This is a genomic window from Metabacillus sp. GQ13 (genome assembly GCF_059758525.1).
Window position 1 is genome coordinate 1 of record NZ_JCAXET010000001.1, and the last position, 57,671, is coordinate 57,671.

The 57,671-nt window shown below is 34.0% G+C and carries 64 protein-coding genes and 4 pseudogenes (1 of these 68 running past the window's edge); 19 read left to right on the top strand and 49 right to left on the bottom strand.

What is annotated here, in order from left to right:
- The first annotated feature begins 887 nt into the window (after positions 1–887).
- The 3 genes from AC6CHR_RS00005 to AC6CHR_RS00015 all read left to right on the top strand — a co-directional run bounded on the left by AC6CHR_RS00005 (position 888) and on the right by AC6CHR_RS00015 (position 4,980).
- Complete coding sequence (locus AC6CHR_RS00005) at positions 888–1,823, top strand: NADP-dependent oxidoreductase (protein WP_498246395.1); 936 nt, start codon at positions 888–890, stop codon at positions 1,821–1,823.
- A gap of 1,244 nt (positions 1,824–3,067) precedes the next feature.
- Entirely contained in the window at positions 3,068–4,204 is a 1,137-nt protein-coding gene (locus AC6CHR_RS00010; RefSeq protein ID WP_498246396.1) for a YibE/F family protein, read from the top strand.
- On the top strand, positions 4,204–4,980 hold the full coding sequence (locus tag AC6CHR_RS00015; RefSeq protein WP_498246397.1) for a YibE/F family protein: 777 nt from the start codon (positions 4,204–4,206) through the stop codon (positions 4,978–4,980). Before AC6CHR_RS00010 ends, AC6CHR_RS00015 begins: the two co-directional genes overlap by 1 nt.
- 334 nt (positions 4,981–5,314) lie before the next feature.
- On the opposite strand, the gene AC6CHR_RS00020 is transcribed toward AC6CHR_RS00015, so the two are convergent.
- Both AC6CHR_RS00020 and AC6CHR_RS00025 read right to left on the bottom strand, forming a co-directional pair.
- On the bottom strand, positions 5,315–6,367 hold the full coding sequence (locus AC6CHR_RS00020) for a hypothetical protein (protein ID WP_498246398.1): 1,053 nt from the start codon (positions 6,365–6,367) through the stop codon (positions 5,315–5,317).
- Between the two features lie 990 nt (positions 6,368–7,357).
- Positions 7,358–7,831, bottom strand: a complete 474-nt coding sequence (locus tag AC6CHR_RS00025) for a hypothetical protein (RefSeq protein WP_498246399.1) — start codon at positions 7,829–7,831, stop codon at positions 7,358–7,360.
- Between the two features lie 279 nt (positions 7,832–8,110).
- Between AC6CHR_RS00025 and AC6CHR_RS00030 the strand changes: the two genes are divergently transcribed.
- Together AC6CHR_RS00030 and AC6CHR_RS00035 are read left to right on the top strand one after the other, a co-directional pair.
- Entirely contained in the window at positions 8,111–8,941 is an 831-nt protein-coding gene (locus tag AC6CHR_RS00030) for a DUF2935 domain-containing protein (protein ID WP_498246400.1), read from the top strand.
- Positions 8,942–9,354: 413 nt separating this feature from the next.
- A complete protein-coding gene (locus AC6CHR_RS00035; protein ID WP_498246401.1) occupies positions 9,355–9,549 on the top strand; it encodes a hypothetical protein in 195 nt (64 codons plus the stop codon).
- Between the two features lie 585 nt (positions 9,550–10,134).
- On the opposite strand, the gene AC6CHR_RS00040 is transcribed toward AC6CHR_RS00035, so the two are convergent.
- The 4 genes from AC6CHR_RS00040 to AC6CHR_RS00055 form a co-directional block, all read right to left on the bottom strand.
- On the bottom strand, positions 10,135–10,470 hold the full coding sequence (locus tag AC6CHR_RS00040; RefSeq protein WP_498246402.1) for an HAD-IA family hydrolase: 336 nt from the start codon (positions 10,468–10,470) through the stop codon (positions 10,135–10,137).
- A 204-nt stretch (positions 10,471–10,674) separates the two neighbouring features.
- Complete coding sequence (locus AC6CHR_RS00045; protein WP_498246403.1) at positions 10,675–11,490, bottom strand: lipid II flippase Amj family protein; 816 nt, start codon at positions 11,488–11,490, stop codon at positions 10,675–10,677.
- Between the two features lie 170 nt (positions 11,491–11,660).
- Positions 11,661–12,170, bottom strand: a complete 510-nt coding sequence (locus tag AC6CHR_RS00050) for a DinB family protein (RefSeq protein ID WP_498246404.1) — start codon at positions 12,168–12,170, stop codon at positions 11,661–11,663.
- 434 nt (positions 12,171–12,604) lie between these two features.
- Positions 12,605–15,103, bottom strand: a complete 2,499-nt coding sequence (locus AC6CHR_RS00055) for a helicase-related protein (protein WP_498246405.1) — start codon at positions 15,101–15,103, stop codon at positions 12,605–12,607.
- Between the two features lie 438 nt (positions 15,104–15,541).
- Here AC6CHR_RS00055 and AC6CHR_RS00060 point away from each other — a divergent pair, with 438 nt between their 5' ends.
- Both AC6CHR_RS00060 and AC6CHR_RS00065 read left to right on the top strand, forming a co-directional pair.
- Positions 15,542–16,048 carry a DUF2243 domain-containing protein gene (locus AC6CHR_RS00060; protein ID WP_498246406.1) on the top strand — a complete coding sequence of 169 codons (507 nt, stop codon included), beginning with the start codon at positions 15,542–15,544 and terminating at the stop codon, positions 16,046–16,048.
- A complete protein-coding gene (locus AC6CHR_RS00065) occupies positions 16,038–16,832 on the top strand; it encodes a cytochrome c oxidase assembly protein (protein ID WP_498246407.1) in 795 nt (264 codons plus the stop codon). The genes AC6CHR_RS00060 and AC6CHR_RS00065 overlap by 11 nt, the downstream gene beginning before the upstream one ends.
- A 78-nt stretch (positions 16,833–16,910) precedes the next feature.
- On the opposite strand, the gene AC6CHR_RS00070 is transcribed toward AC6CHR_RS00065, so the two are convergent.
- From AC6CHR_RS00070 to AC6CHR_RS00090, 5 genes are all read right to left on the bottom strand, one after another.
- Positions 16,911–17,231 (bottom strand): hypothetical protein, encoded by a 321-nt coding sequence (locus AC6CHR_RS00070; protein WP_498246408.1) that lies wholly within the window; start codon positions 17,229–17,231, stop codon positions 16,911–16,913.
- A 231-nt stretch (positions 17,232–17,462) separates the two neighbouring features.
- On the bottom strand, positions 17,463–18,806 hold the full coding sequence (locus AC6CHR_RS00075; RefSeq protein WP_498246409.1) for an MATE family efflux transporter: 1,344 nt from the start codon (positions 18,804–18,806) through the stop codon (positions 17,463–17,465).
- A gap of 198 nt (positions 18,807–19,004) precedes the next feature.
- Complete coding sequence (gene rpmG / locus AC6CHR_RS00080; RefSeq protein WP_498246410.1) at positions 19,005–19,154, bottom strand: 50S ribosomal protein L33; 150 nt, start codon at positions 19,152–19,154, stop codon at positions 19,005–19,007.
- A gap of 154 nt (positions 19,155–19,308) precedes the next feature.
- A complete protein-coding gene (rpsN, locus tag AC6CHR_RS00085; RefSeq protein ID WP_498246411.1) occupies positions 19,309–19,578 on the bottom strand; it encodes a 30S ribosomal protein S14 in 270 nt (89 codons plus the stop codon).
- Between the two features lie 84 nt (positions 19,579–19,662).
- On the bottom strand, positions 19,663–20,862 hold the full coding sequence (locus AC6CHR_RS00090) for a GTP-binding protein (protein WP_498246412.1): 1,200 nt from the start codon (positions 20,860–20,862) through the stop codon (positions 19,663–19,665).
- 244 nt (positions 20,863–21,106) lie between these two features.
- On the opposite strand from AC6CHR_RS00090, the pseudogene AC6CHR_RS00095 reads away from it, so the two are divergent.
- Positions 21,107–21,353 (top strand): annotated as a pseudogene (locus AC6CHR_RS00095) (hypothetical protein).
- A gap of 125 nt (positions 21,354–21,478) precedes the next feature.
- Positions 21,479–21,967, top strand: coding sequence for a CBO0543 family protein (locus AC6CHR_RS00100; protein WP_498246413.1), 489 nt, complete (start codon positions 21,479–21,481; stop codon positions 21,965–21,967).
- A gap of 14 nt (positions 21,968–21,981) precedes the next feature.
- Here AC6CHR_RS00100 and AC6CHR_RS00105 read toward each other — a convergent pair whose 3' ends face one another.
- Together AC6CHR_RS00105 and AC6CHR_RS00110 are read right to left on the bottom strand one after the other, a co-directional pair.
- Positions 21,982–22,524, bottom strand: coding sequence for a site-specific integrase (locus AC6CHR_RS00105; RefSeq protein WP_498246839.1), 543 nt, complete (start codon positions 22,522–22,524; stop codon positions 21,982–21,984).
- A 760-nt stretch (positions 22,525–23,284) separates the two neighbouring features.
- Positions 23,285–23,674: a YidH family protein gene (locus AC6CHR_RS00110; RefSeq protein ID WP_498246414.1), complete on the bottom strand. Its 390-nt coding sequence runs from the start codon at positions 23,672–23,674 to the stop codon at positions 23,285–23,287.
- Positions 23,675–23,936: 262 nt separating this feature from the next.
- Between AC6CHR_RS00110 and AC6CHR_RS00115 the strand changes: the two genes are divergently transcribed.
- Positions 23,937–24,161, top strand: coding sequence for a hypothetical protein (locus AC6CHR_RS00115; protein WP_498246415.1), 225 nt, complete (start codon positions 23,937–23,939; stop codon positions 24,159–24,161).
- A gap of 141 nt (positions 24,162–24,302) precedes the next feature.
- On the opposite strand, the gene AC6CHR_RS00120 is transcribed toward AC6CHR_RS00115, so the two are convergent.
- The 3 genes from AC6CHR_RS00120 to AC6CHR_RS00130 all read right to left on the bottom strand — a co-directional run bounded on the left by AC6CHR_RS00120 (position 24,303) and on the right by AC6CHR_RS00130 (position 25,159).
- The gene (locus AC6CHR_RS00120) at positions 24,303–24,506 is read right to left on the bottom strand and encodes a hypothetical protein (protein WP_498246416.1); all 204 of its coding nucleotides are present in this window, start codon (positions 24,504–24,506) and stop codon (positions 24,303–24,305) included.
- Positions 24,507–24,560: 54 nt separating this feature from the next.
- A complete protein-coding gene (locus AC6CHR_RS00125; RefSeq protein WP_498246417.1) occupies positions 24,561–24,872 on the bottom strand; it encodes a DUF3892 domain-containing protein in 312 nt (103 codons plus the stop codon).
- A 65-nt stretch (positions 24,873–24,937) separates the two neighbouring features.
- A complete protein-coding gene (locus tag AC6CHR_RS00130; protein ID WP_498246418.1) occupies positions 24,938–25,159 on the bottom strand; it encodes a YozQ family protein in 222 nt (73 codons plus the stop codon).
- Positions 25,160–25,376: 217 nt separating this feature from the next.
- Here AC6CHR_RS00130 and AC6CHR_RS00135 point away from each other — a divergent pair, with 217 nt between their 5' ends.
- Entirely contained in the window at positions 25,377–25,817 is a 441-nt protein-coding gene (locus tag AC6CHR_RS00135) for a YndM family protein (RefSeq protein WP_498246419.1), read from the top strand.
- 260 nt (positions 25,818–26,077) lie between these two features.
- On the opposite strand, the gene AC6CHR_RS00140 is transcribed toward AC6CHR_RS00135, so the two are convergent.
- Entirely contained in the window at positions 26,078–26,755 is a 678-nt protein-coding gene (locus AC6CHR_RS00140) for a DUF421 domain-containing protein (protein ID WP_498246420.1), read from the bottom strand.
- 118 nt (positions 26,756–26,873) lie between these two features.
- On the opposite strand from AC6CHR_RS00140, the gene AC6CHR_RS00145 reads away from it, so the two are divergent.
- Positions 26,874–27,341 carry a YndM family protein gene (locus tag AC6CHR_RS00145; protein WP_498246421.1) on the top strand — a complete coding sequence of 156 codons (468 nt, stop codon included), beginning with the start codon at positions 26,874–26,876 and terminating at the stop codon, positions 27,339–27,341.
- Positions 27,342–27,379: 38 nt separating this feature from the next.
- Here the strand turns inward: AC6CHR_RS00145 and AC6CHR_RS00150 are convergent, their stop codons facing one another.
- Together AC6CHR_RS00150 and AC6CHR_RS00155 are read right to left on the bottom strand one after the other, a co-directional pair.
- A complete protein-coding gene (locus AC6CHR_RS00150) occupies positions 27,380–27,685 on the bottom strand; it encodes a spore coat protein (protein ID WP_498246422.1) in 306 nt (101 codons plus the stop codon).
- A gap of 4 nt (positions 27,686–27,689) precedes the next feature.
- A complete protein-coding gene (locus tag AC6CHR_RS00155) occupies positions 27,690–27,890 on the bottom strand; it encodes a hypothetical protein (RefSeq protein WP_498246423.1) in 201 nt (66 codons plus the stop codon).
- Between the two features lie 174 nt (positions 27,891–28,064).
- On the opposite strand from AC6CHR_RS00155, the gene AC6CHR_RS00160 reads away from it, so the two are divergent.
- From AC6CHR_RS00160 to AC6CHR_RS00180, 5 genes are all read left to right on the top strand, one after another.
- Positions 28,065–28,271 carry a spore coat protein gene (locus AC6CHR_RS00160; RefSeq protein ID WP_498246424.1) on the top strand — a complete coding sequence of 69 codons (207 nt, stop codon included), beginning with the start codon at positions 28,065–28,067 and terminating at the stop codon, positions 28,269–28,271.
- Positions 28,272–28,288: 17 nt separating this feature from the next.
- The gene (locus AC6CHR_RS00165) at positions 28,289–28,651 is read left to right on the top strand and encodes a spore coat protein (RefSeq protein ID WP_498246425.1); all 363 of its coding nucleotides are present in this window, start codon (positions 28,289–28,291) and stop codon (positions 28,649–28,651) included.
- Positions 28,652–28,672: 21 nt separating this feature from the next.
- Positions 28,673–29,809 (top strand): zinc-dependent alcohol dehydrogenase, encoded by a 1,137-nt coding sequence (locus tag AC6CHR_RS00170; RefSeq protein ID WP_498246426.1) that lies wholly within the window; start codon positions 28,673–28,675, stop codon positions 29,807–29,809.
- Between the two features lie 269 nt (positions 29,810–30,078).
- Entirely contained in the window at positions 30,079–31,332 is a 1,254-nt protein-coding gene (cypC, locus tag AC6CHR_RS00175; RefSeq protein ID WP_498246427.1) for a CYP152 family fatty-acid peroxygenase CypC, read from the top strand.
- Positions 31,333–31,640: 308 nt separating this feature from the next.
- Positions 31,641–31,826, top strand: coding sequence for a type Z 30S ribosomal protein S14 (locus AC6CHR_RS00180; protein WP_498246428.1), 186 nt, complete (start codon positions 31,641–31,643; stop codon positions 31,824–31,826).
- Positions 31,827–31,983: 157 nt separating this feature from the next.
- On the opposite strand, the gene AC6CHR_RS00185 is transcribed toward AC6CHR_RS00180, so the two are convergent.
- A complete protein-coding gene (locus AC6CHR_RS00185; protein WP_498246429.1) occupies positions 31,984–32,601 on the bottom strand; it encodes a hypothetical protein in 618 nt (205 codons plus the stop codon).
- A gap of 306 nt (positions 32,602–32,907) precedes the next feature.
- On the opposite strand from AC6CHR_RS00185, the pseudogene AC6CHR_RS00190 reads away from it, so the two are divergent.
- A pseudogene (locus AC6CHR_RS00190) lies at positions 32,908–33,162 on the top strand (DUF3231 family protein); the annotation flags it as partial.
- Between the two features lie 509 nt (positions 33,163–33,671).
- On the opposite strand, the gene AC6CHR_RS00195 reads toward AC6CHR_RS00190, so the two are convergent.
- The 11 genes and pseudogenes from AC6CHR_RS00195 to AC6CHR_RS00245 form a co-directional block, all read right to left on the bottom strand.
- Positions 33,672–34,034, bottom strand: a complete 363-nt coding sequence (locus AC6CHR_RS00195) for a VOC family protein (protein WP_498246430.1) — start codon at positions 34,032–34,034, stop codon at positions 33,672–33,674.
- Positions 34,035–34,128: 94 nt separating this feature from the next.
- Positions 34,129–34,320, bottom strand: coding sequence for a hypothetical protein (locus AC6CHR_RS00200; protein WP_498246431.1), 192 nt, complete (start codon positions 34,318–34,320; stop codon positions 34,129–34,131).
- A 74-nt stretch (positions 34,321–34,394) separates the two neighbouring features.
- Positions 34,395–35,057: an MSMEG_1061 family FMN-dependent PPOX-type flavoprotein gene (locus AC6CHR_RS00205; protein WP_498246432.1), complete on the bottom strand. Its 663-nt coding sequence runs from the start codon at positions 35,055–35,057 to the stop codon at positions 34,395–34,397.
- 173 nt (positions 35,058–35,230) lie between these two features.
- Positions 35,231–35,779: a GNAT family N-acetyltransferase gene (locus AC6CHR_RS00210; protein ID WP_498246433.1), complete on the bottom strand. Its 549-nt coding sequence runs from the start codon at positions 35,777–35,779 to the stop codon at positions 35,231–35,233.
- 385 nt (positions 35,780–36,164) lie between these two features.
- Positions 36,165–36,617, bottom strand: coding sequence for a DinB family protein (locus AC6CHR_RS00215; RefSeq protein WP_498246434.1), 453 nt, complete (start codon positions 36,615–36,617; stop codon positions 36,165–36,167).
- Between the two features lie 190 nt (positions 36,618–36,807).
- Complete coding sequence (locus AC6CHR_RS00220; protein WP_498246435.1) at positions 36,808–37,830, bottom strand: DUF2332 domain-containing protein; 1,023 nt, start codon at positions 37,828–37,830, stop codon at positions 36,808–36,810.
- Between the two features lie 177 nt (positions 37,831–38,007).
- Positions 38,008–38,217, bottom strand: a complete 210-nt coding sequence (locus tag AC6CHR_RS00225) for a dienelactone hydrolase family protein (RefSeq protein ID WP_498246840.1) — start codon at positions 38,215–38,217, stop codon at positions 38,008–38,010.
- A pseudogene (locus tag AC6CHR_RS00230) lies at positions 38,215–38,262 on the bottom strand (hypothetical protein); the annotation flags it as partial. The gene AC6CHR_RS00225 and the pseudogene AC6CHR_RS00230, both read right to left, overlap by 3 nt.
- A gap of 55 nt (positions 38,263–38,317) precedes the next feature.
- A pseudogene (locus AC6CHR_RS00235) lies at positions 38,318–38,581 on the bottom strand (alpha/beta hydrolase); the annotation flags it as partial.
- A 305-nt stretch (positions 38,582–38,886) separates the two neighbouring features.
- Complete coding sequence (locus tag AC6CHR_RS00240) at positions 38,887–39,078, bottom strand: hypothetical protein (protein WP_498246436.1); 192 nt, start codon at positions 39,076–39,078, stop codon at positions 38,887–38,889.
- Between the two features lie 394 nt (positions 39,079–39,472).
- A complete protein-coding gene (locus AC6CHR_RS00245) occupies positions 39,473–40,384 on the bottom strand; it encodes an AraC family transcriptional regulator (RefSeq protein ID WP_498246437.1) in 912 nt (303 codons plus the stop codon).
- Between the two features lie 306 nt (positions 40,385–40,690).
- On the opposite strand from AC6CHR_RS00245, the gene AC6CHR_RS00250 reads away from it, so the two are divergent.
- Complete coding sequence (locus tag AC6CHR_RS00250) at positions 40,691–41,428, top strand: SDR family oxidoreductase (protein WP_498246438.1); 738 nt, start codon at positions 40,691–40,693, stop codon at positions 41,426–41,428.
- A gap of 161 nt (positions 41,429–41,589) precedes the next feature.
- Here the strand turns inward: AC6CHR_RS00250 and AC6CHR_RS00255 are convergent, their stop codons facing one another.
- From AC6CHR_RS00255 to AC6CHR_RS00340, 18 genes are all read right to left on the bottom strand, one after another.
- The gene (locus AC6CHR_RS00255; protein WP_498246439.1) at positions 41,590–41,928 is read right to left on the bottom strand and encodes a hypothetical protein; all 339 of its coding nucleotides are present in this window, start codon (positions 41,926–41,928) and stop codon (positions 41,590–41,592) included.
- A gap of 82 nt (positions 41,929–42,010) precedes the next feature.
- The gene (locus AC6CHR_RS00260; protein WP_498246440.1) at positions 42,011–42,481 is read right to left on the bottom strand and encodes a hypothetical protein; all 471 of its coding nucleotides are present in this window, start codon (positions 42,479–42,481) and stop codon (positions 42,011–42,013) included.
- A gap of 227 nt (positions 42,482–42,708) precedes the next feature.
- Complete coding sequence (locus AC6CHR_RS00265) at positions 42,709–42,900, bottom strand: hypothetical protein (protein WP_498246441.1); 192 nt, start codon at positions 42,898–42,900, stop codon at positions 42,709–42,711.
- A 26-nt stretch (positions 42,901–42,926) separates the two neighbouring features.
- On the bottom strand, positions 42,927–43,712 hold the full coding sequence (locus AC6CHR_RS00270; protein ID WP_498246442.1) for an arylamine N-acetyltransferase family protein: 786 nt from the start codon (positions 43,710–43,712) through the stop codon (positions 42,927–42,929).
- A 124-nt stretch (positions 43,713–43,836) separates the two neighbouring features.
- Positions 43,837–44,580: a class I SAM-dependent methyltransferase gene (locus AC6CHR_RS00275; protein ID WP_498246443.1), complete on the bottom strand. Its 744-nt coding sequence runs from the start codon at positions 44,578–44,580 to the stop codon at positions 43,837–43,839.
- A 20-nt stretch (positions 44,581–44,600) separates the two neighbouring features.
- Positions 44,601–45,020 carry a GNAT family N-acetyltransferase gene (locus AC6CHR_RS00280; protein ID WP_498246444.1) on the bottom strand — a complete coding sequence of 140 codons (420 nt, stop codon included), beginning with the start codon at positions 45,018–45,020 and terminating at the stop codon, positions 44,601–44,603.
- 180 nt (positions 45,021–45,200) lie between these two features.
- A complete protein-coding gene (locus tag AC6CHR_RS00285; protein WP_498246445.1) occupies positions 45,201–45,509 on the bottom strand; it encodes a cupin domain-containing protein in 309 nt (102 codons plus the stop codon).
- Between the two features lie 40 nt (positions 45,510–45,549).
- Positions 45,550–46,308 carry a response regulator transcription factor gene (locus AC6CHR_RS00290; protein ID WP_498246446.1) on the bottom strand — a complete coding sequence of 253 codons (759 nt, stop codon included), beginning with the start codon at positions 46,306–46,308 and terminating at the stop codon, positions 45,550–45,552.
- Between the two features lie 16 nt (positions 46,309–46,324).
- Positions 46,325–48,136: a sensor histidine kinase gene (locus tag AC6CHR_RS00295; RefSeq protein WP_498246447.1), complete on the bottom strand. Its 1,812-nt coding sequence runs from the start codon at positions 48,134–48,136 to the stop codon at positions 46,325–46,327.
- Positions 48,137–48,411: 275 nt separating this feature from the next.
- Positions 48,412–49,452, bottom strand: coding sequence for a TRAP transporter substrate-binding protein (locus AC6CHR_RS00300; protein ID WP_498246448.1), 1,041 nt, complete (start codon positions 49,450–49,452; stop codon positions 48,412–48,414).
- A gap of 317 nt (positions 49,453–49,769) precedes the next feature.
- Entirely contained in the window at positions 49,770–51,065 is a 1,296-nt protein-coding gene (locus AC6CHR_RS00305) for a TRAP transporter large permease (protein WP_498246449.1), read from the bottom strand.
- 1 nt (position 51,066) lies between these two features.
- On the bottom strand, positions 51,067–51,564 hold the full coding sequence (locus AC6CHR_RS00310) for a TRAP transporter small permease (protein WP_498246450.1): 498 nt from the start codon (positions 51,562–51,564) through the stop codon (positions 51,067–51,069).
- Positions 51,565–51,861: 297 nt separating this feature from the next.
- Positions 51,862–52,890, bottom strand: a complete 1,029-nt coding sequence (locus AC6CHR_RS00315; protein WP_498246451.1) for a serine hydrolase domain-containing protein — start codon at positions 52,888–52,890, stop codon at positions 51,862–51,864.
- A gap of 35 nt (positions 52,891–52,925) precedes the next feature.
- Positions 52,926–53,375 carry a DUF1569 domain-containing protein gene (locus tag AC6CHR_RS00320; RefSeq protein ID WP_498246452.1) on the bottom strand — a complete coding sequence of 150 codons (450 nt, stop codon included), beginning with the start codon at positions 53,373–53,375 and terminating at the stop codon, positions 52,926–52,928.
- Between the two features lie 124 nt (positions 53,376–53,499).
- The gene (locus AC6CHR_RS00325) at positions 53,500–54,426 is read right to left on the bottom strand and encodes an ABC transporter ATP-binding protein (RefSeq protein WP_498246453.1); all 927 of its coding nucleotides are present in this window, start codon (positions 54,424–54,426) and stop codon (positions 53,500–53,502) included.
- Positions 54,427–54,525: 99 nt separating this feature from the next.
- Positions 54,526–55,236 carry an ABC transporter transmembrane domain-containing protein gene (locus AC6CHR_RS00330; protein ID WP_498246454.1) on the bottom strand — a complete coding sequence of 237 codons (711 nt, stop codon included), beginning with the start codon at positions 55,234–55,236 and terminating at the stop codon, positions 54,526–54,528.
- Positions 55,237–57,012, bottom strand: coding sequence for an ABC transporter ATP-binding protein (locus AC6CHR_RS00335; RefSeq protein WP_498246455.1), 1,776 nt, complete (start codon positions 57,010–57,012; stop codon positions 55,237–55,239).
- Positions 57,013–57,229: 217 nt separating this feature from the next.
- On the bottom strand, positions 57,230–57,671 hold the 3' portion of the coding sequence (locus AC6CHR_RS00340; protein ID WP_498246456.1) for a class I SAM-dependent methyltransferase. 263 nt of this gene lie beyond the right edge of the window; only the last 442 of its 705 coding nucleotides appear in the window; the start codon falls outside the window, past its right edge; the stop codon is at positions 57,230–57,232.

Here is a 57,671-nt window from a genome sequence, read left to right on the forward strand (position 1 = left end):
TGCGCTTCTTTAGTGGTTGGTTAATGTGTACGCCCACCGTGGACTTTCACCACCTAGATAGTTGCCATGCCTGGCACACACGAAAAAAAGGATCTTTTAGATCCTTTTAAACATTAAAAACAAAACGTATTGGTTGGTATTTGTCTAATTAGTCCAATCGTTCTTATTCGTATTGTTTTAAATGAAAATAGCCACATTTAGCACAGCGAATAGAACCAGTTACGTAAATTCTTACGTACGGTTTTTCTTTTTCGCATTGAGGACAAAATTTTAAATTGGTTTGTACTGTTTTTTCAGTTGTTTCATACATACAAAGGCCACCTTTCCACATAAAAAATATTTTTAATTTTATGCTACATAAAATAAGAATATTATGTTTTCAAAGAAAATATGTACAAAAAATGACTAACCTAGGTACGAGGTAGTCAAAAGTAGGTAATGAAAAAGGATCTTTAATTCGGAGATTCTTTAGCTTTTTCTTTAATTAAGGGTGTTTTCGCAAGTTTGTTGTTTTCCATACAAAGTACTAATGTACACGTTTTAACTATATCTTCGTGCTCTTTTCGCTAAATTACTCTAATAACCCTCTGGAGATAGCTTCAATTTATATCATAGTAATCTAAAAGCAGATTTTTATTCGTACTAGAGCAACAAACTTTTAGACAAGAGCAGAGCCTTAATTAAAGACCATCGAGTGTTTGGTGCAAAAAGTGTTAACAATATTGCTCGGTAATGTATGTATTTTTTTTAACTACCTCATTATTAAAAGGATCATAATTGTACATAGTAATGAAAGATTCATAAAACCTATAAAGATGCCTTAATGACCATCCGTTTATTGCACTTGTAGTGTAATTTATTGTACAAAAAATAGAGGAGTGAATTAATTGAAAGCCATTGTTATTGAACAATATGGTGGAAAAGAACAACTAAAAGAAATGGAAATTCAAAAGCCTATTCCTGGAGTTAAACAAGTAATTGTAAAGCTATATGCTACCTCGATTAATCCTATCGATTGGAAACTTCGTGAAGGATATCTTAAAGAAATGATACCATTTGATTTCCCTATTATTTTAGGTTGGGATGCTGCAGGTGTAGTTGATGAAGTTGGTGAACATGTTAAAGACTTTAATGTTGGGGACAGGGTCTTTGCTCGTCCCGAAACAACAAACAGCGGAACGTATGCAGAATATACTACAGTTGATGCTCATTTGCTAGCCAAAATTCCAGAAAATATAAGCTTTGAAGAGGCAGCGTGTGTTCCACTTGCAGGTCTGACAGCTTGGCAATGTTTATTTGACTTTGGAAAAATTCAAAAAGGGGACAAAGTCCTCATTCATGCAGGGGCGGGAGGAGTTGGAACGTTTGCCGTCCAACTTGCTAAAGATGCAGGTGCCTATGTTGCAACTACAGCTGGAACCCATAATATAGAATTTTTAAAGTCGCTTGGAGCGGATGAAGTCATTGACTATAAAAAACAAGACTTTGAAAAAATTCTTAGAGACTTTGATTTTGTACTTGATTCACTAGGAGGAGAAAACCAAGAAAAAAGCTTTACTGTTTTAAAAGAAGGTGGTAAGTTAGCTTCTATTGTTTCTGAGCCCAATCAAGACAAAGCTTCACTGAAAAATATTAAATCTGGTAATGTTTGGCTCGTCCCAAATGGAAAACAGTTAGAAAAGATAGCTGTTCTTTTAGAACAAAACAAAATAAAAGTCATTGTTGGTAATAAATTCCCCTTATCCGAAGAAGGGATCAAGGAAGCCCATGCCCTAAGTGAAAGCCATCATGCTAAAGGAAAGATTGTAATTGAAATAAAGTAAAAATCCGAATTCAATTAAGATAATTTCTAAATATATATAAGTAATACTGGAAGCCTTTATCGTAAGGATTCAGGGGTTAATATGGAAAAAATGCCTTAGTGAGCGTGAAACCCCAATAATCTTCACTAGTTAAAACGGATAACTTTTCGGAAATTAATGTAAAGTTATCGTTTTTTCCTTTGAATCTTAGTTAACTAAAATTTATGTCTCTTCACCATTGAATTAAGAAATAATTAAATATTAGTTTATACGTATAATTATTGTTCCTATTTTTCTATTTGCGATATGGACATGTATATATCTTCAATTGGACTTTTTGAACAACAACTGTTTTCTCCCAATAGGATGCACCGATGAAATCTAGAATAACATCTACACCTTGTTTATTGTAGCTTTTAATACTTCTTCTTCAAATAATTGTTCATTATACTAAATACAGATACCTGCTCCCATCTGCCATTTCTCCAAATGAAAGATTATCTGGAACCTTCATTTGAATAAGCGGCATAACGTGTATTTGGCATATCCACTGCTGTTAACAAGACCATTACACACGGTCCTACTTCTATATTTTCCTAATGCTGCTTCCACAGCTACCACCTTCGCAGGACCCTTCAATGCCTAGTATAGGATTTGTCAAATAATCAGATTTTCCTCTCTTGCAACTATATCTGATTTATTTATCATTTTTGCTCCTCCGGGTTTTTTACTACGATTACTCTCATTTTTATATTCCTATAATTATTTGAATCTTTGTAAATTCCATCCTCGTTGTTTTTAGGGATTACTTGTTTGAATTTTTGGCACTAGAATCATCTTAATTTGGAAGGGCTGCTCGTCAAATGCTTTTATATCAAGTGGTGTAGTTAGAAAGTTACTTGCTTTTTTAACGAAAAATGTAAATAAGTTTATTAGTCTAGTTATGAAGTAAAAGGCAGAGGCTAATCAACTTATAACTTTTTTTTTCAAATTATGTAAGTAGTAGGCTCAAACTTAACCTCTAATCGTAACAAGAGACGAATGGGAGAGATTCTCTTGACGTTTTGAAAACATCCCTGTTATTCTATAAGTTCATTGTTAACTGGATAGTATCGTTAGGTAAGGTTTCTGTCTGGGGATAAGCTGCTGTCCAGAAAAATGCACTTTTTTCATAATAATTTATGAAAATTGAACATATTGGTCCATGAAACCAATATGTTCAATTTTATACACTAGATACCATCCCGATAGTTGGAGGGGTTTTTTTGAATTTTATAGTAAGCAAATTAAAAAAAACGAGTTACATACAAATGTTTTTGTACACCATAATAGCACTTTGCTTTGTCGCCTCTGTTTTTTTTGTTAATCACAATTATTCATTCTATGATCGTCCAATAGCGGAAGTAATCAAAACAAATCTGGAAGATACAACTGAAGTTATTGATATACATGATAATGAAGATCATCTATTTACTCAGCGTATAATAGCTGGAATAAAAAATGGAGAAGAAAAAGGACAACTTATCCATTTAACTAATGAGTATTCATCATCCGGAGCTTATGATCAAGAATACCATGTTGGGAATGAATTGTTTGTTTCAATTGATACAAACACAGAAGAAAATACAGTTTTAACTGGTACCATAAAAGACGTAAAACGTGATAAATTTGTTTTGATTATAGCATGGATTTTTATATTTACTTTACTTATCGTTGGAAAAAAGCAAGGACTGTTTTCTATTATAAGTTTGGCAGTCAATGGCGCTTTGATATCATATGCTTTAGATATTTATCTGAGTACATCAGGCATTAGTTTGTTATTGATATGCAGTATTAGTGTTATTTTATTTACTATTATATCTTTGTTACTCGTTAACGGTTTTAATGGAAAAACATATTCAGCTATTGTTGCGACCCTTCTAGGAACTTTTATTTCGCTGTTAATTACCTATCTTGTTATGTCGTTAACTTCCGAAAATGGTCTTCGATATGAAGAAATGCAATTTCTAACACGTCCTTATAAAATGGTATTTATGGCAGGGTTATTGATCGGATCTTTAGGTGCTGTAATGGATGTAGCAATTACAATGTCTTCTTCTATCTTTGAGTTGTATGAAAAGAATAACAACATACCAGTAAAAGGACTTAAAGCTTCAGGAATGGATATTGGAAAAGATATTATGGGAACCATGACAAATATTTTGTTTTTTGCCTATATAAGTGGTTCCATTCCAATGCTTATTTTGTATTTGAAGAATGATTCTCCATTGGGGTATACCCTTTCCATGAACCTTTCATTGGAATTAGCGCGAGCTCTAGCTGGTGGAATTGGAATCGTATTAACTATTCCTATCGGTCTATATACTTCTATTTTTTTCATTAATCGAAAGAGGGCGAGATAATGAATGTATTAGTGTGGCTAGCAACCATTTTATTTCTATTGATGATACTTATTGGTGGAAAAAAAGGAGCACGGTCTTTTATTGCTTTATTCTTAAATTTTAGTGTGCTCTTTCTTACCATACTTTTTATGACAGATCCAAATGTTAATCCAACTATCTTAACATTAATTGCATGTACAGTGATTAGTTGTATAACTCTATTTTATATTAATGAAGTGAACAGAAAAACAACAGCAGCATTCATTTCTACTATTATCACATTTGTTATTTTACTATTTTTTATTGTCATCGTGACAGAAAATTCTATGATTCAGGGATTTGGTGAAGAAGAAATAGAGGAAATTAGTATGTTTTCCCTTTATATTGGAGTAGATTTTGTTAAAATTGGGGCTTCCATGATTATTATGAGTACAATAGGTGCGATTACTGATGTTGCCATTTCCATTACATCTCCCATGCGCGAAATATTAAATCATAATCCATTAATTAGTAGGAAAGATTTATTCACATCTGGAATAAGTATTGGGAAGGATATCTTAGGAACAAATACGAATACGTTATTTTTCGCCTTCATTGGTGGCTATATGGGATTGCTTATATGGTTTAAAGATTTATCTTATTCTGTTGGAGAAATCGTAAATTCAAAAGTTTTTAGCGCTGAAATGATCACTTTACTTTGTGCCGGAATCGGTATAGCTCTGACTATTCCAATTACTTCCTGGATTGCTGCCTCTTTTTTAGTTAGAACAAAAAAAGTAACGAAGACATTTAAATAGTAGGTTTTATGACAGGAAAAGTCATAAAGTGATACTAAACTTTTGGCATCAATCCGAATCTACTCGGCATTAAAGGAAATTGGGCTTATCAGGTTCCGGAACAGTACCGATTCGCAACAACGCGACTAGTTTCCCGAAAGAACAGTTTATATCAAAACATTCGCTGCTTTTGCAGACTGTGTCAGTGAGACGTGAATTTGATTGAAATAATCTAATATGCATTTTTAGTTAACATAAAAATTTACTATCAGAAGTGAGAAAAATGAGCCAAACCCATCTGTATCAAGGGTTTGGCTCTTTTGAACTATGCCTTTCTTGTGGAACCCCGAATAAGTTAAAGTTTACCACAATGCTTGCATCGTCCCCGCCTTTTTAAATAATAGGCTAGAACTGCTATCCCTAAGGTTATTCCCCACGGCAACCAGAACAAAAATGGAACAAATTGCCCCCAATTTTCATAGGTAATTGAGCCATTAACCATCATCAATATGATTTGTGGACTGAGCTTTAGCCCCGTTATCGTGATAATAGCCGACATCAATACAGCCGGAACCATAACAAACCAAATTGGAATTTGTTTACCTGCTAGATAAAAACACCACCGTGGAAAAATCAATCCCCATCTTTTAATAAGTCCGAGAGTTAGAATTCCACCTCCAATACATAATCCTCCCAGTATGGCTTCTGCCAAAACATTGTCTTCATTCCCAACCATTGATGAGTCATTGGTCCCCAAAGGAATTCCTAACGCCCACGCCCATCGTATAATACCGTATGGCAATGCCATAATAACGGCTAAATAGGTAACCCATTTTCCCCACTTTGCTGTTGCTTTCGCTGATGATTCTTCTGTAGCGTTATTCCTGCCACAATGACCGCAAGCATTCTGTGACAGACGGGAATATGCTATTGCAGAACCGCCCCATATGAACCCACCAACTATACAAAAAACTTGATTAATAACTCTCCAATCCATCAGATCAAAGTAAAGCAAAAATAAATAAGCAAAGTTCTGCACAATCCGCGAATCTGGAACTATAAAGATAAGCGTCAGACTCATTATCCAAGCAAAGGAGAGAAATATGGCACGAGGAAAATGACTTCCCCATGTCATTATCATCGCTATAGCGACTACTGTACCTACCAATCCAGCTATGGCAATAACTGTTCCCCCGACTTCAACATCAAGATTTGTTAAAAATGATCCCATCATTTCTGCCCGTGAATCGTTTTCCCCAAAAGGAAATCCGTTTCCACCTAATAACCAGTACAGCCCGAGTAACCCGTATAGTAGGGACCATAAAGCAGCTGCATACCCAATCCAATACGGCCAACGCGACAACCAGGAAAATTGTGTTGAATTATTGATATTTATTTTCGGTTCCATTTCACCCTCCTTAAAGCATTTTATAAGAAAATTAAAATGTCATACCCCAAGATATAAGAACCCTTTGAATTAAAAAATTCACCTTCCAAAAAGGCTCTTACTAATTTTACCATTATTTTCTTCCCTAATTAACCTCATTACAAGAAAATCACTTTTTTCCTTGCTCCATAGTCTGGCTTTATAGTTGATCACAAGTTTAAAATTGATCTTCAACTCATCAGTTAACCTTTTACACTATATTGTCGGAGTTCTAGAAAGACCAATCTTTCCATCGTTTTAATAGATAACTAGAGCTCAAAAGACGTTTAACAAAAACATCACGGTTAGACATTAGAACTCAAAGTTTTTCATAAGATTCTAATGATGGTTGAACAAAAGCTAGTAACCGTTTTTACCATAATAGCGATAACAAGGGAATCCTTTTTATCGCTATTGATTGAATACTATCACAATTCTCTTTTCCATTTTCCAAATTGGGGATTTACTGTTACTACCTGAATGTTTTTTTATCTAACCATTTTGATAGATTAATCTAGTATTGGCCAGTGGTTCCATCCCAACTATGATTGTATCTATTATGTTTTAATGTTTGCAGTTTATTCATCCAATTTAATAGTCATACGAACCACTCTTCATTATTCAAATGTAAGAGTCTCTCCGACTACCATACTACGGAAATTAACAGCTAGTGCAACATATAACTGTTGATCGGTATCTACACCCATAACAAGATGTGAATCGAAAATTCTTTCTTTAGTTGATTTTGTTTGTCTTGCATTTTAAACTTCATATTAGGGGTTCCTCCCTAAGGTTTTGAGTTAGAGTGGTGTCTATACTCAATACCTGAAGGAGCTCTATTTTTTACAAAGTTGAGAAATAACAATATACAGGAATGCTATCCTGTCAGTAGAATCAGAAGAGCGTCCCCGCTTCTCTTTCACTATAGATAAAACAACCAGCGGTATTTAGTACTTTCGTCTACCATTTAACTTATTTCTCATTTGTGTCTTGATAAAAATATTTTTCATACATGACTTGAAATCCGTACATTAAAATTGATTTTACTAAAAATAATAATGCAAGCTGAAATTTAGTTAGTCTAACGAGAGACACATATCCAATTTTTTTGAACCAATTTAATGTAAAACACGTAAAAATGGAGTCAATCACAATATTAATTAACAAGTATAAACTAAATTTTCCATAGGTATATTTTAGGATCCAAAGAGAACCGACTAAGAAGGGCCCGAAAATTAATGGCATCTCACCTACTACATTTGGTTTTACAGGAAATAGAAACCACCACCATTTTTTCTTCTGGGCTAAATATCCTTCTGCCGTAACATATAAACACATGAATAATGCACTGGGAAGAAATCTTTTAAATGTTTTAGCATTTAATAGTGGAACAGATAGCCAAGGCAATAGAGTCATTATAATCATAAAGAGCTTTGTGTTCCTCATTTTACAAAACATCCTTTTCATTTTTCGTAATATATTTATCTTTCCAAGTTTCTAATATGTTATGTAGATTTTCATTAGTTCAATATCATCAAAAATTCATTTCTGTACCTCCTCCTTCATATATATAAATATTGGGGCAGTTTTCGAATCTCTGTTGCTTTTAAGGTATAAGAAAACAGCTTGGTAAATTTAACAAAGATCTAAAAGTAAGATATAGAATAACGTTTTACTTTTAAACAGTATGTAAAATAAGAGTCTAATTAATAGAGGTGGAGATATATGACAACCAATTTGATACCTATTTGGGATGAACATTTATTTTGGTTAGAGATTCTACAGGACCATGCTTATTTTGTGAGGGATCATCTTTCTGTGAGTGAGGTTGAATATGTAAATACTTCACAGCAGTATATTCATTTATTTGGTGAACTTATTTTCCAGTTAAACTCGATTCCAAAAACAATTCTATATACTGATGAAACAATGATTTACTTTGCTAAAAGAGCTTGGCCTGTGGCAAAAGGCTACTATGAATTTGAAGGGAAGCTACAATCACTTCGAATTGATAATAAAGTGAATTTAAATTTGTCTCCTACATATTTAAATGGAACACTGGCCGAGAATCAGGAGTACCTGCGGATTTTAACTTTCTTAGTCCAAGGGAAAAAACCTGTTCTTCTACCATTAGTTGACTTAATGGACTTATGGCTGGAGGACCAATTAGGACACGTACTTCTTTTTGAAGATTTACTTGACCCAATAGAATTGATGGCAACTAAACAAGCAGTGGGATATATAAGTAATTATCAAGCATTTATTATTCAAAATCGCCATTTGAAAGGTTATTTACGGTTTAAAGAACCTAATTTTGCTCGTCAGCAAGAATTTGCGAACGATGTAGGAAAAACGACGATTGAAATGAGCAGGTTTATTTATGGTATGGTTATTAAATATAAAGAAAAAACGATTCTAAATAAATCAACACTACGCTTCCTTGAACATCATTTTCCGGAAACATGTTATTTCATTAAAAAATTAAGTTTTTATGCTCCAGGATTACGTGAAGAAGCCAGTAAGTGTTCGCTGAAAAGACTATCCTATTCCAAATAATATAATGTTAAATCGTTCGTTTTAGATAGCGTACCTTTTTCTTGTGTTCCCATTTTAAAGCAAAATACTACTAAAATTTGCTGCTGTTTCACCTAATGCTCGGATAGCTGAAGAAACATGTAATTCCTACATGATAAGTATTGCTATTTAAATGCTCAACTTTCATTCCATAAGTCTTTGCAGGATAAGTCTCTCTAATCTAAACAACCATCTAATCTATTTTGACTTTTTTCAATATTAGTTTCCTTTTTATCATCCACAACTCCAACTCGTAAGCATTACTAAAATCACCAAGAAAGTAGTCGGAGTTACTATTCATTTAGTTACTAAATCATTTGTTCTTTTTTTAATGAGTATAACTAACCGTTTATAAGAAAAACTAAGATTCAAATAATATAAAGTAGGTAGATACTGTGTGGAATAACAAAAAGAATCGTATTTTGGAGATCGGGTTAATTGTCATAGTAGGGGCTATAGTATCTGTCGTAAATACCATATGGTTAAGATCATCACTTCTAACAGAGGTAGAAAGAATTGCAAAGGATAACGAGGTAAACATACTAAACAAACAAAACAAAGTAACTAATATAGCCACTAAACAGGGATAGTGCTAGTAAAAACTGAATATAAATATAACAGCAGCTGGAAAGATCATCTTCAATGAGATGACCTATAAGGCAAAACCCTATAGTTTAAATTCAGCTGCTGTAAATTCAAATTTTAAGTAAAAGCTATATGTTCAATTCCTAAAAGGAATAAGGTAGTGTTACTTTGACTGTGATAATATGGAATAAATCAAGAGGAGAGCACTCTACTCTACCAGGCTCTATTTATGCTCTCTTCGACTAAACAAGCACGACTAGTGGTATTTTCTTGTATAGAGCTGTAACCGGCTTATTTCGAGAACCCTTCAAGAAGTTACTAGATCATTTGATTCTTCGATATAACCCTTCAATTCTAATGAACTGGAACTGTAGCCTTACCAGAGAAATATGACAAACCTCTAAGTAATCTAGAACCATTTCGCGCCATTAAAGCCCCCGTTCGAAAGTGTATTTTTTCACAATATCGCAAGTTCTTTAAAAAGTAAAAGTTAATCAATTGTTTTATTAAAACGATCAAAATTCTTTATGATTTCATATAATTTATACATCGAATTAATTGAATAATCCGCATCATTAAAAACTGAACTATTATTTTCTTTTGTAAATAATATTGTATGCAATCCAACAGATTTTTGCAGGTATAATATCCTTTTCGTAATCATTCCCCACTATTAAGCATTCTTCAGGTGTTAATTTTAAGTTTTTGAGTATTTCAGTGAAAAATTCAAGGTTTGGTTTTGTAACCCCTAGTTCACCAGATGTAAAAGGGTGATAGAAATGTTTTCTTATATCAACCCGACTCAAAGCTTCTCCCATTAGTTCTGTGTTTGAATCGCCATCATTTGAAGCTACACAACAAATATAATCTGGGCATACCTTTTCTAATGCCTCTTTAATACCAGGATTGCTTCTACTTGTTCCCAATATGCCATAGACCTTTAAACTGGGGGAAATCCTACATAAGAGTGTCTCCCCAGTCACATATTATTGTGCTTTTATTTGCCGTGTCATTGCCTTCACCCTTTTTCTATCAAAATTAGATTGAAATTCCTGTTCCCTTTGTTCAATAAGAAAAACATTCCCTGATGAAGGAATAAAACCCGCTAACTGATTAAAAAATCAAAAAATCTAAACTATAAATTTAGTAAACCACGCTATATATTCGGCCCCTGGAATGAATAGTACTTGAGCTAATATCGTTCCTAGTAACCGAGAAGTAATCATCATAAGAGATATCGCTTTCAAATTATGGTAACTTCCCTTTTGATTTATTACGTCATCAGCAAGAATAGAAATTTTAGGGTCAATAAAGATTATAAGTAAAATAGTAGCAATTCCATTAATTAGACCCGAAGCCATAATAGCTGTTGAAGCCCTTTCGGGGGCTAGTAAAGCTGCATATAAAGCTGATAATACTCCAATTGTATAGATTGCCGTTATCACCATATTTATAATGAATAATCTTATAGGGAAATCTTTCATTCTAATACCCTTTAAGTAAGATAGCTTAGGTAAATGGATATGTTTTACAGTTCGTTTTATGTATTCCATTGTTAATCCCTTTTTTAACAATGAGGGAATAGAGCCTCTTTCTTCAGATAAATGAATAATCGCTCTTGAAAATATAGCAATAAAGGTAGGTAGTAAGAGAATTCCTAGTATTGTACCCAATGTAGATGATCCGATAATGACTCTATATTGGTTCTCCACAAACTCTAAAGTTTTTATTTTAGGGGCATTATCAATAAGACTCCCAGTAAAAGGTTGTTGCATCATATTTGCCAATCGTGAGAACATAACCATCAAATTAAATAATGATAAAGCTGAGGCTAACAATCTTACTCTTGCACCAGATAATCTGACGGCATATGCAAGTGTTTCAATAGAATGGATGATAAATATAAATATTGAAATAAGTATTAACTTTTCTGTAAATAGCTCCAAAACAAATTACCCACTTTAGTATTTTTATCCTTATATTACCACATATATCCTTATATATCCTTATATATCCTTATATCCATTAAGTAGTTGCACCTTTAGTCAAAAAACAAGGTGTTGTTAAAGAACTCCTACTTGATGCTGATTTAAAAGTCTTGAAAACTTGTAAGTTCTTAGAACACAAGTTTTCGTTCTAATTCGGACTTCTGACGCAAGTGATGACGGAAATGCATGTTTACCAGATCGTACCACTCCTTGGCATTAAGCCAGCCAAAGCCTTCATGTTTAACTTTGTAATTTGGATTAATCGCATCGACCTTAGATTCCCATTGTCTCGACCTCTCTATTACTTGATCAAGCCTACTGATAAGGTATTCTTTACTATCCGAATTGTTTGGTGTGGTATTTAGTTCGTCCGGTAACTTGATTTTAATTGGTGGAAATCCTCCAATTTTATATAAATGTTCACCAAACTCCGTTTTTCCAAGTGTTTGCTCTTTCTTTGTTGCCGCACAAGTTTCCACATTGTTAAGGTAATCATGAGCAACGAGGATCAAATGATCGTACATTTGACCAATAGACCAAACTCCTTCTGCAGATATATGTCTTAGTTGCTCCAATGAATAGTCTTGTAGATAGATTTTGTATGTTTCAATTACGTTAAAATGACTCAATTCAATCACTCCTTTATCCCTGTAATGCATATACCCGTTACTTTAATAAGAATGCATCCACAAATAAACTTAAATTGATACGATCATAATGAAGACAGCCTCTCCAAATACCTTATTTATAAATGTTTAGAACCCCATGCTTATCGTACAATCCTGCTTATTACTATAAGTACTTTATTTCAACCTCTTAATTATTAATATAATATTCCATAATTCCATAAAATATATTAAATTGACTCTCTATTTAGCTTATTAAATAACAAAAAATTAAATTTGCATTTTGGAATCTGGTCAATAGCGATTGCCTCTCCTCTATAAAAGATGTTAAATCCTTTGTAGTTTTGTTAAAAGGCACAAAAGACGAATCCCTATGCGAATTCGCCTTAATATTAACTTGATTTCAACTTTTGTACCTCTAAACCGAACTGCTTTATGTTATCGATCTAAAAACTCTTCTTCCTACCACGACGTTCTACATGGCATGCATCACACACTTGGAATTTAAACCTTGAGGGCAGAGATTTCCCACATGTTCGACAGGTTTTCTTGGCAATTTTCACTCCTGATTTTAAGTTTTCATGGATTGAGTCACTGATTTCATCACGAATTCTTTCCCAGTAATGGGCTTCAGTACGTTTTTCTAATTTGTACAAAAATAACAGGTGGAGACCAACGGATTTATACGATAATTCTAGTTCTTCAAGACTAGTTTCCTTTAGTTGAGGATCTGGTAATTCTTGACCTTCTACAACGGCTTCAAGCTTTTGTTTCCATTGTGCTCTCAATAAGGGCTCCTTTGTAGAAAAAGGGATATGTAAAAACCCGTATAAGTCAGCTAAAGAAAGTTTAGCCTCAATAATCGTGTCTTCAATCATTTCATATAACAATTTTTCTTCGGCTAGACCTGCCTTCTTCGTTCCTTCTGGGCTTTTAAATTGATCCCATAAGTAGAAAAATAAACCTAGCTTATGTGAGTATTTTTGGAATTTTTCAAGAACATTTGTTGTTGGGGCAATTGCAAATCCATGAATCGGAACATCTTCTTGATGCAAAAGGCGGTTCATCATTTTGACCTCACTTGTAAATGCAACTTTTCCACTTTCATATAGTCCCTTCCGACCAGCTCGGCCAGCAATCTGCTTTACTTCATGAGATTTTAACCATCTTCTTCTCGTTCCATCAAATTTATCATTTTCTAAAAAGACGATTCTCCTAATCGGTAAATTCAAACCCATGCCGATCGCGTCTGTTGAAACAATGATTGATGTTTCACCGTTTATAAATCTCTGCATTTGCTTTTTCCTTGTTTCTGGTGGCATACTGCCGTATATCATACTTACTTGTCTACCCTTATGTTGCAGCTCCGATGCCGTTTCTAAAACGCGTTTTCGAGAAAAGCAAACAAGAGCATCCCCTTTTCGTGTTTGATGTAAGCGAAATAAATTGGATTCAATTTCTAACGGGATGTCTCTTACATATTCATGCACAGCAACATCAGAGTCTCCTAATAACTGAAGGATCATTGATTGAGCATTGAAGCTACAAATAATATGGACCTCTTTTGCATTGGCTTTTGTTATAGCCTTATACCATGAAAAGCCACGGTCTTTATCTGCAATCATTTGAGCTTCATCAATTACGACAACATCATAAAAGTCTTTCTCGTGAAACATCTCAACCGTACAGGATATATGAGAAGCTTCATCATTCATTTTCTCTTCCTCTCCTGTCTTTAATGAGCAAGGGATACCTTCTTCATTTAATGTTTCATATATTTCAAGCGCTAATAACCGAAGGGGTGCTAAATAAATCCCACTTACTGCTTGCTTCATCCGTTTTATCGCTTGAAAGGTTTTACCTGTGTTGGTTTCACCGACGTGAAGAACATATTGAATATTACGACCTGCTGGTGGGTTGTATTCTCGCCCGAAAAGATCATTGATCATTCGTACTTCGGTTTCTTTTTGGCGTTTGATGGCCTCTTGGTCTTCAATTTCTATTCTTTCTCTTTCGGAAACGTCTTTATCGTATATTTCTTTGTGTGTTGCTAAATCAAAAGGAATATCGATAAGCTTAATGAGATCAAGGACATGCTCATGTAGCAAGTCTTCAAAGAATTCCAAGCTAAGATCAACAAATGGGTCAAAAGCTACTTCTTTTAAAAATGAGTTTGGCATTTTTTCCTGATACGTATTAAAGTAATCAGCTAATAAATCTTGGGACAGATGATCTTTTAGCCAAGTGGGGCCAAAGTCTAATAAGTAATTTGAAATGAGACCTTCATATTTCTCATTTAAATCATCTTCATAGTGACGTCTATTATACGATTGTTCTATTTCTTCTGATAAATAGACTGAAAACGTTGTATTTTTTGCTGAGAAGATCGTTCCTTTTTTCTCAATCTCAATAGCAAGATGACAGCCTATAAAATAACGGATATGAAGATATAGATCTTCATAATGCTTTCCGAGTAATTTTTCAATCTTATCCTCAACGGTGACAAATAACCTTTTTTCTGCCTCACGCTTCTGTTCAATTTTTAATTTGTTCATAAACGCTTCCCTTGCTTGCTTATACGTTTCTTGCCATTTTTTATTTTGGTTTGCAAAGGTACTGTCCAACCAATCAATTAAATCAAATGGTTCTACATTTCTCATTTCATTTCGGAACATTTGATTCATCAACTTTTTGTTTATTCCTTCCATGTCAAAACCATTCATCTGTAGATAAGTTATTTTTTCTGAATAAGATACTTGGCTAGCTGTGAAATTAAGCCAAGCATTCATCCAAATTTGTTCAAGATACTGAGCTCGCTCCCTTATGTACTGTTCGTAAGTGGGTTCGCTCTCTTTTATTTCCAAGTAATGATAAAGATCTTTATAAACCATTCCCTTGGACCGTTCAATAGCTTTTGGGTAGTAAGTTGTTATTAATTCGTTCATGATAAAACTCCTTTACCATGTATGTAAGATAAGTAGAAAAATTCCATTTTTTTATTTAGTTTCCTTTGTTTTCGCATATTCATGTATAGAATTTTCAAGATATATTTTATTTTTAGAAAAAACTCTACATGTGAAATGTACTGACTACACACATTGTAACATTTTATAAATGGTTTTCATGAAAAAAACAATACAAAAAAGTGCATGTCTTATCATAGTTGGTAAGGTCTATTTGTTGAAACAAGGGTATGAACGAATAAATATTGTAAGAAAGGTGTGAACTTTGCTGAATGATCGAAAAGTCGAACAACTTGAGGTGAAATGGCCTCTTTTCTTCGATAAGTCTTAGTATTATCAAGGTACCAATCTGTTTGTTGTATTGTTTTCTGGGTAAACTGAGATAAAGATTATCATGAGAGTTAGTAAAGGAGGATTCAGGTGGCTACAGAAAATAGTTATTCTAGTAAAAGGAATGCACTTCCTAATCAGTCAAAAAATATATGGTCCGGTGTATTATTTGGAATTAGTTTAATTGCTTTTATTGATGAAACCATTTTTCACCAAATTCTCCATTGGCATCATTTTTACGATAAATTGACAACTGCAATTGGACTTGTTTCTGATGGTGTGTTTCATGCCTTTAGCTGGTTTGCAACGGTTGCTTCCTTGTTTATGGTTGCGGATTTACGGAGGAGGAACGGATTTTCACTCATGAAGTGGCTTGGGGGTGTGTTGTTTGGGGGCGGAGCTTTTCAGTTATATGATGGATTAATTCAACATAAGCTGATGAGGATTCACCAGATTCGCTATCAGGTTGTTATTTTTCCCTATGATTTAGTATGGAACTCTCTTGCTGCAGTGATGCTGATTATTGGTGTTATCATCATTGTTCGAACTCGTTCTACACCAAAACCAGTCGAAGGAGCAACTTCTAATGAACCATGACCATATCCAAAACGAGACCAACCTTCTACAATCATTTCCTTTAATTCTTCTGTTTGTGTTAGCAATAATCGTTTATTTTCATGCAGTTTCTAAAACAAACCGAAGATACAAGCAATGGCCGTTTATCCGAATAATATTTTGGGTCTTAGGTGTGTTATGTATAGCAGGGACTGTGGTTGGACCGTTAGCGAGCCGTGCTCATGTCGATTTTGTCGTACATATGGTCAACCATTTACTCCTTGGTATGCTTGCCCCTCTTCTATTGGTGCTCGCAGCACCAATGACATTATTGTTAAGAATCACAAAAGTGAAAATAGCACGGAGGATCATGCGTATTATGAAAAGTAAACCGATTCGCTTCTTTACAAATCCACTATTAGCCGCTATTCTCAATATCGGTGGGTTATGGCTTCTCTATACAACTAATTTATTCTCAGAAATGCATCAGAATACAATGCTCTATTTACTAGTACATCTTCATGTTTTTTTAGCAGGTTATCTGTTTACATTATCGATGATTTCGGTTGATCCAAATCCGCATCAAACTAGTTTTAACTATCGTGCGCTTGTTTTAGTCTGTTATTTAGCTGGACATGGCGTTTTATCGAAATATATTTATGCACTCCCTCCTAAAGGGATTCCTCTTGAACAAGCAGAGTTCGGTGGAATGCTCATGTATTATGGAGGAGATGCGATTGATATTGTCCTGATCTTTATCTTTTGCCTTCAGTGGTATAGAGCTACTCGGCCAAGGAGAAGGGAGTTTGTCCTCTCCTCTTGCTAAGGCAAATACTATTCATTGCTTTAAGAAGGCATAGATTAAATTCAAGCCTCTTAGTGCACGTTTGTTGAACGTTTATTTTTACATATTTCTTAACTCTTCATTTGAGAAAGCACACCACCCGTGTGCTTCAAGTTTCTCTATATATGTTTTTATACTAATTTCCTCAAGGTCCAACACAAGAGGTAGAAGAGAAACATAGCATTCATTTGATGCATAATTAATCGTGACTTTTACAACTTCATATCCATTATGAAATCCTGGATGGAATCCTGGATCATCTATGATGTCGCCTTTAACAGGTCGAATAGTAGATTCAATAGTTTTCATCATTGATTTGTGTATATTCATCTCTTTTTGTTCTTTTATAGATGAGATAAAAATCATTAAATTTATTTTCATTGTCGTCTCCTTCTTTCTATTAAATTAATATTTCTCATTTCTATTTTTGGGGTATATTACAGCTAACCCACACCAGATAGTTAAATACATTTTTCCACCATCAATCAAGCTCCTCATTTTAACTTATTATTACAATTTTTATCTATCTGGAAATGAAGGTTGAAATAGAATGTAATGAGACAAAACCTAAGAATCAGTCCTCTCAATCTTACATAGAGGAAATATATAGAGTCAACTTAATGTTAACCTGTTTAATGTCGGTACGTATAACCACAAGAAAAGCGAACGGCCAAGACTAAATAAAATAAATGCTAGCCAGACACCATGATTGTCAAGGTATGGTAAAGCTAGATAAATAGTTAAACTAAACAAAATAAGGGCGAAAAAAATCGCATCCCGAATAAACCTTGCTCTCGTTGCTCCTGAAAAGATGCCTTCTAATTGTAAACCCCAAAAGCCTACAAGCGGGAACACAATCATCCATCCTAAGTATGTTAATGATGTCTCTCTGACCTCGATGCTCGTTGTGAAAAATGATACTAGTTCTTTGCCAAATAACGTGATCGATATTGATAAGCCAATTGCCGTGATCAGTCCCCACTGTGCTGATAATGAATGGACACGTTTATAGAGTGCAGGTTCTCTGCTACCAATCGCTTTGCCAATAAGAATACTTGAAGCGTTTGAAAAGCCACCTAGTAAATAAGCCATCATATAATGAATTTGTAGTAAGATCGCATTCGCTGCTAAAATGATATCACCCAAACTTGCTCCTTTTGCTGTAAAAATAGTCGTCATCGTAAGTAAGCAAATTGTTCGTAAAAACAAATCACGATTGACGATTAACATACTCAAAAGTGGGGCAGGTTCAACTAATTTCTTTATGTTTATCTTATATCCGCGTGATTTCATTGTTCGGAAAATTATTAATAGTCCAAACATGACTGCGCTAACTTCCGATATCAAGGTGGCATAGGCAACCCCTGCAACACCAAATCCCAACCAAATAACAAAGGTTATATCTAGGATAATATTTAAACCATTCATTATAACTTGGATGGCCAATGACAGCCTAACCTTACCTATTCCAATAAGCCAACCAATCATCACATAGTTTAATAATGTAAATGGTGCACCCCAGATTCGTATCGAGAAATAGGTTGAAGCTAAACTACCTATTTCTTTTCCAACACCAATGAAATATAGGGCTACTTGCAAAATGGGGTATTGGAAGATGATAAAGATCGCTCCAAATATGAGTGCAAGTCCCATAGGTCGTAAAAAAGATAGAAATGTTTCTAACTCATTGTTTGCTCCTTGTGCTTGTGATGTGAATCCGGTCGTACTGACTCGAAGAAAGCCGAGCAACCAATACATCGTATTGAAAATCAAGGTACCGATTGCTACGGCACCAATATGAATCGGATCTGACATCCTTCCAACAACAGCGGTATCGACAGCACCTAATAATGGGGTTGATAGTCCTGATATGATTAATGGAACAGCTAGTGTCAAATACTGACGATGACTTAAGGCAGTATGACTTTTTCTCTCTATATATGATTCACCCTGCATTCTTTTCTCCTTACTCCTTATTAGACTAATTGTGAGGTAAGCTATGTGAAATATAATCTGTAATCCGAAGACAGTTATATAAACTATTTAAGAATTAACGTAACTAATTAATTGCTTTGAATACTCATGTCGTTGTTTATTTTAGAGCTGACTTGAATAAAATCATTTCATCATACTTAGAATTCCACTATTGTCGAACTATTTTGTTTCTCTATGTATGGTATATCGTTTGAGTCTAGGTGAATATTTCTTTAATTCTAAACGATCAGGTTGATTTCGCTTGTTCTTCGTGGTTATATAATTACGGTCCCCTGTTTCTGTACATTGTAGCGTGATATTTACGCGCATCTTTCGTGTTCCTCCTTATTTAAATCGTAACTGTTTCGTTTTGAATGATATAATATCATATATTGGATGTCAATACATTTATGTTTCCTTTTCAATACAGGACAGATAACCTGGTATGATAGTCTCTTTAACATCAAATTTGGACAATCCCTTTTTACCAACTAGCTTTTTTCACACCAGGTAAATGGCCCTTATAAGCTAATTCTCTAAAAGCTATTCTCGACATTTTGAAATTTCTCAAATAACCCCTTGGTCTTCCTGTTACTTCACAGCGATTATGTAATCGTGTCGGTGAAGAATCTCTTGGAAGTTTTCTCAGCGCTTCATAATTTCCTTTCTCTTTAAGTTCGTTTCTTAAAACGGCATATTTACCAACTAATGCTTGTCTCTTATTCTGTTTTGCTACTTTTGACTTTTTTGCCAAATCAATCCCTCCTTAAATGTACGTGCAAGCTTAAAAGACGATCATCCAACGTTCGACATTACTTAAGATTCTACGCCTTATCTTTTATGCTTCTTCTAATACCCAATCAAATGGGTCAGGTAAAGCTGACCAATCTTGATTCATTTCTTTATTAGTTAGTAAGCATTTATCTAACGCTTCTCTAATTTCCTGAACAGGTAGATCAATACCGATAAAAACTATTTTTGAATGACGATCACCAAACTCAGAGTCCCAGTCTTCTAAAAGTTGTGGGTTTTCTTTAATTGTTTGTTCTTTTTCAAATTTAGGTAAAGAAGCAACCCAATATGCTATAGGTTCAATTGAAACAGAAGGACCCGCTTGTGACATGATAAGTGTTAGTTCATTTCGGGTTGCACACCAGGCAATCCCTTTTGCTCTTACTATATTATCAGGCATAGAATGAACCCAATTCGTAAAGCGTTCGGTATGAAAAGGATAACGTCTATAGTAAACGAATGATGATATACCGTACTCTTCTGTTTCAGGAATATGCTCATGATGACTTACACTCAATTCCTTTAACCACCCTGCAGATGCGCTTGCGTCTTCAAAGTTAAAAAGACGGGTATTTAAGATTTCATTAGGGTTTATTCGTCCAAAGCTTGTGCGCATAATTTTTGCATGTGGCTGAAGTGCTTTAATGACAGTTTCTAATTTCAGTAACTCATCTTCTGAAACAAGATCACATTTATTTAAAAGAAGTATGTCACAAAATTCAATTTGATCAATTAAAAGATCTGCAATTTCCCTACTATCTGCTTCTGAAACGGCTTCTTTCCGCTCCAGTAAACTGTCACCTGATTGAAAGTCCTTCCAAAAGCGATTTGCATCAACAACTGTTACCATCGTATCGAGCCTGCAAAATTTCGTTAAATCGATACCTAGCTCTTCATCAATATAAGAGAATGTTTGAGCAACGGGGATAGGCTCACTTATTCCAGTTGACTCAATCACGATATAATCAATATTCCCTGCCTTCGCCAGCTTTTCAACCTCAATTAATAAATCTTCTCTAAGTGTGCAGCATATACACCCATTTGACAGCTCAACTAATTTTTCTTCCGTTCGTGATAATTCGCCCCCTTGTTTGACAAGCTCTGCATCAATATTTACTTCACTCATGTCATTAACAATAACAGCAACCTTTAGCCCTTGGCGATTTTGTAAAATATAGTTTAGCAATGTCGTTTTTCCGGCACCAAGATAACCACTCAATACTGTTACTGGAATTTGCTTATTCATTAAAACTCCTCACTTTCTTTTTATGTATCGATTTTGGCAAATGACGTATCCTGTATTTGTACTTTTGTTCACAGTTTATAAATGGTGTAATTAAAACGTAATGATTACGATTTATATTTTAAATTAAAACATAATCAAATTTAAAATGCAAAGTATTTTTAAAAAATCAATTAATACGATTTTTACCAATCTTGCAGTTTTCTTTCTATATTTGATCATAATAAGATAAAAAGGTGTTGAAAAAATGGATTTTGCAACAATACATACAAATTTTTGGGATGCTGTTATTCAGTACCAATCATCATGATTCTAACTCAACTTATATAGGTAAAAAGTTTGTCCCAACGATTGTTCTTATAATAGGTTTAAGTATCTCTGTTTTTATAAGTCATCGTTACAGTATTATCACTGGTCTATTTATGGGGTGGTTTTATAAATATGCTGCGATTGGGTCTTATGCGTCACTAAAAACAACGATCATTTCATTTTGAAATGTAATTGATGATCATTGTTGGAATGACTTTTGACATGACTGTAAAGAAGTTTATTTGTGTATAATTCCGTACAAAATTGCCATATTAATAAGGGTATATTTCATAGAAATGGAGGTGGTTTCATGAGAAATAAGTTTGAAAAGAATACTTTGTGGTTTTTACTAATTTTTGGTTGCATTTCTTTTCTAAATTTGGTTAGGAAACCACCTACTAAGGATTGGGTAATCATCTTTCTTTTTAAAGGATACCTTGCATCTATTTTTGATAAATTAGTGGTTCGTAAAGGCTATATTAAATATCCAGTTAAACTGGTTAAATCCTTTGATATTAGCTTTATTTTTGATTATCTACTTTATCCAGTCGCATGTGTTTACTATAATCAAGTCACAAGAAAATCTAACTTCTTTGGCATCGTATCGAAAGTCTTTTATTTTAGTATACCTATGGCTATTATGGAACACTTCTTTGAAAAAAAGACAAGTTTAATTACCTTCAAAAAGGGTTGGAATTCATTTATTAGTTTTTTATTACTGACTATTACCTTTTATACCTCACGAGCTTTCATCGCTATTATAAGAAAAGCAAACAATACTCCAGTTCCAGAAAATTAATTATCCAGAATGAATTACAAGCTAAAATGTTCCAAACTTTTATCAACAATGTCTTGGTTTATACCTATATATCGAAGAGTAATGTCAGGTGCTGAATGGTTGAAGATATCTTGTAGTAATGCCACGTTCTTATTAAGGGTGTAATGCCAGTAACCAAACGTCTTCCTCATACTATGTGTTGCGAAATCACTAATCCCGACATTGATTGCTGCTGCATTCAATATCTTATATGCCTGCACCCTTTTTATTGGTAAATCAGTCTTGTTTGAAGGAAACAAATAATCATCATCACTTTTTTCTTTTGTATAATCAACAATCGTTTTTCTCAAATCTACGTTAAGCATAAACCTTTTCGTTTTTCTTGTTTTTGTTTCTACTAGTTTTATATGTGTTTTCTCTCTAACATCTTGAACTTTGAGTGGTAATAAGTCACTAATTCTTAATCCTGTATTTATGCCCATTACAAACAGTATGTAATTTCTAGTAGATGTTTTTTTCAACTCTTCCTTCATTGCTTCTATTAAGTACTTATCCCGAATAGGTTGCACCGTCTGCATTCCTTTACTAATGATCGCGTGGTAGTCAGATCGAATCCTCTCTATCCTTTTGGGATCTCGTATCTTTGATTTGTTTAACTCGATTATTTTTCGATTTAATTCGTATTCACCGTATTTCTCTAACAGATAAATAAATTCCCCATCGGTTAGAAAAACATGTTCTGCATATGCTTTTTTTTCCATACCTGTTCTCCTTTTTGGAAGAATGTCATATAAAACTTTGAAAATGGTATCATTCAGTCAAAACTGAGAAATACTCTCAGACGAAATGAAAATGTGTTTACGACTAATCCTCTTACTAACTCTCTTAAAAACGCATTCTCAGCAACTATACTAGTCTCAATCGACTTTATAAATAAAAGTGATTGAGTAGATATGAATAGACCTTATTAACAAATATTACATGAACGGATGTAATCATTATGTATCATACCATTATTTTAAAGAAGCGTACATGCCCCTTAAAACAGTGGTACATCAAGTTTTCATTAGTTTTCATAATGAAACAAAATATCTATTATGTTTCATTGAAAATTATTGAAATAAAAAACAATTAAAATGAGTTAGTTGCTTCGTTTAAAAGTGGATTTAGTAAAACTCTATTTCTATACAAATTTGCCCCTATATAAGTTCCTTCTCGTTTTTGTTTCGAATACTGTTTTTCCTGTCATAGATGATGGACAAATATGAGATACTATTAGAAAAGCCACCAATCATTTAAATGATAAGTATTTCTGAAATATTTTGATTATTACTCTCTTTATACTATTAAAAAATATATCGCAAATATAATCGATATCATGACCACAAAAATTGCTAGTGAAACAACAGTAAACTTTGGTGTTCGAAATGTCTGATTATTAATCGATTTCGTTTTTTTCAAATAGGCAACAGTTGCCATGATGATTGTGATAATCCCCATTCCTACGGAGGATAGGCCAATTATATTTGCTAAGTAATCTCCAATTGGTGAAAGACTAGCTTTCATTGTAAAATGCAAGTTTGTTACAAGGAAGCCTACTCCGATAATTGCGATCGCTGTACGTATCCAAGCTAAGAAAGTTCGTTCACTTGCTAGATGCTGTTGAATATACTTAGAATCAACAGTGGATTCTATGCTTTCTTCTGGATTATCTTTTTCATCATTCATCTCAGTTATCACTCACTTTTGTTAAAATTGATCAATTTATAAATAGATTCATTCAATAATAGTTGAATTATATAAACAATATTCCCGAAACAGCAATACTAATAACCTAAAAAACATTTTTATAAATGACTGTTTCTAATACTCACAAGCTTTTAGGGAAGAGCATCCTATAAATAGTTCGATAAATAATGTTTAATATTCCCTTACCTGTCAGGTCATACTAAAGGAATAAACGACAAGACATTAGTAAAAGGGTGATTATATGAGAAATTACAGATATTTAATTAGTGATAATTTCCAAGCGGAAACCATTGCAAAGGATTTACAGATCCAGTTAGATGTGAATCGGTTTGATGATGTGATTATCAGAGCTGTTAACACACGAAATGAGGTAATAGTTCAAGTTCCTGTTGCAAGTAGTTATACATTAGAAGAAACAATGGATAGTTTTATGGAGAATTATAAAACCGGTGTAATATTGGAATAATTGATGTTAGCGAACCAAGGGAAAAAACTCCTCTTTTAAAAGATAGAGGAGTTTTTTAGTGTCATCCATTCTAATTATTCTCATATTTGCTTTTTGGTCTTACCTAAGTTGTCTTATCTTCATTCTAAATGAACTGTACGATTATTCTTTTTTAGAAATATTATGATCAGGAGATGTTTGATTACCTGTTGTTGCTTCATAGCCCACATTATATGTTGGCTGCTTCGATCTCTTTAAGGCTTCTGGCATCTTATATTGGTCTAAGTCATTTTGGAATTGTTTAGAATTTGATTTACCTTTCATATTGTTCCCTGCTTTCTCTTCAATGTAAACAGCTTTATGCATAGGTCAGAAGATTTTAAATCAAACCTAACAACCAGCATAATTGGGTTCTCTTATTTAAAATTCAGGCAGTGAATCTAAATTATTTTCAGTGATTCCATCGGGTTCACTACGTAAAATGTCGCGGCCATATTTGTGGAACACATCGACGTGTGCTAAATGACCATTTTTTGCTTCGGATAGAGCTTCTAGATAATCTAATTGTCGGCCTGACTGTGTTTGAAAGGCAATCAAATCACCTTCGTCGTTCTTACGTACAGCTACAATTTTATCTTGATTTGTTTCATTGTTCGTGCCTTGTTGTTCTAAGTCGTCAGTTTGATCTGTTTTATTTTTGTATTGATCATAGGTTTGCTGAAAACGATCCATTCTTCTTCCTCACCTCGTTTATTCTTCTAAATGAACTTAAACTCCATCACTACAGCTACTGATCATTAGTGAGATTCCTCTTCTAAACCTTCTCTTTTTCCCTTGATATCTTTACCATCTACATCATCTATTACTTGCTTTAGTTCACCTTCCATGTACACATCTGATACCTGTTCATGCGAAGTAGCTAGTCCAGATGATAATGTATCTTGACAATTATAATCTTTAACCTCATACGTTCTTCCAGCTAGATCTAAGGATTCTTTATTGGATCTATTGTTCGTCATTTGTATCCCTCCGTTTTAACCTATGTTTAGATTCTCCATTATTTTGGCTCCATTATAATATTTTATGTAAGGACACTTTTGGTGATAGTTAAGTGCATTTTTAGAAAGGAAACGAACATCTTAAAAATATACGATCCATTATTTATCGAATGTATATCTTGTATATAAATGATAGCTAAAGCAGATAGTATAAACGTAAAAAGGAAGGATGATCTTTGTGAATCATATCAAGTCAATCGCAATCAAGATGGTTGCTTCTCTGGTTCTTAATTTTTTTATTCTAGGTTTATTCTTTAACTATTCCTTTATTAATGTTCTTACACTAACCCTTATTTTAGGAATAGTTTCTTATATACTAGGTGATTTATTACTTTTACGAAGAACAACGAACACCGTAGCAACTGCATCTGATTTTGCATTAGCGATGTTATTTACTTGGTTTTTTCTCTCAAACATTACTGCAAATAACAATAATTTGTTTTTGGCATCTATGTTAACTGCAGGAGGATTAGCTGTTTTTGAATGGTTTTTTCATAAATATTTGGAATCAAATGTATTTGAAGATAATGAACCAATACTAAAGAGAACAACTTTAAAGTATCAAACGGAAGCCTCTGAAGAAATTACTCCTGAGCAAAAGATATATAAAAAAGATTAATATATCCCCCTCCATATAGGTGTGAGGGGGTTTTTCTAATTTAATGAGCAAGCGAAGGGAAAGATTTTAACTTAATCAGATACCTGTAACGATGGAAAGATAAAGACATAAATAAATGTAAGCATGACTAAGTAAGCTAAGATTAAAAAGCATCAATTAAGAAACCGTCAAAACGGATTAGAAAGGGAACATTCATAAACTCCCTCGAATAAAGTTATACCTATGTATCTATTCAAGGGGGGCAGATTAGAAGAATGTTATCAATAATGTTGAATATGTAAGCCCTCGCCTGGTTCCCACTCCGCATAGAATATTTCTTCATGCTTGTTTATCCCTCTTATTTGTAACTCCTTTTGTAACCATACTTCGTCTAAACCAGCCTTTTTCAGGTTTTCGACCAACACTTCTCCATCGCTAATAATCGTCAGAGGTATGTTTCTCTTTCGCTCACCTTTCATTTGTAATTCCTTTGAAGTAGGATGATCTGCTTCGAACTTACGTAACACACTTATTCCACCATTTGTTTCTAAAATAGCATATTCTACATCACCGACTGAAAAAATATCCTTAGAGCGTAGAAGTTGTTGCAGTTGATCAATATCTAGTTGGTTTCTTTTCATTTCTTTATAATCTAACTGACCCCCATTAATTATAATGGATGGCCCTCCTTCTAAGATCATTCTTAATCTACGAGATTTTTGTGTAACCAATTCAGTAAAGTAAATGAGTCCACCCCAAATTAAGATCGAAAAGAATATTTCTAAAAGACCAATTTTGTCATCGAATATAGCACTTCCAACAAATTCACCTAGCACAAGTGCAGATATAAAATCGAATGGAGTAATCTGACTTATTTGTGTCTTGCCTAAGCACTTTATAATAATAAAAAGCGCAATGTATCCTCCAATAATATCAGTTAAAATCTGTAAGTAAATCATACAAAAACCTCCACTTACTACTCAATAACACAGCAAATTATTTACTTAGTATGTTCTTCTAAAAAAAGAAAATACTATTAATGTTTAATTACTTTTGTAGAAGGAAGGATTATTATTTATGAGACATAGTCTGGCAATATTAATTAAATATGTTGTGATTGTGATCGTACTCTTTTCAATACTCCCAATCTTTAGTACTGCAAGTTTGACTGAAATTTTTATAATTAGTTTACTTGTTACAGGAACGGCCTACGTTATTGGTGACCTCTATATATTGCCTAAATTCGGAAACGTCATTGCAACAATCGCTGATTTTGGTCTAGCTACTGTTTCTATATGGGGATTTAGTGCAATTTTTATTGGTCAAGGTTTTAGAGTGTTGACTGCAGCTATATTTGGTTCAGTATTCATTGCGCTTAGTGAAGCTTTATTCCATGTATATATGAAGGAAAAAGTATTAACCAAAACAGGAACAGTAAGAAAAAAAGTCAACTTTCCAACTAATTTGCAAACTGAATTTGCTGAAGAAAATAATGTTCGAGAATTTAAAGAGAAACAAAAACAGAAGGAAAATAATAGAAGCTAAAAAGAGCGACTCTTCATATTGAAGGTCGCCTTTTTCCTTTATTGGGAATTTTCGCTTAAATCAAGTGCAGTTTCAGAAATATTAAGATCTAATTCTAATTGCTTTTTCAAGTTATTTGGGTAATACATTCCATGAGAAATCATGTAATTAGAGATCATTTCATGTGTTTCAACCGCATTTTTAAGTTGTTCTCGTAAAGCCAATCTGACTTCTGGTGTGCCACTTTCTGTAATCGCAAAGGCGATGTTTCTTACTCCAGCTTTTGCTGATATGAGGAAGTCTGTTGCGATTACCTGATCCGTCATACCGTTCATTCCTGTTAATTTTTTTATAAGGTTATTCATTCTGTTACATCTCCTTAATTGTTAATAAATCTCTAAGCCTCATGACTTCTTTCTTTCCTATATCTACTTGATTGGAAAGAATGAATTTTAAATCTGGATCCTGTGCGAATCCACTCATTAGTGTTGATTTCGTTAAAACTAAGTTTTTAAAGGTCAAAAGTTCATGAACTTCAAGTGTTTCATGTAATCCCATTTTCTTTTCCAAAGCTACCCCTCCATGATGATAATCTTAGTACCATTTTGTACCTTTGCCTCTTTTAAATAACTGGTACATTTTGTTAATGTGGGTTTTTAAGGTCCTACTTGTTTTGGATTAAATGAATAAACCAAACGATTGATGGCAATTTAATACTATCTAACACTGAAAGGGGAATGATGTATGAATGAAACCAGCTTAGCTTACCATGAAACGATGGATACCCATGAAATGCTGAACTTTAAGACGACATGCTTAATGAAATCAAAAATGATGATAGGTATTTGTTTTGATAATGACCTAAAAGCCCTTATGGATAAAGATATTCAACAATCGTTACAAGCACTTAAAGAGCTTAAGATCATTTATACCCAAGCACGTACACTATGATTTGAGGTGGAAATAAAATGAACGAAGATTACTTAGATCCAAAATATGCAGAAAGAATGCCGAAGATGGCAGATGCAGCATTTGCTCTAGACTTTCTGTTAACAATAAAAACTGGGATACGTTACTATGCTGTTACATTAACGGAAACAACAAGCCCCGCTTTGAGAAAGATACTTTACAAGCAAATGGAACAAGCAATCGATTTGCACGGGGAAGTCTCAGACCTAATGATAGAGAAAGATTGGCTCTATCCAAATGACATAGACAAACAAATAGAACTTGATATTAAATCTGCTGATATGGCGATTAGTATTGCAGAGATGGAACTATTTCCTCTTGATACTGATCGACTAGGTACATTTGCAACACCAGATAAATAGGTCGTAGGAGGAAAAATAGTGATGAAAGCAGTTACATACCAGGGTATCAAAGACGTTGCAGTAAAGGAAGTTAAAGCTCCAACAATTAAAAAAGCAGATGATATTATTGTGAAAATAACAAGTTCTGCAATATGTGGGTCGGATTTGCACTTAATACATGGAATGATACCAAATACACCTGAAGATTACGTTATTGGGCATGAACCAATTGGTGTCGTTGAGGAAGTCGGACCAGAGGTGACCAAATTAAAGAAAGGTGATCGTGTTATCATCCCCTTTAATGTCAGCTGTGGTGAATGTATTTATTGCAAAACCGATCTTACCAGCCAATGTGACAATTCAAATCCTCATGGAGATATGGGTGGATTTTTTGGTTATTCTGAGACAACTGGTGGGTATCCTGGTGGACAGGCTGAATATATGCGTGTACCTTACGGGAATTTCACTCCATTTAAAATCCCAGAAAATAGTGAGGTTGAGGATGAAAAATTAGTGTTAATTTCTGATGCAATGGCCACCGCATACTGGTCTGTTGATAACGCAGGTGTTAAAAATGGCGATACCGTAATCATTTTAGGATGCGGTCCAGTCGGCCTCCTTGCACAGAAATTTGCTTGGTTAAAAGGCGCTTCAAGGGTTATAGCGGTAGATTATATCGATTATAGATTAAGCCATGCCCAGAAAACAAATAATGTTGAAATCGTTAATTTTGAGAAAGAAAAAAATGTAGGAAATTATCTCAAGGAAATCACTAAGGGTGGCGCTGATGTCGTTATTGATTGTGTAGGGATGGACGGAAAAATGACCCCACTTGAATTCCTGGCAACAGGGCTAAAACTACAAGGTGGAGCTATGGGAGCAATCGTTACTGCAGCCCAAGCTGTCCGAAAAGGCGGCATGATCCAAATAACCGGAGTCTATGGAATGAGGTATAATGCCTTTCCACTCGGAGATCTCTTTCAACGTAATATTAATATAAGAATGGGACAAGCACCTGTTATTCCTTATATGCCCTATTTGTACGATTTAATCTCGGATGGAAAAGTAGATCCTGGTGACATCGTTACACATGTTATTCCATTGGATCAGGCAAAAAAAGGTTATGAAGTATTCGATACAAAAACAGATAATTGTATTAAGGTCGTGTTAAAACCGTAGCAATTAGAAATAAATAGTTCACTAATCCAAAATGAGGTGGGAATACAGATCCTCTCCCCTGCCTCATTTTAATGTGGCATGATAAATCAAAACATTCTTCCTTTCTATTATTTTCTTATCCTTTTTTAACTACATATTCAGTATGCAATATACTAACCTCTCTAATATTTTTCCATTTTATTGATTTCTGTTTAAACGGTTTATATTAGGGGAATTAAAATTTATTAAGAACATTAGAATTGTAAATAAACTAAAGGAGTAGATCGATAATGTCGTTAAATGAACAAGTTCCTAAGGATAAAACACTTGATAACAGTCTATCTCTGATGCAAGAAGGGTATTTGTTCATAAAAAATAGGACGGATCAATATCAATCTGACTTATTTGAAGCACGTCTACTTGGTCAAAAAGTAGTTTGCATGAGCGGAAAAGATGCTGCAAAGATATTCTATGATACGGATCTTTTCCAACGTCAAAATGCTTCTCCAAAACGAATCCAAAAAACGTTATTTGGCGTTAATGCAATTCAGTCAATGGACGGTGATGCTCATCTTCACCGAAAGCGGCTGTTTATGTCATTGATGACACCAGCACATCAAAAGAGGCTAGCAGAACTTACAAAGGATCAATGGCAAGCTTCTATTTCAGTGTGGGAACAAGATGATAAAGTGATTTTATTTGAAGAAGCAAAGGGAATTTTATGCAAAATTGCCTGCCAGTGGGCTGGTGTACCTTTAAAAGAAACAGAAGTAAAAGAGCGTGCTGAAGACTTTAGTGCAATGGTTGATGCTTTCGGTGCAATTGGACCTCGCCACTGGAGAGGCAGAAGAGCAAGAGGTCGAGCCGAAGAATGGATAACGTCAATCATTGAGGACGTAAGAACTGGAAAATTACCAGCTGAAAAAGACTCAGCCATTTTTGAAATGGCGTTTCATCGTGAACTAGATGGTAATCAATTAGATTCTCAAATGGCTGCCATCGAACTTATCAATGTATTACGACCAATTGTAGCCATCTCTACCTTTATTACATTCTCCGCTCTAGCACTCCACGAGCATTCTGGGTCAAAAGAAGAATTACAATCAAACGATGTAAACCTTGAAATGTTTTCCCAAGAGGTGAGAAGATACTACCCTTTTGCTCCCTTCTTGGGTGCAAGAGTACGAAAGGATTTCACTTGGAATCATTTTCAATTTAAAGAAGGCATGCTCGTCCTTCTCGATGTCTACGGAACAAACCATGACCCAAGGCTATGGGAGAATCCAAACGAATTTCGATCAGAACGTTTTAAGGAATGGAATGGTAACTTATTTGATTTTATTCCTCAAGGTGGAGGAGACCCAGCAAACGGCCATCGTTGTCCCGGTGAAGCTATTACTGTAGAAGTTATGAAGGGAAGCCTAGACTTTCTCTTAAACAAAATTAACTATCAAGTACCTAAGCAGGATTTGACCTACAGTTTAGTGAAGATGCCTACATTACCTGAAAGTGGTTTTGAAATGAGTGGAATTAGGAGGAAATAGTACGGTTAAATGGCTACTTAAATGGCGAGTTTCTCAAATATAAATTTATGAATGTATAATAGAAACCATACTAAAATGACTTTGGGTATACCCAAGTCATTTTAGTATGTAATAGAGCGATGTGATTTGAAATTTTGTCTACTCACTTCATTTTCCTCATGGAGGCTTTTAATCAATTCCTCAACATTTTTGTTAAATCAACTTATTATCTTAGAGTATAAATGCCAATAATCACCTATTGAATAAATAGATTGATAACGATATAATAAGTGATCTCTCCTACCTCACGTAAAAAAGGAGGATATATCATGGCAAAAAAGTCATTAATTAATAAGCACAAGAATGTACAAAAATTCAATGTGCGTGAATATACTCGATGCGAACAGTGTGGACGTCCTCACTCAGTCCTTCGTAAATTTAAGCTTTGCCGAATATGCTTCAGAGAATTAGCCTATAAAGGGCAACTTCCAGGAGTTAAAAAAGCAAGCTGGTAATAGATTATATCTATATCCCCCACCAATGGGGGTTTATTTTTGTCGTGTTTTTATTATATTTTATTTTTAGCTGTATTCACAATATATACATTTATAAAGTAATATATGTGGTATCCAATCAAAATCTCCTTTGTTTCATATCTATTTTTTAATGAACCTATTTTTCTTTATGATCTATGAAAGACTGATCATTTTTTATTTTAAGTTGATGCTGATATGTCACTGTTGCCATAAAGATTGAAAGTCCCCAAATAAATAATCCGCCATAAGTAATGCCATATACCCAAAACGCTAGTCCTTCTGAATTCCCCTTAGGTAGATATCCTAATAACTGGATTATTGTCAAAAAAAATACGGTGATGGTTAACAAACCGACTATCCAACCAGGTACAATCAGAATCCAACGTGGTACTTTCTTATTTTTTAATAATGGTACCCAACTCGGGACTATTTCCCCCCACGAAGAGACAAAAGAAAGAGCGAAGATGGAGGCGATTATAGCTAAAACAGAAGTGAAGTCAATCCCAATTATATATAAGTAATAAAACGGGCTAGATTGTTCTTTTAAGTTATTAGCCATACCTGATAAATTTATTATTGCTTGATCCGTCGTTAATCCTATCGTTCCTCCCCATAACCAAATAGACTTAAGTATTGCATACGGAAGTAAGACCACAGCCGCAAGATATCCCCAAAATCGTGAATAAAGAATTCGTGATGGATTTAAATGAGGTTTAATGTTTTTTTTATGATGAGAATTGACTTTCGATTCCATAGTTGACACCTTCTTTTTAAGTATGATGACTCTTACACTACTAGAAACGAGGAATAATTTGGTTTTCATTGGGTATTATATGATTTGTTTAATTTATATATGAAGAGAGATACTCAATGCAAATTTAAAAATCAACTCCAGCTACTATAACAAGTTTGTTGAATCCATTTATTATTCATACAATGACATACTGGGTTACATAGTATTTTATTAACAATACTCAAGATGTAATTTACATCTTATCCTGGAAAACACAGAAGAAATCGCATAAATAGAGATTAAAAAGTCTAACACTTTCTTAGAAGAGGTAAATCACCCATTTGCAGAAAATTTGATTCTGAAGACGTAAATGTTAAAGCACCTGCCCTCTTCTCAAACAATTATATAATCCTTCTTAAAGGTGCCCTAAGTCAAAATGTAGTTGTGTATTCCACTTCGTTAAGCACTTCGATACGTTCTGATATTCGACAATTTTATGAGGAGTGCATAAAAAATGAAGTTCAACTATTAAATAGGCTTGTTGACCACATGATAAAAAAAGATTACATCAACCAAATATAGATATTCTAATACCAAAACAGATAGAAAAGGTTAAAAGTCAGCACCTTTTAGTGGGCCTGTTGACTGAGCACCGACTACTCACAGCAAGCGAAATATCTCAGTTAGTAACGAATTTTCGATACTGTAATGAAAGGCGCTATTAAAGGGTGGTTAAAAGAACACTTTCTTCGAGGTACAGAGATGAAACAAAAGCAAATAGAAATTTTTCAATCACTTTTACAAGCCGACTTTTTGCCACAATTACATAGGAAAGTGAATTTATTGAAACGAATTTATCACCTTTTTCCGATAAATTAATGTTATTTAAAATTACTTTAACAGGAATACTAAAGGACAATACGGAGCATATACTTCCAGTGTATTAAGAAAGCTTAAGTTTTGCATGACACACGAAATTGAAATATAGTGAAGATTGAAGGTAGTATGAATTTAATGATAAAAAATCGAAACTTGGATGAACTTCCCAATCGCAAAACCACACACCAATGAAGGGTTTGCACAATTCCTGTTCACTCTAAAAATTCAATCCTGTTTCCAAAAGGATCTGATATAAAAAATCTCCTTACCCCTGGTAGCTTGGTATCTTCTTTAACAACAATTCCATTTGTTAATAGATGGTTTCTTAATTCGTCGATATTTTGAACCTCAAATGCTGGGTGTGCTTTTTTTGCGGGGGAAAATGGTTCTTCAATTCCTATATGTATTTGATATTGTGCAAAGGCAAACCAAACTCCTCCACGTTTCTTTAATTCCTCAGGTTTCTCTACTTCTTCAAATCCTAAAATACCGTTAAAGAATCTTCTTGCAGTCTCTTCGCTACCTTTTGGAGCAGCAAGTTGAATATGTGCAATTGTTTTAATGGTAAAAGACATAATTAACCTCTCCTTATAATGAATAATCCATGATAAATACGTACAAACCGATCAACTAGATATGTTTAGTTAGAATTAAGTTCTTCTAAATCACTTAATGTAAATACTCTACACTTAAACCTATATAAATTAATAAAGATACTGCTACAAGTCCAAAGAAAAATATAGACTTATTAAGTTTAGACGAGTTTTCCATCCAACCCCATCGTTTTCGGTTACCATCAAGCCAAAAGTAATCAACAACAACCGTCAGTAAAATAATGAGAATAACTATAAGAGAACCCATTAAGATAACAATCCCCCATCCAATAGTTGTGCAGTAGAACTCATTTATTCTTGATTTGGTTACTGCTCGAAGATTTAATAAAGTTTATTCGTATAACTGTCATTAAGGACTTCTCTGATAGTATCAACCGAAGTATTTGGTAATTTAGCATGTTCAAACAGTATTTTTGCAGCGGAAGGTAGTGTTTCTTTATCTGGCCATGTATGATGATTCCATAGATTTGAACGTTTTAATGCCTTTGCACAGTGAATGAAGCACTCCTCTATTTCAATGCTAATACCTATTATTGGTTTCTTCCCTTTCACTGACATTTGTTCAAGCAAACCTTCATCTCGTATCAATGTTGCTTTCCCATTAACTCGTAATGTTTCCTCTAAACCTGGGATAATGAAAAGAATCCCTATTCTGGAGTTTGTCAAAATATTACGCATCGTATCAATTCTTTTGTTTCCTGGTCGTTCGGGGATAACTAAATGTTTTTCATTATTTACTAACACAAAACCAGGATCATCCCCTCGGGGTGATCCATCACAGAAACCATATTCGTTGGAACTAGAGATAACAAGAAATGGTGATCTTGAAATAAACTCTATACAATGTTTGTCAAGGTAATTGATCACTTTGTTTTGGACTAAAGCACTCGGTGTACCGATCATGGAAGATAATTCTTCCTCTGTAGTAATTTGATCTTTGATAACATAAGGCCATTTCGAAACTCCCAACACCTCCCAATACATCCTAATTATACCACCTTAAGTAAAGGATGTTTACGCAAAGATTGTTGTTAAAGTCCTAATTCTATATTAAAAATCCAAAAGCCTTAGATCAACAAACTTATAGAATAGATCCTAATAAAAAGATATGGTTATGAATTTCTGTTTTGTTAAGATTTTATATGAATTTGCAGTGCTTATTTTTGGCTCTTAGCCCTGTTTAATTCTAACCATTCATTTTTTAAAATACTCATTTCCCATAAGCTCCAATATTCATCTCTTATTCTTCTTGAATCTCTATGTAATCCTTCTTTTTTAAATCCTGCCTTTTCGTAACAAGTAATTGCCGATGTGTTAAAGTCAAAGACTCTTAGACTAACTCTATGTAAATTGAGTTCATCGAAAGCAACTTTTAGAATTTCCTTAATCATTAGTTGACCAATTCCTTTTCCTCTTACCGCTTGGTCTCCGACTAACACCTTACCAACTCGGGCAGACTTATTATTTCTATCAATTGCCCCCAATGATATATGACCGATTCTTTTTCCTAATTCCTCATCTATTACACTATAAATTAAAGTTGTTGAACTGTTTTTATTAGCATCTTGGAGATAATTGCTTAACTGTTCTTCTGATAGGGGATAACTAAAACCTGGACCACCCCATTGTAGTAAAAATTCTGGACTATTAATCCAATTGATAAGTTGTTGAAAATCAGATTGCTTGAAAAAATTTAATTGGATCATTTCATATTCCCCTTAATACTTCTTAATCGACTAAGTTTTATCGATAAATTCAAAATTTACTATTAATCTCTTTATGTATACTATATGATTTTAGCTATAATACAGCAATTTAACGTAATAAGTTATTTACTAAATGAATTTAGCTTTATAGGTGCTACCTCAAAAAAATGTAATCAATCCGAAATGAAAGGCGAAGGAGTTATCACAACTATCTGGGCAGAGTTTCAAAAAATCAAATCCAAAATTTAATACCAAATATGAAGAATTCATCAATTATCGCATGATATAAAAAATAGATGGATTACTTTACTTTTCTTAATAATAGTAGACGATTTTATTAGATCATTTGACCATAGTGAGACAATGATGTCCGAAAGATTCCCCTTTAATAATTAGTTAATTTCTCATGTATTTGTTTTAAATGGTCACAATCATGGTGTAAAAAGATTTTTATAAAACTCTCAATTGAGTATTGTTGCCGATCTCCACCAATTGTGAAGCTTATTTCGTTACCTAAACTTTTCACCCTTTCAATTAATTCTTTTCGTGTATGCATAAATTCATTTATGATAGACTCTATTGAATTATTTCTTAGTTCTAATATTGCTTGCTCATTATATTCGTCATGGTCGGGAAATTGTGATAAATTAGCTCCATCAGTCATATTTGGTACCATTTTTTCTAGGTTGTATTTATCCCAATAATACAAATGTCCAACAATTTCTCTGATCGACCATTTCCCTTCTGAAATAGGATCATGTAACTGAGTATTATCTATTTCTTTTAATTTCGAAATTTGTTCAATTGTATCTTCGAATTGACTTATTGTTTTATACACTAATTCTCCTCCTACTATAAAATGATGTTAATATTGTTATTATATACCAAATGACTCTGAACTGGAACATACATTCCCATTTTTATAAATTCAATTTGCAATTAATACAATAAGTTAGGCAACCTTGTAAGTGTTAAATCTAGTATGCTCATGTTAAATTTAAAGTCTTTTAAATTCATAGAATAAACTACTACAATTCCCACTTAAACCATTTACCATGCCCTTCTGTTTCCCCAACAGTTTTATGATATTCAATTCCATTTATAAAAGAGTCTAGATGGAGTTTTCTGTCCCACATATTATTATAAAGATGAAAAACGTCTCTTTTAGTACCAATAAGCTTAATCGATTCTAAAAGTTTATGCTTCAAATTTTCTGGAAATTGATTTGCCACATGCGTATGGAAAATACAAAGTACGCTATCTTTAGGAATATGCTCAACGATATCTGAAAGTAACGTCACTCCATCTCCTTCAATTAGGCTGACTGGATCTTTTTTGAAATTGAGAGCTGCATGTTCAAAGAGTTCTAATCTTTCTTGATGCTCTGGCCAAATAAGAGATTTTAACCATAAATAGTCATCGGGATCTCTTAAATCACTAATATGTAAGTCTAGTCCAAGTCTAGATACTACTGGTGGACTATTAGTGAGAATGAAAGGGGAATTGTCTCCAATTATTTCGGAGCTTATATGCACATTTGATTGTTTGTTTCCATAGACTTGATTGTTCCCATATGAATAATTGTATGTATCCCATAATAGTTGAAGGCCAGCACTTGTTCCAATTTCAATTAATGATAAGGGCTTGTTTACCTTGTTAAAAATATAACAAAAACTTGGATAAAGATAAGCACAACGCCTTACTTCATTAGTCTGGACTATTTTACTTTTAAGAATTGAACTAATTTCATCTCTAAAGACGGTACAAAAATCTTTAAATTCGGCAAAAGATGCATCAACTTCTTGATGAGAAACAACTATACTATGATAATATTCTCTTAAAACGTGTTCTTTTCCCTTTAGCAATAGATAATGAACAGCAGCAAATAATAAGTTAGGGATTGGTTGTCCTTCTCTAGCATTCAAACATAAATCAAGAATTTCATCATCTTCAGCAATTTTAAGTGAAAGAAACTCATATAATTTACTGGACCCTTTACATTCATTTACAGCGAAATTTATAAATTTTTGAGATAATTGATCCTTATCCATATTCGTCTCTCCCCTATCTTTCATTAATACGTGTTAACTAACCTATATCTCTAATAAACTCTTTCACCTACCATTCACCTTCTTTGTAATGAATAGTAGCTCTACTGCAATAACTCCTATTTAGTTGCGTTAAATTAAAAATGACTCGAAAATATAGTTGATTTATAACACAGTACATTAAAAATATCCCAACTTTTTAAGAAAGCTCTCTGCATAACGATTTGTTGCTAAAAATGGTTTATTTTCATATGCACCATAGTTGAAGAATCCATGGCCCATCCCTTCAAAAGGGATTAATTCAATTTGATTTCCATTTTGAATCATTTGATCGCAAAAATTTTTAATTTGTTGAATAGGAATATGTTCATCCTTTGTTCCGTGAAAAATGATTGATGGGGGTAGACCTGTACTTATTTGATGTATAGGGGAAATGTACTTTAGCGTTTTCTTTTAGTTTAGGGAAAAGTCTTTTCAATTGGCTGAAATCTATTCCAGGATTGAATAAAACAAATGCATTAGGCAAACAACTTATCTTTAAATTATCTGTAGAGTGATTATACTTTTCTATTAGTGCATAACAAAGTGCTATATATCCACCAGATGAACCACCAGATACAACAATTTTATTTGGGTCAATTCCAAGTTTCTTATGGTTTTGACGGACCCAACGAATTGCAGATTTCGCATCTAGAATAGAATGAATTGGAGAGAATCCATCGTCATATGCAGTCCCATATTCTATATTCTGCACAGATAGCTACAAATCCTATCGTTGAAAAATAGTGTGCTTGGTGTTGAAATTGTGTAAATGTTAAGTTACTTTTGGTAAATCCACCACCCTGAAAGAAAACAATTACTGGTTTATCTTAAACTTTAATAGATTGGTTGAAAATAAAAACACTTACGAGCTTGTTACTCGTTTTCTTAAATGTTTTTTTGAAAATGGGAAATTCAAATATATACCTCCTGATTACATCACCGAAGCAACCTAAATTGTCTACTTTTTTCTAGAAACTCCTTAGTAAACAAGGATCATTCCCCGTTTCTTTTGTCATTTCAACGACTATAAATAATAGGATTTATAATAATTTCCAATCCCTCGATTACAAAAAAAACACTAAAACAAACAGAGGCTCCTGCTAAGTTTATTTCATCAACAATAATGCCAATGTCAAACATTAGTTGACCAGTTACCAATATAGAAATAATAAAAAGGATGGTAACAGTAACTCCGTTAACATTGAACATATCGGTGTTTCTCTTCGTAATGATCACACTTTTTTATAAAAGATGTCCGAAACGATTAATAAAGTAATAAACAAAGGTCTAAACAATGAAAAAAACTTAGATGTTTCAAAATCATCCTATGTTTATTTATACCTCCAATTTAATTAGTTAGTTATGGCAGACCCTACATAATATCGTTTGTTAATTATTTACATAACTTGTAACCTATTTATTCTTCACAATCGATTAAATTCCTCCTTTTCGGTATCAACAAAACTAGTTATATTTATCGATTAGCCCACTACACTCTGTGAGTGGACATAATTTATTGCCTGTAATAAAAAGTGTGAAATAAAAATAAGACTCTAAAAAATTGATTCAGTTTGTAAATTTGAGGAAGTTGAAAAGAGGAAATTTAAGATTCAAGAAGTTTTTTGATATCTGTTATTGGTGGTAGACCAAACATGCGCGCATACTCTCGGTTGAATTGGGATGGGCTTTCATAACCAACCTTAAAACCAGCATTTGCTGCATCTTCATCCCCTGTCAGCATGAGTCTGCGGGCCTCCTGTAATCTAAGTTGCTTTTGATATTGCAAAGGACTCATCTTCGTCACCTGCTTAAAATGATGATGCAGGGAGGATGAACTCATATTTATAATCGATGCCAACTCTTCTATCCGGAATGGTCTTGATATGTCATCTTTAATCAGCTTTATTACGTCTCCTATTCGTTGGGTATTACTTCCAGAAATCGCTATTTGCCTGACTGAATCTCCATTTTCATCACACAGGATCCGATAGAGAATTTCGCGAATAATCATCGGGGCAAGTATAGGGATATCCCCAGGATTATCTAAAAGGCTGACTAATCTTTTGATTGCATCCAGCAGCGAAACATTTATTTTGTTCACAAACAAACCGCTTGATGGTTCCGCATTTTTCTTAGATGGTTCGATTTGGTTGATAATATCAAAAATTTGAGTAGCCTGAAAATCCAAGCGCAGGCAAAGATACGGAATTTCATGGGTAGCTACGAGAATTTCACCAATTATGGGCAGATCAACTGACACAACGAGATAGTGATTGGGATCATACTGATAAGATTCCTGAGCAAGTCCTACGATTTTTGTTCCTTGTACCACGACACACAAAGCTGGTTCATGGAGCACATGGATCGGCTCTGATGGCTTGGAGGAGCGGATGAATTTCAAGGAAGGAATTGCAGTCGAATAGGTGCCATCCTCTGTAGTAAACTTTTCAATTAGCTTTGCAAGTTCTCCTTGTTGAGTATCTGTTTTTGAAGCTTGCATTTTTTCTGTGTACATATTTCTTCCCCCTTATTCATCTTATAGGATCATAATATAAAATTTTGGAGAAATAGGCAATAACTCCTCATTATTCGGCTACCGCCTAGTAGGGGCATTCCTCCATACTATGGATAACTCCTCAAAAAGGAGTGGGAAACATAGGTCAAGACTTGATTGTTCATGCTCATTCCAATAGGTGTGTGAAAAACTTGGTGACTCATCACATGAAAAATAGTGAGTAACGGAAAGCAACCTAGGGAAAGGAGAAGAAAAAAAGGGAAAGATAAGTCTAGTGAAATAAACAAAAAAGGGAGAGACGCAAACATGTCAAATATTTTTGGGAAAGTTATAGCAATCACGGGAGCAAGTAGTGGAATTGGTGAATCGACAGCACGTCTTTTGGCTAGTCAAGGTGCACACGTCGTTTTGGGAGCAAGACGTACAGAAAGATTACAGGAAATCGCCTCACAAATTCAATCAGAAGGCGGTTCGGTTTCATATTCATCTCTGGATGTAACAAATAAAGAGGAAATGGATAGATTCATCAATGATGCTAATAGTATATTTGGAAAAATTGACGTCATTGTGAATAATGCCGGAGTTATGCCTCTCTCAAAACTTGAGGCTCTTAAAGTTGAAGAATGGAATCGTATGATAGATGTGAACATCCGCGGAGTCCTCCATGGGATTGCCGCAGGACTTCCAATCATGAAGCAACAGGGTTTTGGACAGTTCATTAATATTTCTAGTATTGGCGGACATGAGGTTTCCCCAACTGCTGCCGTTTATTGTGCGACTAAATTTGCTGTCAATGCTATTTCAGAGGGGTTACGAATGGAAGTCGGGGAACATATCCGCGTAACCGTTGTTTCACCTGGGGTAACAGAATCAGAGCTTGCCGATACTATTTCGGATCAAGAAGCTCGCATGGTAATGAAAGAATACAGAAAAGTTGCACTACCCCCTGTAGCCATCGCAAAATCGATTCTATTTGCGATTGAGCAGCCACAGAATGTTGACGTGAATGAAATGATAGTCCGTCCGACCGCAAATGCAAATTAATCGATAGACACATTTAAAATTCTCCTTTTAAAAGGAGGATTTTTATTAGTCGCTGTTTTCGTAAAGATTGTTGTATTTCGTATAAAATACGTTTTAACATACTTAGCTTGGCTTCGTTAGGTACCGAAAGATTATTAAAAGCATTTAAGAAATATAGTAATTTATATTACAATTTGATCACGAGTTTTAGGAATAACTCCAAATTTAGCAATTAAAAGAACTAGTAAACATACAAAACAACTGAAGCCAGTATTGTCACTTGTAATTATAAATGACTGGTTCTTTTGCAACGTAACGAATACGTTTATTATATAGGAAATGAGAAAACCCACCAATGTAACACAGGTTAGATAATTTCCTAATAACGATCTCCTATAGTGTGGTGAATCAGTTTTATCGAATTTTTGGATCGTAAGTGTATGTTGAATCTGTTTTACTAAACCGTAAGTTAAACTGATAATAAAAAATACAACCACTACATAACCAATTTCATCTGCCATAACGTTCACCTCAAATCTCCACTAAATGAATTTAATTGTGGTTTTTGATCATTAGGGGGATAAACAAAACCAGAGAAATCATTTAACACTCCTCGGAATGTGAAGAATAAAACAGAATAATTTTGACCTTGTTTTTCAATGACGATATCTCCCCACCTTTCGATAAATGGGTATAATCTTCTGGTAAGAGTATAAGCGAAGAATTATGACTAACATTCGGTTTAAGAGTTCCTTCCTGTATCTTCGAACTGACTTCAGTTCTTTCCGATACATTTATCTTGAAGTCGATGTCTAAAACAATCTGATTGAAAGGAATGGAGAACAACATTATTATCGTAATGGCTTGTATCAAAAATGGCTTCCAAATCTTCTCCTTCATTAATCCAATGATTGACACAACAAAAACGACTAAGAAAAATCCATATACTACTAACCAGATAAACGGAATTAAGAATAGCGTTACTGTCTCAATAAGGTTCCATTGGAAAAACTGCAGAATAATGATCGCTAAACTACTTATAATTGAAAAGACAACTAACTTGTATAATTTCATTTGAGACTCCCCATAAACTATCCTTTTTTCATATGGCTCTTTTCTAAAAGTTTGTTGCTCTAATACTAATAAAAATCGGCTTTTGGATTTTTATGATCTAAATTTAAGCGATCTCCAGTGGGATATCAGAGTCATTTAACGAAAAGAGCACGAAGATAGGCTGAATACGTAAAGATTTACTTATTACGAAAAACAACAATCTTTGCGAAAACAGCCTTTCATATAAATTAATTCCTTTTAGCTTTTGAATAAGTTGGGATTAGGATAAAGCCCAACATACATATTGCAAATGTAGTCTTTCGCACGAAATCGTCGGAATCAGTAGATTTAAAGAATAGAACATTAATAATCATTACAAGTGCACCAATTAAAACAAATGCTTTTCCGATAACTTGTATTATTACAGTGTCTCTGGTCATTGATTTTTCAACCAACGCAATAATATTTAATAAGATTGAATACCAAAATGATCTTTGACGATCTTGTTAAATCTATTCTCATCGACATCCTCTTTCTCTACTTTTCCATCAGCCCATTCAGTAAATGAAGTTTCCGTTAGTGTTACGCTTCCGCTATTAGTTAGCCGTGTGACTAATGGTTTCTTATTAAAGGGTGAATCAGGATGCTCTAGAATGATTTTTTGTACGTCATTTAATTCAGATACTCTCTTGGTTACTTGCTTAGAATGAAAAGCATAACCTATTTTCCAATCCTTGTCTTTATGCATTAATTTCATATAAAAAATGAAATCACCATATTCACTGTCAGCTCTTTCTACTCGAAACTCACCGTTATTGGACGTAACAATCTCTCCATTTAACGGAACAGGTTTTAGAGGTAAGTTACCTCCAAAACCAGTATCAATTATATATTCTTTCTCATTGTGGATGATGACATTAATCACATGTGTTCTTCCAATCGTATTCCACCTGCGTTCAATTTGGTTGTACGTCACGCCACGAATAAAGTCTATATTAAAACCATTTTCAACTAAAAATAAATGGAGGATGGAATTAAGTTCATAGCAAAGTCCACCCTCATTTTTATCGATTATTTTGTTTATTAAGTTCTCTTTTGTAATTTCTGTAGTCTTATTCGAAATGATACACAAATTTTCAAACGGGATTGCTTTTGCTGTCATTTCGAGAACAGTCCCCAAATTTCCAAATGTAATTTTTTCGTTTATGGGAAAACCAATTCTGTTTCGAAATAATAAATTCAAGTCTGACATTGATCATTCCTCCGTTTTTCTATAACACTCACAATATATTTGTTCTTCTGCTATCTTGCTACGTTATCCGTCTAGCGCAAATCTTAGGTACTCACATGTAGTCTTTTACTGGGGTGATTCCTTTTTATTTTATTCCTTTTCTTGATTTAATAACAATAAAAGAGGGTTTTCTTTTTTCGTTACTCAATTTTGGCATTTGTTTTAAACCTGTTGGAATTGCTTGTGGTTCAATAATCTTTTCTAATCCTAGTCCATTGTTTATGAGTTCATTAATTAACGTTGAAATCGTTCTATGATACTTAATAACACCATCAATATACCAATGTTGTTCTCTTTTTCCTTCTTCTTGATAATTATCAATTGCCCAATGTAATCTATTGCCTTCATTATCTCTGACCCAATTGTTCATCTTTATTCGAGCTGTTACAATTGGATGTTCAGTTGAGAATATAAATTCTCCATTTTCATTTAAGAATCCACTAATTTTTTCAATTAACGCTGAGTAATCTTCTATGTAATGAACTGCTAAAGAGCTAATGATCAAGTCAAACTTCTGATTATCTAAGACCAAATCTTCTATTGGAATACAAATATAATCAATTTTTTCATGTTTGTTTTCTTTGTTAGCCTGTTCAATCATATTAGTTGAGATATCTATTCCTGTAACCTGTGAAGCTCCGGCCTCAATACAGTACTTTGCAAATTGCCCAGTCCCACAGCCCAAATCTAATATAGTCTTACCTTTGAGATCTGAGATTGCAGATTTTATTGCTGGTTGTTCAACAAAATCATTATAAGTTACTCCACTATCACGCAAAGCAGTATAAGCTTTAAAGAAAGTATGATCATCATAAATATTTTGTTTCAATTCATTCATTCCTTTCTCTGTTATTTTGATTTAAAATAAATAATCTCTGGGTCTCCTTCGTCTAAATTTTCAACAAATCCACTTTGGATAAATCCATTTGCTTTAAATACTTCTTGCATTCTTTCATTTGATTGATTGGTTGAAGAAAAAATTTTCTTAGTAGGTGAGATAGTTATAAAATAGTCAATGAGAGACGTTGCATATCCTTTTCGTCTTTCTGTTGGTTTAACTATGATCAAAGAAAGAAAGCTACATTCAAAGAAATGAGTTTCATAGATTAAAAAGCCAGCGATAGAGTTACCTTTTTTTATAAGTATGCTTCTCTCTTCTTCGATTGCCTTTCTTATGTATTCACGTCTGCTAGCATTTCCGATGACTTCTTTATCAATATTTACTAGGTCATCTAAATCATTTAATTTGGACATAATTAAGGATGTCATATTAAACCTCCTTTTTTACTTAATCTTATAAAGTTCGTCTTAATTAGAGCATTTCCTTCCTTCTTCAAAAGACCATTTTCCTTTTAATGGATAATTACTTTGTGAACAATAAAAAGAACAACCTCAAAAGTCCACTTATCTAGACTTTTGGGTTGCTCCTTTCAAAGTAACATAATCCTCCTATTTCAATAAATCTTCACGCAATGGAGTGAACGTATCAAGTAAGGCGCCTTCCTCTAAAGCAACTACACCATGCTTTTTGTTACTTGCAATATAAATCGTTTCTCCAGCTGTAAGTTGGTACTTCTCGCCATCAATCCTAAATTCAAAATCTCCTTTTAAACAATAAGTAAATTGTTCATGGGGGTGACTATGTTCATAACCTTCTGCCCCTTTATCAAAGTGTACTTCCATCATCATTATCGATTCTCCTGGCTTAAACACTTTCCTTTTCACACCTGGCTCAGCTTGTTCCCATTGTTCAATCATTTTTAAAAACTCCTTCCATTAAAATGGTTTAAAGATCCCTTTATTTAAATTCTTTACGATATTCTGAAGGTGTTTTTCCACATATCCGTTTAAACGTGTTACTAAAGTAAGCAATGTCATTGTATTCTAGACGATCTGCTATTTCTGAGATTCGTAAAGAGGTGGAAACGAGTAACTTTTTTGCCTCATCCATACGAAGCTTCATCACATATTCGATAAACTTCATTTTCATTTGTTCTTTAAATAATGAACTTAAATAACTTGAATTAAGATGTACAGCTGCAGCAGTTTCTTGAAGGGACACCTCACCTGGTATTTTTTTATGAATAAAGGCGATAACCTTTTCTATCGTTGAACATTCATCGATCGGAAGGAGTTGACTTTCCCTTTGTAGTATGTTCGCTTTTTCCTCCTGCAGTCTTTTCAAGGAAAGTTCAGCCTCAAGCTTCGTTAAGATCGCATACATATCTTCTACCATAACAGGTTTGAGAAGATAATCTTTTATACCTAATTTTACAGCCTGCTGTGCATATTTAAATTCATCATGTCCACTAACCATAATTATATCTATATTCATGTTTTGCTCGTTGATAGACTGTGCTAATTGTAAACCATTCATAATAGGCATACATATATCAGTTATGACAACATCGATATGGTACTGTTTTAGCAAGTCAAGAACTTCTAAACCATGTGATGCTTCACGGACTACTTCAAAAGGGAGTTCAGTACGTTCAATCATTTTTCTAAGTGATGCCCTCACCCATCTTTCGTCATCTGCAATAAGGATCGAATACATGTCAATCGCCTCCTCTTCAATCAGCGTTAATTGGAAGTCGTATCGAAACTTTTGTCCCTTTTCTGGTTAAACTCTCAATCCATAATCCATAGCCAGAACCAAATAAACATTCAATTCTTCTATGTACATTAACTACGCCAATTTGAGAGCCACCTTTCGTTACGTCTTTAAATTGTAAATCTTGATGGATGGATTGTAAGATTTTTTCATCTATGCCCGGTCCATTATCCCTCACTTCAAGTATAAAAGAATCACTTGTTTCTTCCGAGACTGTTATATGAATGCATGTTTGATCGAAGCTAAGTGCTACACCATGGTTTACACTATTTTCTATGATAGGTTGAAGTGAAAATTTCGGAATTTTTTGTTCTAATACCCAGCCTGGTATGTCAATTTCGAAACATAGTCGTTCCTCAAAACGGTATTTTTGAATTTGTAAGTATAGCGCACAAACTTCAAGTTCCTCTTTTATTGAAATTGTATGAGAGGATTCCTTCAAATTATATCGTAATAGTCTTGATAAAGCAGAACTCATTTCGGCAATATCGTCCATTTCATTTTCCAAAGCCATACCACGAATTGTTTCTAATGAATTGTATAAGAAATGAGGATTCATTTGAGATTGTAAGACACGTAATTCCATCTCTTTTTGGCGTAAGTCCATTTTCGTCTCATTTAATTTTGTATGATAAATCTCTTCTAATAACATCTTAAGGTGCATCACCATTCGATTAAACCCTTGTTGAAGCTTCCCTATTTCATCTTTTGATTCGACATCGATCGTTTCGTTGAATTTTCCCATTTCAACCTTCCTCATATATTGTTGGAGGCGTTTAATAGGGCGAATGATACTAGAAGCAAAAGCAATCCCGATAATATAGGCGATAATCAATGTTATAATCGTTACTAATAAAATTGCCTTTCTTATCCCTTGACTACTTTGGGTAAGTTCAATGTATGGTACCCGTGTGAGCATGGTCCAACCGAGTTTAGTAGAGTGACTATATGTCAGAAATTCTTTTTCTTTATCTTCGACTACAAGTGAGCCATGTTCCTTAGAAAAAGTAGAATTTATTTCTGCTTTCTTCCCTAACTGACTTAGCATCGGGTGGTAAACATAATGACCTTGTGAATCCAATATACTCATATAACCGGTCTGTCCCATTGTAACCATTTCTGTGATTTCACCTATACGGTTAAAGTTAACATCTGTAATAATCATTCCAATTGGTTTCAATGTCCTTGGACTTATTAATCTTTTAACAATTGAAATGACTGGTTCATCTCTCCCATGATATTTTATGAAGCGACTAATGAGCATCGATTCTCCACTCTGTGGAACATCTCTATACCAATAATCGTTTACGATGTTATCAGAAGAAAGGTATTCTTTTACTCCTGCTGTATCGATGACTTGGTGATCGTCAAGAATGACCGTGATCCCAGTAATATCACGGCGTGAATAAGCTGCATTATACAGGATTTGTTGCACTTTCTTTCTGATCCCACTATTTTTAATTTTCTCAGGATCTGTCATTGTCAAAAATTGATTCATATCAGGGTGATTTACAATTTTAAGCATGGAAATTTCAAAATCAAAAAAATAATACTCCATATTTTTTTTAACTTGTTCAATTATCTGCCAGCTATAGTCCTGTGCTTCTTCCTCCAATACCTCAGAGGATTGAACATATGCGACATACCCAACAGCAACCATTGGGATTACGACAAGATGTGCAGAATAAATAAGCATTTTTATTGTTAAAGAAAAATCCTTCAATAATAAACAGCGTAAAAGTAAATGTGCTCGCCTAGTTAATGCTTTCATGAAATTCACCTTCTTACACTCTTATACCGTTTAAAAACGAGCAACTAAAATGAAGAAAAATTTAATTTTTCTCCAAGCTCGATTTAAGACAACAAATAAGTTATACATATTTAATTATTAGAAAACAGATCTATAGGCAATTTCACTATTTTGACAGGTCCTTTCGCTTACCTTGTTACAAAAAGTGCTATGGATTATAAACGCCATAGCACTTACATCTAATTATCTGACTAGCGGGAGCGTCTTTAATGCTGGTAAAAGAAAAGCATTTTTTCTTATTTAGCTGCCTCAATTGCATCTAGCACTTCACCAAAGTCTGAACGGTATTTTTCAATGACAGGTGCGACCGCATCTTGGAAAGATTTAATATCTTTTACTTTAGTAATCGTTGAACCTGCCTCTATCACTTTTTCTTCTGATTCCTTCTCGTATTTATTCCATTCCTCTATTTGATAGTCAATTGTTTCTTGCGCAGCTTCCTGGATAATCGCTTGATCGCTAGCGTCTAATTTATCCCAAGTTGCTGTACTGACTAGTAAAACCTCTGGGACACGTTGGTGTTGATCTAAGAAAAAGTATGGTGCTACTTCAAAATGTTTTGAAGAATAGTAGCTTGGATAGTTGTTTTCTGCGCCATCAATAACTCCAGTTTGAATAGCACTATATACCTCACCATATGCCATGGGAGTCGCATTAATTCCCAGCGCGTCCATGATTTCAACGTTGACTTCATTTTGAATAACTCGTATCTTCTTACCCTTTAAGTCTTTTATACTACTTATTGGATCCTTTGTATAGAAGCTGCGAGAACCTGGATCCATATACGCTAATCCTTTCATTTTTGAATCTTCTAAACTACTTAATAATGACTGTCCATTCTCCCCATTTAGATAATTCCACATATGATCTTGACTATCAAAAATATAAGGTAAACTAAATACCCCAAAATCTTTATTAAATCCTGCTAAAATACCAGAGCTTACGCGAGTAAATTCAATTGCACCAAGCTGAACTTGCTCTACAACCGCTTTTTCTTCTCCTAATTGTGCAGAAGGGAAGACATCAATTTGAATACGGCCATCTGATTTTTCTTTTACTAAATCAGCGAATTTCTTATCACCCAATGTCGTTGGATAATCTTCAGGGTGAGATTCTGCTAAGCGAAACGTATAGCTCGGTTTTTTACTTTCAGTCTCTTTTCCGTTTGAACTTTCATTAGTTCCTGTTTTTTCTCCACCACCACTACAAGCTGATAAAACGCTTACAATTAGAAAAACGGATAATATGCTAACGATTCCTTTTAGTATCTTATTCATCTAAAATCTCCCCTTTTAATAGATGGCTGTTTATTGCTGTTATTCGTAATAATCACTGCTAAACGAACGTATTTAGCCTTTAGTCGTGCTCTTTTCATTTAATTACATTGTCATCTTCTATGAAATTTCTGGAACTTTCATAGAAAAATCTAAATTCCAATTTTTCCATATCTTGAAGCAACAAACTTTTAGAAAAGAACCTTAAAGATTGATAAGTACTATCATGCTGTAATCAGTATAAATGAAAACGTTATAATAGTGTATAGTATATATTTCGTATAAACTTTCGATATTTTTAGGTTATTTAATTCCTCTTTTTATTTAATAAGTATGTTTGGTAACCACAACACAATTTCTGGTACATAGGTAATTAAAAGTAATATTCCGATCATCACTAAGTAGAACGGCATTAACGCCTTACTTGTTTTCCAAATAGAGGTCTTTCCTATGGCACAGCCCACAAATAGGACGGTTCCAACCGGAGGTGTTAATAGTCCTATTCCAAGGTTAAGGATCATAATAATTCCGAAATGAACTGGGTCAACACCAAGACTTGTAACAACAGGGAATAAGATGGGTGTCATGATTAATATAAGTGGCGCCATATCCATAGGAGCACCTAAAATCAATAACAATATATTAATCATAAGTAAAATGATGATAGGATTATCTGAAAAACTTAAAAATAAATCTGCTATGACTCCAGGGATTTGCAGATAGGAAACAACCCAACCAAAGGCACCTGAGGCGGCAATCAGAAAGAGTACCATCGCTAGAGTACTGAATGTTTTCTTAATAATGATAACCGTATGAGATAATGGGATATCTTTATAGACAAAGAAGGTGATGATATACGCATAAACACAACCAATTGCCCCAGCCTCTGTAGCAGTAAACCAGCCGCTGAAAATCCCACCGAGAATAATAACACCCATCATAACTGAAAGTAAGCCCTCTTTAACTATTCTTGGTACATCTTTAAGTTGGATAGGTTCTCCTTTTGGATAATTACGTTTTCTTGCAATTAGATAACTAGTCGTCATTAAGGCTGACAAAAGTAGTAGACAAGGAATAATTCCCGCCATAAACAAGGAGGATACGGACACACCACCTGCTGCTACTGCATATAAAATCATGTTATGACTAGGAGGCATAATGACACCTTGAATAGCTGCTGCTGTCGTTAATCCGACCGTGAATTCGGGATTATAACCTCGTTTTTTCATTGCAGGTATAAGCACTGAACCAACTGATGAAGCATCAGCAGCTGCAGAGCCTGAAATGTTTCCAAACAACATACAAGCGACACAGGTTACTAGTCCTAATCCCCCGCGTACAGCGCCAACACATAATTGTGCAAGGTTTATAAGTCTGGTTGCTAATCCTCCCTCACCCATAATTGCTCCTGCTAAGATAAAAAAGGGTATTGCTAATAATGTGTAAGAATCTAAACTATTAATCATTTTTTGCCCAACTACAACCATGGGTACATCCAAATAGATAATCGTTAACAACGCTGAGCCTGCAATTGCTAGAGCAATAGGAAAACGTAATAATAACATGATGATAAAGCTAGCTGCTAATATAATTGTCGCAATAGTCGTCACAGCCATTCTAGTTTTCCTCCTCTAACTTCTGATGACGTCTTGTATCAATACCTAATATAGATAAAAAACTGTACACACAAGTCAAGATCCCTGTTATCGGCATAACGATATAATAGAGACTATTTGTCCATCCTGTTGCTGGTAATGTTGTATTGAGCTGCTCAAGTGTAAAGTTCCATCCACTTATCACTAAATAGGTACCAAACGCAAAGATAAAACTATTAATGACAATATCCCAAATTTTATTAAATCTCTTGCCTAAAAGGTCTGTGAAGGCATCCAAAGAGATATGAAACTTCTCCCTGAATCCAATAGCGATTCCCATAAAAGCAAACCAAACCATAAGAAGTAACGTGACTTCCTCTGACCAAAAGAACACAAAATTAAATAGCTTTCTTGTTATAACCTGAAGTGTAACAATCAAAGTCATTAATGTAAGTGCTGTTAAACAAATCCATTCAAAAATAGAATCAAGTGTTAACGCGATTTTTTTGATTGTCTTCAACCAATATCCCCTTCCTTTCTTCTTGTGCTCTCTTATATAATTGTAAGGGTTTTCATCTATTTTTTTAACGTCATATGTTTTAGGTGTTTTTGTAGATTTTTTAGGTTATTAAGATATCTTGGTCAAGCAACTGTCTTTTCTCAAAATAGAAAAAGGGTAGAAAAAAGCTAGCTTAGTGATGTTTACTAAGCTAGCCTTTTGATAAGGGTTATCAACAAAAAGGAGTCGCCGAAGCAACTCGAATGATTATCAACTAAAATCCCCTATAGTTTTAGTACATTTTTCACAATACTTTTCCTATTTAACTTTTATTATTTCATCTTCACTTGCTTTCATTAAAGCGTACGCACCTTCAGACTTGTTTGAACATATAACAACTTTAATTGAAGACTCAGGATAAAAAGCAGAATGAAAACTTACACCCGGGTCATAACCCATTACATGATATTTTTGTATGTCGTACCCCTTTTTCTTTATCCATACACCATAACCATAAAAATTATTATCATTGTCAACTTGAGCGTGGGTAGTGAGCAACTGTTTCGTGTATGCTTTGCTTAAAAGTAAATTGTTCGTTAGAGCATCCCATAGGTTACTCATATCTTTTACTGTTACAAATGCTCCACCATCTGAACCACCTTTTACTGGCAATGAATAAATATTTGTTTTCCAACTTCCATCAGGATAATCAATATACCCTTGTGCTGTATTGGGAGGGAGAGCATCAAATTCAAAATATCCCGATTCCTTCATACCAGCTCTATTTAAAATATTCTCTTGAATGTATTCAGAAAAGTTAAGCTGACTAGCTTGTTCAACAATTAAACCTAGCAATATATATCCAGCATTATTATAGTGAAACCTTTCTCCCAATTTATATTTCATATGTTGGTCTTGAAATAATGGTAAGAAATCTATTAAATTTCTTATATGATACATTGGATTTTTGACCCACAACTCTTCAAAATCATCCATTTCTTCCTCATCAAAGTAATCGGGTATTCCAGATGTATGAGTTAGTAGGTGATGAATTGTTATTTCTTTATCAAAATTCGGAAAATTTACATCAAGACATTCTTTTAACTTTGAATCGAACGAAAGCTTTCTGTCCTCCACCATCTGACAAATCGCTATTCCAGTAAAAATTTTACATCCCGATGCTATTCCAAATCGAGTTGAAGTCTTATTTATTGTTTGCTCGGAACGATTAGCATATCCATAACTTAATTCTGCTAAAACTTCCTTATCCCTGCTAACCAGTACCGTGCCTGAAAATTTGTTTTCACACTGAATAGTTGTTATATTATTTATCAAATTAGTCTTCATCAAATTACTCCAATACTATTTCTTATTTTACTTATCTAAACTCCAAACTGGTTTAAATGATGGTGAAGGTGCTTGTAAATCCCTTTTCCCCATTGATCAGAAGTAAGTTTGCCGAAAAAAGGGTGTGGGTGAGTTGTACACTTTTCTGGACCATTTTTTTGGAATGTTATGATTTTTTGTTTCAGTTTTTCCCTTTCTATTTCAAAGTCCTTTTCATCTGTAATCAAAATGGTCGGAATTGTAGACATATTGGGGGGTAACGGCTTGTCATTATAAAAAATTGGTTTCACAAACTTTCCTATTAATATCCCTAACAAACCTCTTGGTGGAAAGGAAATTCCTATTGCGATGTCCTGGAACGATGAGCAATGAGCTAACATTTGGGCAACATCCATTTCTCCCCATTGTGGATGTGAATGTGGGCTTAATTTATCGATCCGGACTAAAACTTCTTCAACATACAAAGGATTAAAAATATTTTTCATTCGTTCGAATCCCCTTTTTAATTTTTTAAAGGTCACGCTGAATGTGAATGCTATATCATCAAAACAATTTAAGATTCGATTGTAGTTATTGTTCCTCCTTTTCCACAATCAATAGAATTCTTCCTTATACATTAGCTTTAACAATGATTTGGTCTTCGGAATAGACTAAGCATTTATATACATCCCCCTTAATCAATAGTTCATTATGAGTCCCTTTTTCTACAAGACGTCCATGTTTGAGTACAAAAATACAGTCGGAGTTTTGGATTGTTGACAATCTGTGTGCTATGATGATCGTCGTTTTTCCTTTTCTATATTGATCAATGTTTTCTTGAATAACTCTCTCTGTCTGTAAATCGAGTGCTGATGTAGCTTCGTCTAGGATAAGAATTTCTGGATCTCTTATTAATGCTCTCGCAATGGCAATACGTTGCCTTTGTCCTCCAGAAAGTGTAATCCCACGTTCCCCAATTACCGTATTATAAGTGTTCGGTAAAGTTAGGATAAAATCATGAATATCAGCCTGTTGGCAAATCTGGTAGAGCCTTTCATCCGCAACTTCTTCCATTCCCATCAAAATATTATTCCTTACTGTATCAGGGTAAAGATAAGGTTCTTGAAGGACAATCACAATTCGGTTTGACCAATCTGGACGACTGACTGCAGTTAGTGGAATCCCATTAACAAGAATCCTCCCTGCTGTAGGTTCATAAAACCGAATAAGAAGTTGTGCGATAGTAGACTTCCCACCACCACTCGTTCCAACGATAGCAACCTTTTTACCGATTGGTATATCAAGATTCATATGTGAAATAATATCGTACGTTTCATCATCATATGTAAAGTGAACATCTTTAAATTGAAGTGATTTCACTTCGTCTTTTATTAATTTTTTGCCGTTCCCCCATGTTGGTGAATCCATAATAGTACGAACTCGGTCCAAACTCGCTAATTTTCCAGAAAAGCCCATCATCATATTAAATAGATTTTGAAATGTAGAAACTAGCTGGTTGCTAAATTGGTATAAGATCACAAACGTCCCAATTGACATTTGTCCTTGTAGTACAAGATATCCTCCATACGCAAGGATAAAAATGGTAACCCCCCACTTTAGAGGCTCACTACTTATGAGTTGCAAATTTATCAGTTTTCATTCTTTCATCACTGCATCAAAATACTTTTCGAAAAACTTTAAATAGATCTGCTTTTCCCAAGACATTCGGTGATAAGAAATGACTTCTCTCGTCGAAGAAATACCTTCTTCTATATGGACAACCAAATTTGACCGAGCTTCTTGGACATGTTTAGATTGCGCTTTTAATCTCTTAGAAAAAAAACGCCCTAACCAAACATAACCAATACAGCAAACAAGACTAACTATTAAAATGACCGGACTATTAAAACCCACAATACAAAATAATACAATGGCTGCGCCCAGCTGTTGCAACCCTCTAGGCACATCACTTCCAATCATCTCACCAACAATGCTAATATCATGGACCAAATATTGAACATATGAACCAGTTCGTTCCTTTTGTAAAGTTGCTTTTGGAAGTTGATGCATATGTTTCATAAAATCTTGTACTATATGTTCGGTAATCGCTGCATTTGTTTTGTGGATCATATGTGGTCCGAACGTAAATAAAAAAGAATAAACGATAAAAGCTGTAATAATAAGGAATAAGACTTGATATAAATTGTCATAATTAGCAGCTATTAGCACATCGTCAATCAATGTTTGTTGAAATCCAATTGTTGCTAAAAAGGCATAAGATTCTGAGATCATAAGAAGTGTCGCTAAAAACAACACTCCTTTAACTGGGGAGACATACTTTGCTAACCATTTACTATTTGTTTTCATTTATGTAACCTCCACCTCTTTTCCGGCAGCTAATTGATAAAATGCCCCCCGTCGGTCCATCAATTCCTCATACTTGCCGAATTCAAATACTCGGCCTTCAACAACCATTACAATGTTGTCATAGTCCCTGATTGTTGATAAACGATGAGCTACAGTAATCGTTGTCCTACCTTGCATGAGTAGCTGAAGGGCTGATTGGACTTCCTTTTCACTAATATTATCCAAAGAAGCAGTGGCTTCATCTAATAAAATAACCGGCGGATTTTTAATAAACATCCTTGCTATTGAAATCCGTTGTTTTTGACCTCCGGATAATCTTACACCACGTTCCCCGAGTAATGTATCGTAGCCTTGAGGTAATTCGTGAATAAAATCATGTGCGTAAGCGGCTTTTGCAGCATTTTCAACCTCTTGAATAGTTGCATCAGGTCTTCCAAATAAAATATTTTCCCGAACACTCGCTCCAAAAAGATAGGTTTCTTGAAATACAAAGCCGAGATTCTCTCTTAAATTTCCAAAAGAGAGGGTATTAAGTGGCTTATCATCTAAAAAAATTTTTCCCTCAGTGGGATCATAAAAACAGCCAAGCAGCTTTAAGATTGTTGACTTTCCGTTTCCACTCGCTCCGACTAAAGCTACTTTTTGTCCTGCATTTATGCGTAAATTGAACTTGTTTAGCACCCTAGGTCCATCAGGATATAGGAACGACACATCTTGGAACGAAATGTTTCCTTGTACTTCTTCTAGATGTTCGGTTTGTTTTGCTTCTTGAACAATAGGTGGAATTTGTAGGAATTGATAAAGCTTTTCAGCTTGAACCATAAGAACTTTTTGTTCGGTCATTGACGTTACAACAGATGTCAAGATATGCATTGTTTGAAAATAATATAGTAAATAGGCAACAAACGCCCCAGTGGATAATTCCCCTGCTTGTGATAGATGTACACCATAAATAATGATAGCAACTCCACCTATGTAATAGGACATTCGTCGATTGGTTCCTCTCCAATAAGCAAACCAATATGTTTTTATCATCGCTGTATTTACTTTTTTATGTTGATTCTTAACAGCGTTGAGATCCCACGCTTCTGCTGAATTGGCACGAATGTCACTGATTGAAACAATGCTTTCATAGATTTTTTGATTGAATCGCACACGGTCATCGGCCATCTCTTTTCCGTAGATTGATGCCTTTTTCTCAAGGTAAGGTCCAAATAGATAATAAAGGAAAAAACTAGGGATGAGGATCATGCTTAATTTCAAACTAATAGTTGCCATTAACGTTACCGATAACACTGAAAAAATGAGTCCATTTATCATCCAAGGAAAAAACTGGCGATATAATTTTTGCAGAGAGGCAACCTCTGTATTCATTAAAGACAAGCTTTCTCCAATAGGATGCTTTTCAAAGTAAGCAAAACCAAGTTTTCTAAGGTGTGAATAAATCGAAAATTGCATATCACGTGATGCTTGTTCTTGTATAGAGCGTTGGAGTAAATTTCGCAGAGCTGAAAATACAATCATGATCACGACTAACAAAATAACCAAACCTATTAAAGTCATAAACTGATTTGATTTCTGTTCAACATTTGAAATTGAGTCAATGAAATATTGAATGAATTTAGGAATGACAAGTTCGACTGCTGTAATCAAGAATCCACAAAAAATAAGAAGAAGCAGTTTCGATAAGTAGGGTCTTAAAAATGATAATGTCCAAAGGTAGACTGTTAGTAGGGTATACGTCTTTTTATCCTTATTAATAGTATTCCGATTCATTTTTTCCCCCTTCTATGTAACTATAAAAACCAAATGTTAATTACAAAAATATACCAGTATTATTTAATGTATACAATTGGTTTTCATAGAAATTTATTGCTTTTTTATAATTCTCCGAACAAATTATACCAATATGGTATTAAGGATTTCCAAGGAAATTGAGTAACCATTAAATTAAAAAAGTCAGGTTTTTTAGAAATAACCTGACTTTTTATAACTATTTTTTTATATTTAAGAAATGAGTTGCGGATTGAAGAAATCGAAATTTAGTCCTAGTTAATTCAATCTCTACACCCTTACAGCGCAGTGTCTCAGTTAATTTATCCAAATAGGGATACATTTCATTTTTGAATCCTACTAAAGGGTATATCCTTATAACTCCGTCTTTTTTAGTAATTCTTAGTAGTTCGTTAATTGCATTCAAGTGAAAATCATAGTCAAATTGTTCCTGATATAAAAATAAGAAGTGATTACAAATAATTAATGAAAATGTCTCATCTTCAAATGGTAACGAAGGTAAAGCTGCTGTAATATATTTTTCTTTTATATTATCCCTCTTATAACTTTCTAGAAACTGTTGGAAAGAATTTAGTCTAATTTGATAATGAGATTCTAAACTTTCATAGGAATCCCATACAAATAAATGCTCAGCATTAGCT

Coding starts and splice junctions, on each gene's coding strand:
- AC6CHR_RS00015 (WP_498246397.1), top strand. CDS start 4,204: ATGAATGTATTAGTGTGGCTAGCAACCATTTTATTTCTATTGATGATA.
- AC6CHR_RS00020 (WP_498246398.1), bottom strand. CDS start 6,367: ATGGAACCGAAAATAAATATCAATAATTCAACACAATTTTCCTGGTTG.
- AC6CHR_RS00025 (WP_498246399.1), bottom strand. CDS start 7,831: ATGAGGAACACAAAGCTCTTTATGATTATAATGACTCTATTGCCTTGG.
- AC6CHR_RS00030 (WP_498246400.1), top strand. CDS start 8,111: ATGACAACCAATTTGATACCTATTTGGGATGAACATTTATTTTGGTTA.
- AC6CHR_RS00055 (WP_498246405.1), bottom strand. CDS start 15,103: ATGAACGAATTAATAACAACTTACTACCCAAAAGCTATTGAACGGTCC.
- AC6CHR_RS00065 (WP_498246407.1), top strand. CDS start 16,038: ATGAACCATGACCATATCCAAAACGAGACCAACCTTCTACAATCATTT.
- AC6CHR_RS00070 (WP_498246408.1), bottom strand. CDS start 17,231: ATGAAAATAAATTTAATGATTTTTATCTCATCTATAAAAGAACAAAAA.
- AC6CHR_RS00075 (WP_498246409.1), bottom strand. CDS start 18,806: ATGCAGGGTGAATCATATATAGAGAGAAAAAGTCATACTGCCTTAAGT.
- rpmG (WP_498246410.1), bottom strand. CDS start 19,154: ATGCGCGTAAATATCACGCTACAATGTACAGAAACAGGGGACCGTAAT.
- AC6CHR_RS00090 (WP_498246412.1), bottom strand. CDS start 20,862: ATGAATAAGCAAATTCCAGTAACAGTATTGAGTGGTTATCTTGGTGCC.
- AC6CHR_RS00100 (WP_498246413.1), top strand. CDS start 21,479: ATGAGAAATAAGTTTGAAAAGAATACTTTGTGGTTTTTACTAATTTTT.
- AC6CHR_RS00105 (WP_498246839.1), bottom strand. CDS start 22,524: ATGCAGACGGTGCAACCTATTCGGGATAAGTACTTAATAGAAGCAATG.
- AC6CHR_RS00110 (WP_498246414.1), bottom strand. CDS start 23,674: ATGAATGATGAAAAAGATAATCCAGAAGAAAGCATAGAATCCACTGTT.
- AC6CHR_RS00115 (WP_498246415.1), top strand. CDS start 23,937: ATGAGAAATTACAGATATTTAATTAGTGATAATTTCCAAGCGGAAACC.
- AC6CHR_RS00120 (WP_498246416.1), bottom strand. CDS start 24,506: ATGCATAAAGCTGTTTACATTGAAGAGAAAGCAGGGAACAATATGAAA.
- AC6CHR_RS00125 (WP_498246417.1), bottom strand. CDS start 24,872: ATGGATCGTTTTCAGCAAACCTATGATCAATACAAAAATAAAACAGAT.
- AC6CHR_RS00130 (WP_498246418.1), bottom strand. CDS start 25,159: ATGACGAACAATAGATCCAATAAAGAATCCTTAGATCTAGCTGGAAGA.
- AC6CHR_RS00140 (WP_498246420.1), bottom strand. CDS start 26,755: ATGATTTACTTACAGATTTTAACTGATATTATTGGAGGATACATTGCG.
- AC6CHR_RS00145 (WP_498246421.1), top strand. CDS start 26,874: ATGAGACATAGTCTGGCAATATTAATTAAATATGTTGTGATTGTGATC.
- AC6CHR_RS00150 (WP_498246422.1), bottom strand. CDS start 27,685: ATGAATAACCTTATAAAAAAATTAACAGGAATGAACGGTATGACGGAT.
- AC6CHR_RS00160 (WP_498246424.1), top strand. CDS start 28,065: ATGAATGAAACCAGCTTAGCTTACCATGAAACGATGGATACCCATGAA.
- AC6CHR_RS00165 (WP_498246425.1), top strand. CDS start 28,289: ATGAACGAAGATTACTTAGATCCAAAATATGCAGAAAGAATGCCGAAG.
- AC6CHR_RS00170 (WP_498246426.1), top strand. CDS start 28,673: ATGAAAGCAGTTACATACCAGGGTATCAAAGACGTTGCAGTAAAGGAA.
- cypC (WP_498246427.1), top strand. CDS start 30,079: ATGTCGTTAAATGAACAAGTTCCTAAGGATAAAACACTTGATAACAGT.
- AC6CHR_RS00180 (WP_498246428.1), top strand. CDS start 31,641: ATGGCAAAAAAGTCATTAATTAATAAGCACAAGAATGTACAAAAATTC.
- AC6CHR_RS00185 (WP_498246429.1), bottom strand. CDS start 32,601: ATGGAATCGAAAGTCAATTCTCATCATAAAAAAAACATTAAACCTCAT.
- AC6CHR_RS00195 (WP_498246430.1), bottom strand. CDS start 34,034: ATGTCTTTTACCATTAAAACAATTGCACATATTCAACTTGCTGCTCCA.
- AC6CHR_RS00200 (WP_498246431.1), bottom strand. CDS start 34,320: ATGGGTTCTCTTATAGTTATTCTCATTATTTTACTGACGGTTGTTGTT.
- AC6CHR_RS00205 (WP_498246432.1), bottom strand. CDS start 35,057: ATGTATTGGGAGGTGTTGGGAGTTTCGAAATGGCCTTATGTTATCAAA.
- AC6CHR_RS00210 (WP_498246433.1), bottom strand. CDS start 35,779: ATGATCCAATTAAATTTTTTCAAGCAATCTGATTTTCAACAACTTATC.
- AC6CHR_RS00220 (WP_498246435.1), bottom strand. CDS start 37,830: ATGGATAAGGATCAATTATCTCAAAAATTTATAAATTTCGCTGTAAAT.
- AC6CHR_RS00240 (WP_498246436.1), bottom strand. CDS start 39,078: ATGTTCAATGTTAACGGAGTTACTGTTACCATCCTTTTTATTATTTCT.
- AC6CHR_RS00245 (WP_498246437.1), bottom strand. CDS start 40,384: ATGTACACAGAAAAAATGCAAGCTTCAAAAACAGATACTCAACAAGGA.
- AC6CHR_RS00250 (WP_498246438.1), top strand. CDS start 40,691: ATGTCAAATATTTTTGGGAAAGTTATAGCAATCACGGGAGCAAGTAGT.
- AC6CHR_RS00255 (WP_498246439.1), bottom strand. CDS start 41,928: ATGGCAGATGAAATTGGTTATGTAGTGGTTGTATTTTTTATTATCAGT.
- AC6CHR_RS00260 (WP_498246440.1), bottom strand. CDS start 42,481: ATGAAATTATACAAGTTAGTTGTCTTTTCAATTATAAGTAGTTTAGCG.
- AC6CHR_RS00265 (WP_498246441.1), bottom strand. CDS start 42,900: ATGACCAGAGACACTGTAATAATACAAGTTATCGGAAAAGCATTTGTT.
- AC6CHR_RS00270 (WP_498246442.1), bottom strand. CDS start 43,712: ATGTCAGACTTGAATTTATTATTTCGAAACAGAATTGGTTTTCCCATA.
- AC6CHR_RS00280 (WP_498246444.1), bottom strand. CDS start 45,020: ATGACATCCTTAATTATGTCCAAATTAAATGATTTAGATGACCTAGTA.
- AC6CHR_RS00285 (WP_498246445.1), bottom strand. CDS start 45,509: ATGATTGAACAATGGGAACAAGCTGAGCCAGGTGTGAAAAGGAAAGTG.
- AC6CHR_RS00290 (WP_498246446.1), bottom strand. CDS start 46,308: ATGTATTCGATCCTTATTGCAGATGACGAAAGATGGGTGAGGGCATCA.
- AC6CHR_RS00295 (WP_498246447.1), bottom strand. CDS start 48,136: ATGAAAGCATTAACTAGGCGAGCACATTTACTTTTACGCTGTTTATTA.
- AC6CHR_RS00300 (WP_498246448.1), bottom strand. CDS start 49,452: ATGAATAAGATACTAAAAGGAATCGTTAGCATATTATCCGTTTTTCTA.
- AC6CHR_RS00305 (WP_498246449.1), bottom strand. CDS start 51,065: ATGGCTGTGACGACTATTGCGACAATTATATTAGCAGCTAGCTTTATC.
- AC6CHR_RS00315 (WP_498246451.1), bottom strand. CDS start 52,890: ATGAAGACTAATTTGATAAATAATATAACAACTATTCAGTGTGAAAAC.
- AC6CHR_RS00320 (WP_498246452.1), bottom strand. CDS start 53,375: ATGAAAAATATTTTTAATCCTTTGTATGTTGAAGAAGTTTTAGTCCGG.
- AC6CHR_RS00325 (WP_498246453.1), bottom strand. CDS start 54,426: ATGTCAATTGGGACGTTTGTGATCTTATACCAATTTAGCAACCAGCTA.
- AC6CHR_RS00330 (WP_498246454.1), bottom strand. CDS start 55,236: ATGAAAACAAATAGTAAATGGTTAGCAAAGTATGTCTCCCCAGTTAAA.
- AC6CHR_RS00335 (WP_498246455.1), bottom strand. CDS start 57,012: ATGAATCGGAATACTATTAATAAGGATAAAAAGACGTATACCCTACTA.